Annotated in this window: 34 protein-coding genes and 4 tRNA genes (1 of these 38 cut by a window edge); 24 read left to right on the top strand and 14 right to left on the bottom strand. The window is 47.5% G+C overall.

Going from position 1 to position 43,952, the window contains the following annotated elements:
• The 9 genes from H164_RS0104365 to H164_RS0104405 form a co-directional block, all read left to right on the top strand.
• Positions 1–1,659: the 3' portion of an alpha-L-rhamnosidase gene (locus H164_RS0104365; RefSeq protein WP_025830094.1), read on the top strand. It extends 1,041 nt beyond the left edge of the window; only the last 1,659 of its 2,700 coding nucleotides appear in the window; its start codon lies beyond the left edge, outside the window; it ends in the stop codon at positions 1,657–1,659.
• Entirely contained in the window at positions 1,656–3,500 is a 1,845-nt protein-coding gene (locus tag H164_RS0104370; RefSeq protein ID WP_019967493.1) for a glycoside hydrolase family 71/99 protein, read from the top strand. Before H164_RS0104365 ends, H164_RS0104370 begins: the two co-directional genes overlap by 4 nt.
• 20 nt (positions 3,501–3,520) lie before the next feature.
• Positions 3,521–6,565, top strand: coding sequence for a SusC/RagA family TonB-linked outer membrane protein (locus H164_RS0104375; protein ID WP_248616179.1), 3,045 nt, complete (start codon positions 3,521–3,523; stop codon positions 6,563–6,565).
• A gap of 21 nt (positions 6,566–6,586) precedes the next feature.
• Entirely contained in the window at positions 6,587–8,371 is a 1,785-nt protein-coding gene (locus H164_RS0104380) for a RagB/SusD family nutrient uptake outer membrane protein (RefSeq protein WP_019967495.1), read from the top strand.
• 41 nt (positions 8,372–8,412) lie between these two features.
• Positions 8,413–10,032 (top strand): DUF4998 domain-containing protein, encoded by a 1,620-nt coding sequence (locus H164_RS0104385; RefSeq protein WP_036872931.1) that lies wholly within the window; start codon positions 8,413–8,415, stop codon positions 10,030–10,032.
• A gap of 4 nt (positions 10,033–10,036) precedes the next feature.
• Positions 10,037–11,848: a phosphodiester glycosidase family protein gene (locus tag H164_RS0104390; RefSeq protein WP_019967497.1), complete on the top strand. Its 1,812-nt coding sequence runs from the start codon at positions 10,037–10,039 to the stop codon at positions 11,846–11,848.
• Positions 11,849–12,183: 335 nt separating this feature from the next.
• Positions 12,184–14,982 carry a beta-L-arabinofuranosidase domain-containing protein gene (locus tag H164_RS0104395; protein WP_026356235.1) on the top strand — a complete coding sequence of 933 codons (2,799 nt, stop codon included), beginning with the start codon at positions 12,184–12,186 and terminating at the stop codon, positions 14,980–14,982.
• Positions 14,983–15,025: 43 nt separating this feature from the next.
• The gene (locus tag H164_RS0104400) at positions 15,026–16,255 is read left to right on the top strand and encodes an SGNH/GDSL hydrolase family protein (RefSeq protein ID WP_248616180.1); all 1,230 of its coding nucleotides are present in this window, start codon (positions 15,026–15,028) and stop codon (positions 16,253–16,255) included.
• A gap of 34 nt (positions 16,256–16,289) precedes the next feature.
• On the top strand, positions 16,290–17,261 hold the full coding sequence (locus H164_RS0104405) for a sugar phosphate isomerase/epimerase family protein (RefSeq protein WP_019967500.1): 972 nt from the start codon (positions 16,290–16,292) through the stop codon (positions 17,259–17,261).
• Positions 17,262–17,714: 453 nt separating this feature from the next.
• Here the strand turns inward: H164_RS0104405 and thiL are convergent, their stop codons facing one another.
• From thiL to H164_RS0104430, 5 genes are all read right to left on the bottom strand, one after another.
• Complete coding sequence (gene thiL / locus H164_RS0104410; protein ID WP_019967501.1) at positions 17,715–18,830, bottom strand: thiamine-phosphate kinase; 1,116 nt, start codon at positions 18,828–18,830, stop codon at positions 17,715–17,717.
• A 17-nt stretch (positions 18,831–18,847) separates the two neighbouring features.
• Positions 18,848–19,657 (bottom strand): purine-nucleoside phosphorylase, encoded by an 810-nt coding sequence (locus H164_RS0104415; protein WP_081622257.1) that lies wholly within the window; start codon positions 19,655–19,657, stop codon positions 18,848–18,850.
• A complete protein-coding gene (lpxK, locus tag H164_RS0104420; RefSeq protein WP_019967503.1) occupies positions 19,539–20,726 on the bottom strand; it encodes a tetraacyldisaccharide 4'-kinase in 1,188 nt (395 codons plus the stop codon). The genes H164_RS0104415 and lpxK overlap by 119 nt, the downstream gene beginning before the upstream one ends.
• A 1-nt stretch (position 20,727) precedes the next feature.
• A complete protein-coding gene (sppA, locus tag H164_RS0104425) occupies positions 20,728–22,494 on the bottom strand; it encodes a signal peptide peptidase SppA (protein ID WP_019967504.1) in 1,767 nt (588 codons plus the stop codon).
• A gap of 429 nt (positions 22,495–22,923) precedes the next feature.
• Positions 22,924–23,862 (bottom strand): ribose-phosphate pyrophosphokinase, encoded by a 939-nt coding sequence (locus H164_RS0104430; RefSeq protein ID WP_025830096.1) that lies wholly within the window; start codon positions 23,860–23,862, stop codon positions 22,924–22,926.
• Between the two features lie 193 nt (positions 23,863–24,055).
• Between H164_RS0104430 and nspC the strand changes: the two genes are divergently transcribed.
• From nspC to H164_RS0104490, 12 genes are all read left to right on the top strand, one after another.
• On the top strand, positions 24,056–25,219 hold the full coding sequence (gene nspC / locus H164_RS0104435; RefSeq protein ID WP_019967505.1) for a carboxynorspermidine decarboxylase: 1,164 nt from the start codon (positions 24,056–24,058) through the stop codon (positions 25,217–25,219).
• A 108-nt stretch (positions 25,220–25,327) separates the two neighbouring features.
• Positions 25,328–25,400 (top strand) — tRNA-Gly (locus H164_RS0104440).
• Positions 25,401–25,444: 44 nt separating this feature from the next.
• Positions 25,445–25,526: transfer RNA gene (locus H164_RS0104445), tRNA-Leu, on the top strand.
• A 27-nt stretch (positions 25,527–25,553) separates the two neighbouring features.
• Positions 25,554–25,637 (top strand) — tRNA-Leu (locus tag H164_RS0104450).
• A 26-nt stretch (positions 25,638–25,663) separates the two neighbouring features.
• Positions 25,664–25,736: transfer RNA gene (locus H164_RS0104455), tRNA-Gly, on the top strand.
• Positions 25,737–25,763: 27 nt separating this feature from the next.
• Positions 25,764–26,309: a hypothetical protein gene (locus H164_RS0104460; RefSeq protein WP_008566568.1), complete on the top strand. Its 546-nt coding sequence runs from the start codon at positions 25,764–25,766 to the stop codon at positions 26,307–26,309.
• A 46-nt stretch (positions 26,310–26,355) separates the two neighbouring features.
• Positions 26,356–26,793 (top strand): single-stranded DNA-binding protein, encoded by a 438-nt coding sequence (locus H164_RS0104465; protein WP_019967506.1) that lies wholly within the window; start codon positions 26,356–26,358, stop codon positions 26,791–26,793.
• A gap of 19 nt (positions 26,794–26,812) precedes the next feature.
• Positions 26,813–28,135 carry a gliding motility-associated protein GldE gene (gene gldE, locus H164_RS0104470; RefSeq protein WP_026356236.1) on the top strand — a complete coding sequence of 441 codons (1,323 nt, stop codon included), beginning with the start codon at positions 26,813–26,815 and terminating at the stop codon, positions 28,133–28,135.
• A 6-nt stretch (positions 28,136–28,141) separates the two neighbouring features.
• Positions 28,142–28,744, top strand: coding sequence for a 4'-phosphopantetheinyl transferase family protein (locus H164_RS0104475; RefSeq protein WP_025830098.1), 603 nt, complete (start codon positions 28,142–28,144; stop codon positions 28,742–28,744).
• A gap of 456 nt (positions 28,745–29,200) precedes the next feature.
• Positions 29,201–29,635, top strand: coding sequence for a hypothetical protein (locus H164_RS15865; protein ID WP_019967509.1), 435 nt, complete (start codon positions 29,201–29,203; stop codon positions 29,633–29,635).
• 208 nt (positions 29,636–29,843) lie between these two features.
• The gene (locus H164_RS14395; protein ID WP_036872933.1) at positions 29,844–31,547 is read left to right on the top strand and encodes a hypothetical protein; all 1,704 of its coding nucleotides are present in this window, start codon (positions 29,844–29,846) and stop codon (positions 31,545–31,547) included.
• 90 nt (positions 31,548–31,637) lie between these two features.
• Positions 31,638–32,069: an HU family DNA-binding protein gene (locus H164_RS0104490; RefSeq protein WP_008565245.1), complete on the top strand. Its 432-nt coding sequence runs from the start codon at positions 31,638–31,640 to the stop codon at positions 32,067–32,069.
• A gap of 1,063 nt (positions 32,070–33,132) precedes the next feature.
• Here the strand turns inward: H164_RS0104490 and H164_RS0104500 are convergent.
• The 9 genes from H164_RS0104500 to mazG all read right to left on the bottom strand — a co-directional run bounded on the left by H164_RS0104500 (position 33,133) and on the right by mazG (position 39,189).
• On the bottom strand, positions 33,133–34,050 hold the full coding sequence (locus H164_RS0104500) for a DMT family transporter (protein WP_026356238.1): 918 nt from the start codon (positions 34,048–34,050) through the stop codon (positions 33,133–33,135).
• Positions 34,051–34,054: 4 nt separating this feature from the next.
• Positions 34,055–34,786 carry a tRNA pseudouridine(38-40) synthase TruA gene (gene truA / locus H164_RS0104505; protein WP_019967514.1) on the bottom strand — a complete coding sequence of 244 codons (732 nt, stop codon included), beginning with the start codon at positions 34,784–34,786 and terminating at the stop codon, positions 34,055–34,057.
• Positions 34,787–34,789: 3 nt separating this feature from the next.
• The gene (locus H164_RS0104510; protein WP_008566430.1) at positions 34,790–35,269 is read right to left on the bottom strand and encodes a hypothetical protein; all 480 of its coding nucleotides are present in this window, start codon (positions 35,267–35,269) and stop codon (positions 34,790–34,792) included.
• A complete protein-coding gene (locus H164_RS0104515; protein WP_019967515.1) occupies positions 35,247–35,612 on the bottom strand; it encodes a hypothetical protein in 366 nt (121 codons plus the stop codon). The genes H164_RS0104510 and H164_RS0104515 overlap by 23 nt, the downstream gene beginning before the upstream one ends.
• 52 nt (positions 35,613–35,664) lie before the next feature.
• The gene (locus tag H164_RS0104520) at positions 35,665–36,201 is read right to left on the bottom strand and encodes an RNA polymerase sigma factor (protein ID WP_019967516.1); all 537 of its coding nucleotides are present in this window, start codon (positions 36,199–36,201) and stop codon (positions 35,665–35,667) included.
• A gap of 101 nt (positions 36,202–36,302) precedes the next feature.
• A complete protein-coding gene (locus tag H164_RS0104525) occupies positions 36,303–36,614 on the bottom strand; it encodes a hypothetical protein (RefSeq protein WP_019967517.1) in 312 nt (103 codons plus the stop codon).
• A gap of 139 nt (positions 36,615–36,753) precedes the next feature.
• Positions 36,754–37,668, bottom strand: coding sequence for a ribonuclease Z (locus H164_RS0104530; RefSeq protein WP_025829987.1), 915 nt, complete (start codon positions 37,666–37,668; stop codon positions 36,754–36,756).
• Between the two features lie 56 nt (positions 37,669–37,724).
• Positions 37,725–38,285: a lipocalin-like domain-containing protein gene (locus H164_RS0104535; protein ID WP_025829988.1), complete on the bottom strand. Its 561-nt coding sequence runs from the start codon at positions 38,283–38,285 to the stop codon at positions 37,725–37,727.
• 10 nt (positions 38,286–38,295) lie between these two features.
• Positions 38,296–39,189, bottom strand: coding sequence for a nucleoside triphosphate pyrophosphohydrolase (gene mazG, locus H164_RS0104540; RefSeq protein WP_019967520.1), 894 nt, complete (start codon positions 39,187–39,189; stop codon positions 38,296–38,298).
• A gap of 385 nt (positions 39,190–39,574) precedes the next feature.
• Here mazG and H164_RS0104545 point away from each other — a divergent pair, with 385 nt between their 5' ends.
• Genes H164_RS0104545 through H164_RS0104555 form a run of 3 tightly spaced genes read left to right on the top strand, consistent with a single transcriptional unit; the run spans position 39,575 to position 43,703 of the window.
• Positions 39,575–41,839 (top strand): aconitate hydratase, encoded by a 2,265-nt coding sequence (locus tag H164_RS0104545; protein ID WP_019967521.1) that lies wholly within the window; start codon positions 39,575–39,577, stop codon positions 41,837–41,839.
• Positions 41,840–41,850: 11 nt separating this feature from the next.
• Positions 41,851–43,197, top strand: a complete 1,347-nt coding sequence (locus tag H164_RS0104550) for a citrate/2-methylcitrate synthase (RefSeq protein ID WP_019967522.1) — start codon at positions 41,851–41,853, stop codon at positions 43,195–43,197.
• A gap of 11 nt (positions 43,198–43,208) precedes the next feature.
• Positions 43,209–43,703, top strand: a complete 495-nt coding sequence (locus H164_RS0104555) for a pyridoxamine 5'-phosphate oxidase family protein (RefSeq protein WP_025829990.1) — start codon at positions 43,209–43,211, stop codon at positions 43,701–43,703.
• Positions 43,704–43,952 lie beyond the last annotated feature (249 nt).

Below are 43,952 nucleotides of genomic sequence, written 5' to 3' on the forward strand. Positions count from 1 at the left end.
TATGTATTCGATGCTGGACGTAATCTTGCTGGCTGGGTCGCTTTGCAGGTCAATGGAAAGAGGGGAACGAAGGTTTCAATCCGCTATGCCGAAACGCTGTATAAAGATGGGACCGTTAATCAGGAAAATCTGAGAAATGCGAAGTCTACCGATACTTATATATTGAGAGGTGGAGGCACGGAACGTTGGGAACCAGCCTTTACTTATCATGGGTTTAGGTATTTCCAGATAGAAGGATTACCTGATAAACCACGGAAAGGAGATATTGTCGTCAAGATCGTACGTACGGATGTTGCCAAGACGGGAGCTTTTGAGTGCAGTAATTCGTTATTGAATGCTATTCAGAAGTTAGTGGTCAATACGGAAGCGAGCAATCTTCACAGTGTTCCGACCGATTGCCCGCAACGTGATGAACGTATGGGGTGGTTGAATGACCTGACCGTAAGAATAGAACAAGCTATCTATAACTTCAACTTATCTCGCTTTTATCCCAAATTCATAGATGATATACAAGATACTCAAGACGCTAAAGGGACGATAACATGCGTGGCACCTTTCCGTTTCGGTATGCGTCCGGCTGATCCAGTTTCAGCCAGTTATCTGCTGTTGGCACAAAAGTGTTATGAATTTTATGGTGACAAGCGAATCATTTCAGCACATTTTGACGGAATGAAAGCTTGGGTAGATTACTTGTATGCTCGGACAAAGGATGGTATCGTGGATTACAGTTATTATGGAGACTGGTGTCCTCCCCGAGAATTCCTTGCCGACCCCAATGGTTCTGGGGTTTCAAAGGACACACCGGGAAAGATGATTTCGACAGGGTATCTGTATCTATGTTGCAAGTTGTTGTCTGATATGGCGAAGGTTTTGGGGAAACAGGAGGTTGCTCTTCGGTATGCACATATTGCCGATGAAACCGCAGAAGCCATCAACCGTCATTATTGGAACGAAGAGACGGGGGGATATGCTTCGAATAATCAAGCTTCCAATTCATTCGCTTTATATTTAGGGATAGTAGATGCAAATCATATACAGCGGGTCGTAAACAATCTTGTGGAAGATGTGAAAAAGCATGATTACCATCTTACAACGGGAAATCTTTGTACGAAATATTTGTTGGAAATGCTGACGGAATATGGATATATAGATGTGGCATACAAGATAGCATCGCAAACCACCTATCCGAGTTGGGGCTTTATGTTGAGTAATGGAGCTACTACATTATGGGAACGGTGGGAGTTCCTCACCGGCGATGCCATGAACTCTCATAATCATCCTATGATGGGTTCAGTAGGTTCTTGGTTTTACAAATACTTGTTGGGTATCGTTCCGGAGTTTGAGCACCCGGGATTCGAAGAATTTACGATCAGACCTTATATGCCACAGGAGTTGAGTTTTGCTAAAGGAAGTTTGGAAACAGTAAAAGGGACCATCAAGGTGTCATGGAAGAAAGAAGGAAATATGCTGACGATGGATATAACAATTCCTGAGAATACAAAAGCTAAGGTATATATTCCAGCTAGAGATAAGAAAGCAATAACAGAAGGAAATCGGAATATCTCTCACGTGAAAGAAATAACATGGCTGACGGAAAGGGGAAATAATATTGTTTTATTGGTACCATCGGGAAATTATCTCTTTAGATGTAAACTATGATGAAACGTTTACTTATACAAATTATACTATCTGCATTTCTTTTTCTAAATGCCGGTATTCCTTTATACGCGCACAATTGTAGAAACCGATCAATCATGCAAGAGAGAAATCGAACGTCTTTGATGCAAAAGGCGAAGTACAATAGTTTCAAGATTGTGGGAGTTGATCAGTTTGGGCGAAGTTTCGGTACTGTCTCCGGATATAGGGAAGATAGACAAGTTGGTATGTTTTATTGGCCTTGGATAGGACAACCGCTAGCAACCGGTATCTATGATGCTACTAAAATCTTATCGAGGCCTGATGGTCTGAAAGTCTTGACAACGACCGCTGACTCTATAATCAGCCCTAATGGGCAAATGCATTATTGGGGAGAGCCGATATGGGGCTATTATAATTCTGATGATGAATGGGTCATTCGTAAACAAATGCAGATGCTGACCATTGCCGGGGTTGATTTTATCTTCTTTGACACGACAAATGCCTTGATTTATTCGAATGTGGCATTGAAAGTCTGTGCCGTCATTAATGAGATGTTGAAAGCTGGATGGAATGCCCCAAAAGTTGTATTTTATACCCATTCTCATTCTTTTCAGACGGTGAGAGATTTATATCAACATATCTATCTTCCAAATTACTATCCTGCGACATGGTATTATATAGATGGCAAACCGATGATTATAGCCTATACAAATCCGGAGGATGATTTGAAAGAGGCTGCTTCAAGGAAAGATACCGGATATGTCCCTGGTAACTTATCTCCTGAGATTCTTTCGTTTTTTCATTTTGTGAAACCACAATGGCCTTCCGATTCTATTTTTTCGGATGGTTTTCCATGGGTGGAATGGAAGTTTCCGCAGCCCTATCATTATCGTTCGAAGGTAATGAATGTGACGGTTGCCAGTCATCCAATGGTCCCCATGTCATTCTCTTTGACACGTAAACATTGGACAAATTGGGGAAGAGGGTGGAATCCCCGGACGAAAACGAATGAAACTGAAAATGTGGATAAAGGAACTTTCTTCCAAGCGCAGTGGGATCATGCGATAGCTTCAGCACCTCAAATAGTCTCTGTGGGTGGTTGGAACGAATGGATAGCCTATAAACAGCCCTATGATGGTGAGTATATGCTATGTGATGCTGTAACCAAAGAATATTCGAGAGATATAGAACCTATGGTTGGTGGATATGAGGATGCTTTCTATCTTCAGCTTATTGCGAATATACATCGTTATAAAGGTATTACAGACAAGCCTATAGTCTATGCTCCGCAGACCATAAGCCAAAATATGATAGATGTGAAATGGAAAACTGTCAGATATATCGTACATAATACGGAATGTGCATTCATGGCCAGAGATGCTTACGGAGGAGCTCCTACGGTCCGTTACGTACAGGATGCACCAGAAAACAAAGTTGTAGAAGTAAGAGTTTCTTATGATAGAGATAATATTTACTTTTTGTTGAGAGGAAAGGATAAGTTCAGTTGCTATAACGGCAGGAAGAATTGGCTGAATCTTTTTATCGGAACAGGTTCGCCTAAATCACAAGGGTGGGAAAGCTATAATTATATAATAGGTAGAAATATTGATGAAAACAACATTTCCATTGAGCAGTTAATCAAGGGGTTCAATACCTATAAAAAGGCTGAGGGTAGATTTATTCAAGAAGCTGATGCTATTCAGATTTCACTGCCACGATCCGCCTTGGGGCTTGACAGTGAAAAGGAGTTCTACTTCAAAGTGGCAATGGGTGTATCAAAACCTTCCGATATCATGAACTACTACACAACAGGTTGTGCAATGCCGATGGGGCGATTGAGTTATCTCTATGTAATGAAATAAATGTTTAACGTTATAAAAGTATGAAAGCAAAACTAATCACACTATTTATGATGGTCGCATTACAATCTTTTTATATCCAAGTAATGGGACAGAGTGAACAGCTATGGACTTCGGGTGCGGTTGTTGATAAGCAAAACGAGCCTTTGCCCGGAGTTACAGTGAATATCAAAGGGATCGGTCAAGGGGTTATAACCGATTCAGATGGAAAGTATCGGATCAAAATTCCCAATAAGAATGCAATCCTTGTATTTTCTTTTATAGGTTTTCAAGCCCAAGAGGTTAATGTAAATGGTCGGTCAACGGTTAATGTGACATTGCAGGAAACCGTTACTCAATTAAATGATGTCGTAGTTGTGGGCTATGGACAACAGAAAAAGGAAAGTGTCGTAGCAGCTCTTTCTACGATTTCTGCTACAGGACTGAAACAGACACCGGCTTCAAACCTTGGAGTGGCTTTGGCCGGTCGACTACCAGGTTTGACAGTCCTGCAACGTTCAGGTGTTCCCGGTGGAGAAAACTTGGATTTCTATATCCGTGGACGCAGTACGATTAATGGACAACAGCCTCTTACGATTGTCGATGGTGTAGAGCGTAGTTTTACGGCACTTGATCCACACGAAGTAGAAACCATAACGGTTTTGAAAGATGCTTCTGCAACGGCAGTATATGGAGTACGTGGTGCAAATGGTGTGATTATCGTGACAACACGACGAGGCAAGATAGACAAACCTACAATTGATGTAACGGTAGAACAGGCATGGCAGCAAGCAACACGTCTGCCAGAAATGACCTCTGCATACGATTATGCAAGGCTGACTAATCAGGTTGATCGACAGAACGGAAGGCAACCGACTTACAGTGATTATGCCTTGGAACGTTATCGGTTGGGGGATAATCATACATTCTTTCCCGTGAGGAATTTCATAAAAGAATTTATGAAAGAATTTTCTCCTATGCAGAGGGTAAATGTAAATGTCAGCGGTGGAACAGAGCGGATGCGCTATTTTGCAACAGTAGGTTATCTATATCAAGAAGGTATCTTTAAGACCGAGAAATTTAAGGAGTATGACTATGATCCCCAATCTAAGGCAAATCGTGTGAATTTCAGGTCAAATTTTGATATTAGCTTACATAAAAATCTGAAAATGTTCCTTAATATCAGCGGATATATGCAGAAGAAGAACGATCCGGTGATAGTTCCTCATAATGCAAGTTATTTGAATGATATTCAGGGTTACTCCGTTATGCTGAGTAATTTATTGTCTATTCCGAATAATTCACATAATGACCTCACACCTGACGGGGAAGTTATGACAAGTTATCAGAGAGCGAATGTCCCTTATGGTATGCTCAACAGAACAGGATTCAGAAATACGCAGACAAATCAAGTGACGGCAACACTGGGCGTAGAGCAGAAGTTGGACTTCATTACCAAGGGATTATCTGCAAAGGTCGTCGCTTCCTATGATGCTTACTCAAGCAATCAACAAGTCAGGCAAAGGACTTATCAGTCGTATCAAGTGAAAGGTGATCCAATGAATCCTGAAAGTGCGACTTATGAGCCGACAGGTTCTTCTGTCAACAGTACCTTGTCAGATGCACAGTATCAGAGTTTCAGTAATCTGTTTGATATTGATGCCTCCCTGAACTATAGCCGCACTTTCGGTAAGCATGACATTACAGGACTTATTCTGTTCAACAGATATCAGCGTGTGATTAATATTCAGCTTCCTTATAATTATATTGGATTAGTAGGAAGAGCTACCTATGGTTACGCACATAAATATTTGGCTGAAGTTAATTTCGGATATAACGGTTCTGAACAGTTTGCTCCCGGTCATAAAATGGGTTTCTTCCCTTCATTTTCCATAGGTTGGGTGTTGACGGAAGAGCCGTTTATGGATAAGTTGAAGAACTACTTGTCTTACATGAAGATACGTGCGTCATACGGACAGGTCGGGAATGACAATATGAATGGTACACGTTTCGCTTTCCTAACCTTGTGGAGTGGAAGCTATGAATCGCAAATCGGTAATAAGAAATTGGAATGGGAGAAAGCCAATAAATATAATATTGGTATTGAGACTCGCTTATTTAAAGACTTCGGATTAGATATTGATTTATTTTATGAACGGAGAAATAATATACTTATCCCTGCAACAGGCTTGATACCTACGGGTGTCTTCGGTACGGGTGGCGTTAAGGCGTCAGGTATTATTCCCAAGATTAATGCCGGAATTATAGATAATAAAGGTATGGAAATCACGGCAAGTTTCCAGAAGAATCTCAATAAGGATTTTCGTATAGACTGTAGAGCAAATGCTGCCTTTAATCGAAATAAGATTATTTATATGAGTGAAGTACTGCTTCCTGAAGATTATGCCTGCCGGTTAAGGAGCACGGGATATCGTTTAGGCGAACCATTTGGTTATGAGGTGGCAGGCTATTTTAATACAGAGCAAGATATTCTTGACTGGTATGACCAGACGGCATTAGGGCCTAAGCCCAAATTGGGAGACTTGAAGTATAAAGATAAAAATGGAGATGGTATCGTGAATGATAAGGATATGGTACCTATCGGTTATCCGGAAATTCCAGAATGGACATTTGGTGCTGGAATAAATATCCAATATAAGAACCTTGACTTCAGTATGATGTGGCAAGGAGCAGCAAACAGAAGTTATTATATGACAGGTCAGAACATTACCGAGACTTATAACTTCAATAATTGGCACAAGGAAGCTTGGAGTCAGGAACGTTATAACGCAGGAGAGAAGATAACCTATCCTCGATTGGACCCCGGAAGCTCCATCAATCATCTTCCTTCGAGCTTTTGGTATGTCAATGGAAGCTATATACGTCTTAAAAATATGGAAGTTGGTTATACGCTTCCAAAGAAGTGGTCAAAGACCATTCGTGCTTCTTCCATACGCTTTTATATTAATGGATTGAACTTGCTGACTTTCGATCGTTATCCGGTGAAGTATCAAGATCCAGAACAGAGTAGCGAACTGCTATATCCGGTCTTCAAGACCTATAATATGGGGTTGAACATATCTTTTTAACATATTTCAAAAATAAAGATTATGAAAAGAATATCATTTATATTGCTTACGGCACTCATCTCTCTCTGTAGTTGTGAAAGTGTCTTGGAAAAGACTCCCGACGGGCAGATAACATTAGATAAGGTGTTGAGTAATTATGGCCGTAGTAGGGGGTTACTTGATGCTGCTTATGGTGAGGTTTATATGGGAAGAGATTATATCTGTTTTATACATAATACCATAGAGTCACTGACGGACAATACTTATTGGGCCGGTACTTATAATGCATATGAATGGCATAATGGCTCGTTATCGTTGAGTAATCCGGTTATCGATTGGCCGACGAACTCTCCGCGCGACCAATTGTGGGCTGATTTCTGGCGAGGCATCAGATTGGCAAACAATGCTATTAAATATCTGCCGATGTCTACAGTGATAACCGAGAGAGAAAGAGATACGTGGGTAGCAGAAGCTCGTGTATTACGCTGTTGGTATTATATGAATTTGTTGGAGTTCTATGGTCCGATGCCTTGGCTCGAAGAACCTTTGCAGGATGATTATAATGGGTGGAACGATTTGAAACGTCCCACATACGACGAAATCGCTACAAAGATATCCGATGAATTAATGGCTGTTGTCCATTCGGGAGTACTCCCCAACAGGCAGACACCGACCGAGGCCCGGCATGTGGATAATGGAGTGGCTTATGCGATTCGCGCCAGAGTGCTTCTAAACAATGCGAGTTTATTGAACAATCCTACGCATGATAATGGAAAATGGAAACGGGCCGCAGATGCAGCACAGGATGTCTTGAATATGTCTGAATACAGCCTTGTTCCGATGAGTGATTATAAGAAATTGTTTGTCGGCGCCTTTACGACCCCGATATCTGAAATCATCTGGCGTTCTTGGGCAGATAATTCCCATATCAATGATACCAATGGTGTAGATGTAGGGACTTACACTTGTTCTGATACCAGAATTAAGATAAACCATTTGTGGAGATGTGGAGACAGTCCCACTCAGGAACTTGTCGATTGCTTTGAGATGAAGAATGGTTCTCTACCTGTAACCTATAATGATGATACGCGTACGAATGTTACAGTAACTCCAGGAGCGGCTGCACTAGGTTATAGTGAGGCTCCGGGTGGGGATCCATATTCAAATAGGGATGCCCGGTTCTATGTTGATATCCTTTACAATATGGCAAACTATGGCGTACCTTATAACTGCACGGAACCGTTTATTGTCGAGACTTACGTTGGTGCCAAGAACGGGTTCAACGACTTGGTCACAGATCCTGCGACAAATTCTTGTACCGGCTATTATAACTGCAAGGACACGCAGATTAAGTATTTCGGTCCGGGTGGGAGTAAAGGAAACGAACCTACGCATTGGGTATTCTTCCGCTTAGCCGAATTCTATCTTGACAAGGCAGAAGCACTATGCGAATTGGGAGACTTAGATGGTGCATTGACAGCACTCAATGCCATTCGTGAACGTGCGTTGCAGCCCAAGCTCCAAGATGTGGAAGGGTTTCAGAAGAATCATGATTTTATCATGAATCGTATACGTAATGAAAGACGTGTAGAGTTTTGCATGGAAGGTTGGCGTTTCCACGACCAACGCCGTTGGAAGATATTGGATAAGACCAACAATTTCGTTACAGGTATGCGAATAACGAAGGATGAGGATAATAAATTCCATTATCAGAGAAAGAAGATCCGTGACTATCAATCGAACACGGACAAATATTTAGTATTGCCCATTCCTTTGGAAGATGCCAAGAAGATGGCTTCCATGACACAGCCCGAAGCATGGCGCTGAATATGAATTGCAAACAGTAAAGAAACCAAAACCATCAAGATATGAAACGTATACTATATTTTGTCTTGTCAGCCGTTTTAGTTGCTATGACCGTTGGTTGCCGAGACGATAAGAACGATGCCCCTGCTATGGTCAGTTCGCTGAATGCTTTCCCTGGTCACAATCGGGCCCTTGTAGAGTTTGCTACGCCTGAAGGTGCCGTGTCGGGGAGAGTCTTCTACGGTGCGGGTAAGTTCAAGAATTTCACCATCGACCAGTCAGCGGCACGTCAGAAGATTCTGCTGTCACAGTTGCCAGAGGGTGAACAGGTAATTCGTGTCGTTACTTACAACTCTGCAGGAAACAACTCCGACCCCAAGGGAGTGAAAGTGACCGTTTACGGCACCTCCTATTCTTCTAATCTGAAAAACCGAACCTTATTGACGCTTAAAAGAGTGTCGGCTTCATCCATTCGGATAGACTTCGATGAGAACAAACGGGAAGACGAATTGGGTGTAAGGGTGTTCTTTGTCAATCTGTCGGGCAGTAACGACAGTGTCTTCATCGATCGCAGCCTAAAGTCCGTCACGGTGAAAGACATTAATCTGACAAAGCCTTACTATTTCTGTACGGTCTACAAACCGGCTCCCACTTGCATCGATGAGTTTATAACATCAAAGATTGATGCAAAGGAGGCTTCGATGAAGATATTTACAAAAGACGATTGGATTATCGCTGGCGTATCGGATGAACTGACGGGCAAGGAAGCAACAAAGCTCTTCGATAACAATGTGCTCACCGATTGGCAGTCGAAGCCAACGGCAATGCCACATTGGGTTGCTGTCGATATGCAGTTGGAGAAGATTTTCAGTGGGTTTAGCGTCGTTCAGTCACAAGATCCAAAGGAAGTAGGCTTCAGCAAAGACTTCCGCTTCGAAGTGAGCAACGACAACGTCAATTGGGAAACCGTTAAAGAAGGACGGTTGAAAGCCTATAGTTACAAGCAGATCTTCCATTTGGACAAGCCGGTCACGGCTCGCTATTACAAACTGACGATACGCAATGCCTATAATGCAGGCACCACTTCTGCACAGCTTGCAGAGATAGACCTCTTCAACGACCTGAAGGCCAGCGGCACGAACGGGACCGATATGCCTACCTTGAAGAATGCCCGTGCACCGTTCAAGGGCGACGGCTCCGACCTCTTCCCGGGTGCAGGCGCAGGCAGAATGCAGAAGATAACCGATTGGACGCACAGCAGCAACGTGAAGATTAGCTTTGATATTACGGAGAGTCTATTCAGTCCGTGGTGTGCTGCCGTCTGGGGCGTGCCCGCCGTCAACAACGGAAAGATGTATCAGACGCTCGACCTCCTGCCCGGACTCTATCTCCTGAAGATAGACGTAGGAAAGGTGAGCAGTAATAACTGTGCTGAGATGTACGGTGTTGTTGCTACGGGCACCACATTGCCCGACTACAACGTAGTGACTACGGCAACAGAGACATTAGGACAGGACAAGCTCTCCGACCACTTGGGCGTGACGAGAACCATTCCGTTTACGGTCAAGACGCCGTCGAAGGTGACCATCGGAACCGTCTTCAACCTGCGCAACATGTATCCCGTAGACGGAACGCCGTGGACCTACATGACCATTCGCGGCTTCACACTCTCGCCACAGTAAGCAGATGAGAAACATTAAACTTAAAATAACAGCCATTATGAATAAAGAGAATAAAACCCATCGCGCGGCCGTCCTCCGAGGTATGCAGGCGTTGCTTGTGTCGGCCGCAGTCTTATGTACCTGTGGTTGTAAGGACTGGGAGGGCCTCGTCAATAATGAAAAGCCGTTCACCATTCATTCGATTGTCCCCTCACAGCTAATGGCCAACGACACTGTCACCATTAAGGGTATAGGCTTCGACGATGCCGTCAAAGTATTGTTCAATCAAACCGAGGCTACCATCGTCTCAAAAAGCGCAGATGCTATCAAGGTAGTGCTTCCGGAGATGACGAACGGCAGTGATGCACTGACCGAGAAGATTGCCGTACGTGTGTATTCGCCCACCCAGTATCGCGAGAGGCCCTACGAGATGCAGTTCCCGAACGCGATATTCACGCTCGAGAGTCTGAAGTACAAGGTAGACACGCTGGCCCACTACCCTGTGGGACCGGGCAGCTACTACACGGAGATTGCACTGTCGCATGAAGAGTTCCCCCTGAAGGTACATTTCCTCACGATGAACGTGCGGGCGGAGCACCTCCTCTTCCGTCCCGTCCTTGCCGACGACCAGTTAGGCAATGCCGAACGTGTCGTTCACATGGGGCCACGCAAGACCGCGCAAGGGCACGGACGCTATTTCGCAGGCGTGAACGGCGACTTCTTCAACTTGGGCGGCGACAACCGCATTCTCGACGGCATGACGCTCGACGGCAACGTCGTGGCATTGCCCACAGAGACCGGTGTCGGCAACATGATTGTACAGAAGGACGGGGCCGTCTTCATCGACGAGCTTTCTTATTCAAAGCCACAGATCACCATTGGCGGAACCGTTACTCCACTCGACAACATCAACAACAAGCGGGCCAATGACCAGATTGTGCTTTACAACCACTTCTATGGTGCGACGACCCAAACTGATGACACCGGCACCGAAGTCGTCGTGAAGCCTACCGAAGGTGCATGGGCACTCAATGCCAACGTAGCGTTCGAGGTCATTGAGACGCACACTGCCAAGGGCAACACCGCTATTCCCGAAGGTTGCGCCGTACTTTCGGCCACGGGAACGAAACAAGCCGTGCTCAACGCGCTGCACGCAGGCGACAAGGGAACGTTCAACATTGCCCTCGCGGCTGCCAGCTACAACCTCTCCGCGCCCATTCACACGCTCGGCGTGAAGCCCCTGATACTGAAAGACGGGGAACCGACTTCCTACGTCTGGAACGAGCGTCACCCGAGAACTTCATTGGGCCTCTCGGCCGACAGGAGCACGCTGTATATGTGCGTGGTAGACGGCCGCTGGAGGAACGTTTCCGCTGGTGTCACCACCACCCAGCTGGCCCTGCTCATGAAGCGTGCCGGGGCAGCCACCGCCTTCAACCTCGACGGCGGCGGTTCGAGCACTATGTACGCCTACAACACAGGCCTCGACGGAACGGGGTTGATGAACCGTCCCAATGGCGGGACCTACACGCGCAAGGTAGCGAACGCATTCTTTGCCGTTGCCGACGTGAAAGACGACAACCGGATTGCAGCAATAGCCTCGGCCGGATACGTCATCCGCGTGAAGCAAGGCGAGTCGGCTGCGCTCCGCTTCTACGGCATCAATGCCGCCGGCCTCATTGTCGACAACGACCTGAAAGACGTGCAACTCGCCGTGTCGCCCGCCTTGGGCACCATCGAGGGCCAGACGTTCAAGGCCACGGGCAAGCAACGCTACGGCATCATTACGGCCACCCATCAGGGCGTCAGCACACAAATCAGAGTGTATGTCGAATAAAACCGTCTCTCCCTCGCGCCCATCAGGTTACGTGTCTCGCTCGTCCTTATACACTTCCTCCGCGAGGTGTATAAGGAGTGTGAGGCGAGAGATACCGTATGTGTCGAATTATCTTCCCGATGAGAAATATTTCTCTTCATGAAGATAAATATTTCTCTTCGGGTAGAGAAATATTTCTCATCGGGAAGATAATTCGATAAGTATACTATCTGTCGGGTCGGAGTCCTTATATACAAAGCCCGACACATAGCCTTTGTCGGCCGCATAACACTGCCTTGCGCATCAACCGGCGAAACGGAAGGGACGATATGAGAGAGAAACGTAACGAAGAATGTATGAAAAAGCTAATCATCAAAGGAATGAAAACGAAGAAGAAATGGCTGTATGCCGTGCTCGCCCTGCTCATTCAGGGCGCGGGGGCGGCCTACGGACAAAGCCCCGCAGGCAACGACACAGTGAAAACAGGGCAACAGACGGGCGAGGTCTCGTATGCCGGCATCAAGATGGAGAAGGTGGGCGAGAGCAACTTGTCTGCAACTGCCGGACAGAAGCATGCCGACGGACGGGTCATCAACGACACGGAGCTGACCTATTCGGGCAAGTGGGAATTCAATCGCTTGTTGCCCAGAAGCGGAGGCTACTTCTGTAACACGCGTAGCTATGCGCAACAGAATGGGGCTACGGCAAGTTGTCTCCTCAACGATTGCGAGGGCATTCGCTGGTATGCGAAGCCTGTGGCCGGAGCCGTGGCCGAGGTCTATATAGATGGAAAGTTAGTGAAAACGGTGGACTGTGCCAAGCCTGCCGCCGATGGACTGCTGTTCGACTCGGGTGCGCTGTCACGGGGCGACCACAGGCTCGTTATCGTGGCTAAGTCGGGGGCCGTGGAGATAGATTGGCTGCTGTGTAAAGGTAAGCCGGCCGGTCCCGTGCAGATAGATGCCGGCAATCGTTCGTTCGTGCAATACACGGCGGGCTTCAGGCTCACGCCGGCCGACTTGCAACGTGCGCAGAGTGTGGCCGAAGCTACCCTGTCGGACGAAGAGTGGGAGCTTTGTGCCAAGGGCGGCACGGTGAGATGCTATGGCGAAACAGGCCCCGATGGCGGCACGATGCAGCTGTATGTGAACGACAAGCCTTATCGGACGGTGAACTGCTATTCTAAGGTTCCGCAAAAGCATCGGTTGCTCTTCACGGTCGACCACCTTATGGCAGATCAATATAACCGTATCAAGGGCATCGTTGTTTCTAAAGGAAAGCGGGTGGCCCTTGAGCATTTCGTGACAGATGACCCCTCGTGCCTGATGGTGGAGATGAACCGGCAGACCGACGAAGAGCTTGCACAAATGGCACGCCATGCAAAGAAGGCTTCAGACCCTGCAGGTTGGAAGCCCGTCGGGTTTGAGGCTATGGCTCCGGTGCGTGGCGTGAAGTTAGAGGATGGCGTGTTCAAGACCATCTTCGACAGGAATATCCGATACTTGGAGGATTGTCTTCGCAAGCCCAACTGGGTGGATGCCAAAGACCAAGACCGCATTTGGATCGATATGCTCATGGGCTCTAACGAAGGACGAATGCTGGGTGGCATGGGACATACGCTGCGCTTCCGCGACGTTCCTGCATTCAGCAAAGCCATAGAGGATATTCTGGAGCAAATAGACCGCAGGCAGTTTGCCAACGGCAATGGCTATCTTATGCCCTATCAGAGCCTGAACTACAAGCTTTCTACGGACACGTGGCCGGGCGTGATGCGCGACGAGCAGAAGAACTATGACCGCGCCATGCTCACGAAAGGCTTGCTTGCCGCGGGATTAGGCGGACATGAGAGGGGTTATCGGCTATTGAGACCTTTCTATGACTGGTTCAACAACGCGAAGGAGTATCTTCCGTTGATGCTGTTGGGCAGCATGGGCATACAGGGCAGCATAGCCGGGCCAATGGTCTACCACTCTCCGGTGGGAAAACCCGAGGATATTCAGACCAACATGAAGTATTACGACATGGACTGGTGGCTGAATGACTTGGCACAAGGTCTGCCAGAGGCAGCATGGCGCTTCACACTCAACCGTCCTCACAACTATCTGCTGACAAGTGTGTGTGCCTTGTTCGACATCTACAAGGCAACGGGCAGCAAGCGCTACCTGAATGCCGCCTTGGGGGCATGGAGAATCTATTCGGGCTATTTCCAAATACCTGGCGGAGGCATCAGTCTCTGTGAGCACTTTGAGTGCCGTCCGAAGTCGCACGTGCTGACCAACCTTCCCAACAACATCTACGAAACCTGCGGAAGCGTGTTCTGGATAGACTTGAATCATCGCTTCCTTCAGCTTTGGCCGACAAAAGAGCGCTATGCTTCGGAAATAGAAAAGTCGCTCTACAATGTAGTCTTCGCAGCACAGGGCGAGAATGGTTGCATACGTTACTTCAATCAGGTGAACGATGCTAAGTATCCAGCTATGTGCTATAACACCTGTTGCGAGATACAAGCCACTGCTTTATACGGTATGTTACCACAGTATGTCTATTCAGTTGCACCTGACGGTGTGTTCGTCAATCTGTTCTCGGCTTCCGACATCGACTTTAAGGTTAAAGACCAACCGGTGAAGCTGACGATGAAGACGCAGTTCCCATACGGCAATCAAGTAGCCCTGCGAGTATCGGCAGACCGTCCTGTGACGATGAAAGTCCGTGTCCGCATTCCCGAATGGGCAAAGGGTGGTGTCGTGCTTCGCGTGAACGATCGAAAGGTGAAGACCGGAATGCCCGGCAGCTACGTAGAAATAGATCGTACATGGAAGGACAACGACGAAATAACATGGAGCCTCCCGATGACATGGAGCTATGAAAAGTATATCGGTGCGACGCGTATTGCGGGTGCAACACGCTATGCCTTCTTCTATGGACCGATGCTGATGGCACTACAAGGTCCGATGATGAAAGATGCAGAGCAGGCACCCAATGAGCCTTCTGTTAAGTTTGATGTCTCGCCCGATGAGTTCTTGAAACGTATCAAGTCGACGGATAAGCCTTGTGAGTTTATGGTAGAGGGAATGCCCGACTACAGGTTTACGCCTTATTTCTCGTTGCAAGGCGGTAACTTCACATGCTTTCCGGGCCTGCGGCAGGCGAAATAATCAAACAAGTAAAATGTAGAAAGCTATGAATGATAAGCAGAAAATGAGGAAAATAAACTGTAAACATAAAGTTGTCTTCTTGTTGCTTGCCTTCCAACTTCTTTCTTTCATGGGAAATATAGGATGTGCTGAAATGCAAGCCAGCACGAAATGCACGGCAAAAGAGAGCATCCTGTATGACCGGAAGCTTGATGATAGGAAGGCAATCCCGGAGCTATTGCTCAACGACGCCGGTGCATATCGGAAGGACGGCCTTGCCATCGTGCAGAAAGATAGTATGGTGAAGTTGAATATCTTCTATGCCTTGGCGGAGCGTGTAGTGAGATACCGCGTCTCATTCTCGGCCGATGCCACAGCTCTCTTCCGAAGTAGCCTCAGTGATTTCGGTGTCTATGTGGATATTCCGCATCAACGCGTCTCCATGGCGACGAATCCCGCTACGGAGATGCAGGTTCCTTTCCTGCAAGGGAACAGGGAATATATGATAGAAATCTACCATATCTATCAGCAAGCAAAGGTGCGTATCACCGACTTGCAGACAAAGAAGCATGCAGAGTTGTGTGCCACTAATGACGGAACGGGAGGCTGTGGGGCCGGAACATTGCAAAAAGGCTTCTCTGTCGGCATGCAATGGGACCACTATTGCTTTGGGTTGGTAAGCGGAACGTCATTCTTGGTGAAGCGCATTACTGTTTGTGCGCTGAAGCGAAAGGTGAAAGTGCTGCTCTATGGTGACTCCATCACGCAGCCCGAAGGCTATTTCCCCACAAAGACTTTCCCCGAATCGTGGACGCAGCTGGTCATCGGCAGGCTGAAAGGGAATGCCATGTCAAGCGGACGTGGTGGAGGAAACATCTCGATGCTGTCGGAATATATCCGGAACGAGCTCCCTCACATCAAAACAAAGTATGTCATGGTGACCATCGGGACCAACGGTGGAAACACGGAAGAGAACCTGACGGCACTAATAGATTATATCCGCAGCCAAGGCGCAATCCCCATTCTCAACAATATTCCCTGTAACGAAAGTGGAACGCAGGTGAGCAACAATGCCATCATTGAGAAAGTACGCCGCAAGGAAGGTATCAACGGGTGCAGGTTCGACTTGCCGACATCGTTGGCCGGCGACGGTAAGGAAGTAGACAGGTCGCTGATGTTCTGGGAAGACTATACCGGCAGCTACGGTTGGCAGATTTATCATCACCCCAACGAGCGGGGAGGACGCAGAATGTTTGAGCAGACACTTACGGACATTCCCGAAATCTATCGATAATTCAATCTATTGTTTAACTTTAAAATCATAATTTATGTACAAGTATTCTGTAATTTTAGGTAACTTAGGCAACACGTGTGATCGTTTCTGCAAGGGATACAAAGACAATCCCAGCACAGAAGAAATGCTTGCCGAGGCTGTGAAAATCCCTCATGTCGAGGGCATCGAACTGGTGGGGACATGGGACATCAGGCCCGACAACGTGAAAGACATGAAACGCCGCATGCAGGATTACGGGAAGACCTGCGTCTCTATCATTCCCGATGTGTTCACGGACAAGGTCTACGGCAAGGGAACCATCACCAACAACGACCCGGCCATTCGCCGCAAGGCCCTCGACTATCTGCGCAAGATAGGCGAGATTGCCCTCGAGATGGATTGTAAGTTGGTGAACATGTGGATGGCACAAGACGGCTACGACTATCTGCTTTCCACCGATTATGACCAAAAACGCGACTGGCTCTGCGAGGGAACGGCTGCGTTGGCAAAGGAATTTCCTACATTGAAGTTTGCCTTGGAGTATAAACCCAAGGAGCCTCGCAACTTCTCTTTCCACGCCCGCATGGCCGACACGCTTCTTGCAGCGCAAGAAACGGGGTGCGACAACGTCGGCATTTGCATCGACACGGGCCACAGTTTCTATGCCGGTGAGAACACGGCCGAAGCCGTCGTACTGGCAAAGCGGGCGGGCAACAAACTCTTCCACATGCATTTCAACGACAACCACGGCTGTTGGGACGACGACATGATGGTGGCTTCGGTCCACAGTACCGTTTACATTGACCTGCTGTTCCAGCTGAAGAAGACCGGCTACCAGGGTTGGCTGTCGATGGACCAATATCCTTATCGCGAGCATGCAACTGATGCCATCGGCGAAAGTGTACTGTGGGTGCGCAGGTTTGAGGAAATCGTCGAGCATAATTTTACCGAAATCGAAAATCTGATTCGCAAGGACGATGCCGTGGAGACCTCAAGGTTCATGCGCAAGGCCTTGTTCGGAAAATAAGATATTGTTTTCAGGGAACAAAAGAAGGCATACGCTTCAAGACAAACCGCAACACGTTTGTCCGTGCGTATGCCTTTGATAGATTATGGCAAGTAAAGGTTCGGGATAAGAAAAATACTTATCACCCATGGTTGACGAAAGAAAAATCGACAAACAAACCCTTTCCGCCATGGCGGAAGTTAATTAAGATTAACGGAACGTTCTTCCGCCGTGGCGGAAGAAAGAAAAATTAACAGGAAACTCTTTCCGCCGTGGCGGAAGTTAATTAAAATTAAAGAAATGTTCTTCCGCCATGGCGGAAAATACTTTTTTTAACGATTAACTGTTTTCCGCCATGGCGGAAGAAGAAAAAAAGCGGCAAATCGTATTTTCAGCTATGGGCGACAACATAAAAAAGAAGAAAACGGACTGGCGCACCCACGGTGGAAGCACATTTTATCGGCAATTCTGGTTTTATTCATCGCGGAGGGGATTCCAGCCTTGTGCCTGAAGTTCAAATTCATTGTTGTCGCGTGTGACAAGCATGCAGCCGAGACTTTCTTTCGTGATGTAACCGATTTGCCGGATTCCCTCTATTTCCTTTATTTTTTCATAGTCGCCGATGGGTACGGTGAAGAGCAGTTCGTAGTCTTCTCCGCCATTGAGCGCGCAGGTCGTGAGGTTCATGTTGAACTGTTCGGCGGTGACGGCCGTTTGATAATCGATGGGGATTTCTTTTTCATAAACACGGCAGCCGCAGTGGCTCTGCTTGCAGATATGCATCAGTTCGCTGCTCAGCCCGTCTGAGATATCTATCATTGCCGTCGGTCTGATGTGCTCCTCGTTCAGTTTTTGGATGATGTCGCCGCGGGCCTCGGGTTTCAATTGGCGGTCGAGCAGGTATTCTTTTCCGGCAAAGTCAGGTTGGAAATCCTCCACGCTCGGGCGTTGTTCGCGTAGCATGTTGAGTTTGGCTTCGTCTTTATCGGCTTGTGCTTTGCGCACTTTCTTATTGTAGTCTTCGATCTGCGCATAGTAGACCGCCTTTTCGCGCTCAAGAATCTGCAGTCCCATGTAGGCTGCGCCGAGGTCTCCGGTGACGCAAATCAGGTCGGTCTCTTTCGCTCCGTTGCGATAGACAATCTGTTCTGCCTGTGCCTCACCAAGGCAGGTGATACTTATGGCGAGGCCAGTCCTTGAAGAAGTGGTGTCTCCCCCCACAATGTCGATATTCCATTTGGCGCAAGCCTCTTTCATGCCCAGATAAAATGCATCGAGGTCTTCTACGGTGAAGCGTTTCCCTAAGGCAATACTGACGACCAATTGGCGCGGTATGCTGTTCATGGCAAAGATATCGCTGATGTTCACCATGGCAGACTTATAGCCCAGTGTGCGCATGTCCGTATAGGTGAGATCGAAGTGAATGCCTTCCATCAGCATATCCGAGGTGACGAGGACTTCAGTGTCGGGATAGCTCAGCACGGCGCAATCATCTCCCACGCCGTATCGGGTGCTTGCATTCTTTATTTGAATGTCTTTGGTGAGCCGGTGTATGAGACCGAACTCACCGAGTTTTGAGATTTCTGTCATTCCTTTGCAGCTTGGTGTTATGAGCAACGAATCATCTCGCGCATGATTTCTGTCATTCTCGGCTGTGCTTCATTGGCTGCCTTTTGAACTTCTTCGTGGCTGACTTCTACAGGAGCATCGAAGCCGCCTAAATCGGTGATGATGCTGATGCCAAACACCTTGATACCGCAATGACGTGCTACGATGACCTCGGGAACGGTACTCATTCCGACGGCATCTGCTCCCATTAGGCGGTACATGCGATATTCTGCCGGCGTTTCGAACGTAGGACCTTGCACGCCCATATATACGCCATGCATCAGCTGAATGCCTTTTCCCTTGGCGATTTCATCAGCTTTTGCAATGAGTTTCCGGTCGTAGGCTTCGTGCATGTCGGGGAAACGAGGGCCGGTAGGGAAGTTCTTGCCATGCAACGGGTGCTCGGGAAAGAAGTTGATATGGTCATTGATGACCATCAAGTCGCCTATTTTGAAGTCGGAATTCATGCCACCCGAGGCATTGCTAACAAACAATGTCTCTATACCGAGCTCGTACATCACCCGTACAGGGAATGTAACCTCTTTCATATCGTAGCCTTCATAGAAATGGAAACGGCCCTTCATTGCCATGATATCCTTGCCGCCTAATTTTCCGAAAATCAGTTTCCCGGCATGACCTTCTACGGTTGATACGGGAAAATTGGGTATCTCGCTGTATGGGAAGTCGTAACTATCTGTTATTTCTGAAGCTAATTGTCCGAGACCTGTTCCCAATATGATGGCAGTCTTTGGATTTGTCGTCATCCTCTCCTTGAGCCAAGATGCTGTTTCTTGAATTCTTTCGTACATAGTCTGTTATTTTATGATTAAATTCCTCTTCTTGATGGAGCATGAACTTTACTTTGATGGGCAATACATAGAGATTTTGCTTAACCTCTTCGCTTAATCCCGTCAAACCTTCCATTCGGGCCGCATCTTTTTCGGTCGTCACAATGATTTTTTCGCCTTTCATAGCGTTGAAAGTCGCATTGATTTTCTCTGCATCCTTGTTCTTAAACCGGTGGTGATCTGCAAATATCAAGGGGGTTGTCTCTTTGGCATGCGGCTTGATATCAAGGATTATTTGTTTGGGAGAAGCAATGCCGGTGAGCAATAAAACGTGTTTGGAAGCAAGATGCTCCTTGTTGAGAGCCAGCTTCCCGTCCGTTGTGTTGAAGGGCTGCAGTTCTCCATATTCAATGGTCGTGAAAAACAAGCTTTGATAAGGGTAAAGGTTCATCGCTTTAGTGAGCACACGAAACTCCATCGGCTTCAAATCAGTTGGACATTTCGTTATGATGACGATATCTGCACGGTTCTTGCCCGATTGTGGCTCCCGAAGTCTACCTGCAGGCAGTAACTTGTCGTAAATAATCAGCCGATGATAATCAACAAGTAGGATATTGATGCCCGGTTTTACATAGCGATGTTGGAAGGCATCGTCCAGAAGAATCACATCGGTATCAGCGGTCTGCTCGTCTTTCGTGATGCGGTTGATGCCGTTCACACGCTTTTTGTCGACCGCTACATATATATCGTTATATTTCTTTTTTATCTGATAGGGCTCGTCTCCTATGTCATAAGCCGTACTATCATCGCCGGCCAAAACATATCCTCTGCTTTTCCGCTTGTATCCACGAGAAAGAACTGCCACTTTAACTTTGTCTTTCAGTAACCGAATAAGGTGCTCCACATGTGGTGTTTTGCCCGAACCACCCACCGTGATGTTGCCCACAGAGATGATTGGCAAGTCGTAATCATGTTGTTTCAGCAGGCCGATTTCAAACAATTGATTACGAAACCGCACACCAAGTCCGTATAACCAACTTAGCGGAAGCAACCACTCATTGATGTGTATGAAGTCACCTTCGGTCCTCATCTTATTTTATTTTGATGATATATGGCATGCGCGCCTGCACTTTATCCATGCTTTTGATGCTGTAGGCCAACTTGAACGGCTCGTAGAACTCACCCAAATTGGCTTGTAGCCGACTGTCGAGTATGTCATCGGCGTTGCTGTAACTGTTTAGCAGTTGTTCCCATATACCTGATGAAGCAGGGTAGGAAGCCGTGTCATAATCGGTCAACTTGGCCAGTTTCGCAGCCTTTTCAATTGCATCGTCAAGGCCTCCCAATTGGTCAACAAGTTTCAGTTTAATGGCATCTTCGCCCAGCCAAACACGGCCTTGCGCAACTTTTTCCACTTGATCGACCGTCATTCGCCGACCTTCTGCTACACGTTTCTTGAAAAGCATGTAGCCTCTGTTCACATGATTTTGCAGCATTGAGAGTTGCTCCGGGGTGAATGGATGCCCAGATGCACCGAAGACAGCGTTGCGATTGGTCTTCACTTCGGCATAGTTGATGCCTAATTTCTTGGTATAAAGCTCACTCAAATCTGCAAACAACCCAAAGATACCGATGCTTCCCGTGATGGTTGTGGGCTCTGCAACAATCCAATTGGCATTACTGCTAAGGTAATATCCGCCCGAAGCCGCAGCCCCGCTCATGGAAACAACCACCGGCTTGGCTTTCTTCAGTTCGCTTATCTGATGCCATATCTGTTCTGAAGCGTAAGCTGAGCCACCACCGGAGTTGACTCTGACGACAACGGCTTTCACATTATCGTCTTTGGCCAAGTCTTCGAGGTCATTACACATCTCACTTCCCACAATCTGATGATTGCTTTGGAATATTCCTTGGGGCGTAGTCTTGTCTACAATGTCCCCATAAGCATAGTAGACGGCGATATGGTCGCCCATCACCGGCGTCTCATCACCGTTGATATCGTCTACACTTACCTTGTTTATATCCTCGTCTTCGTCAATTCCTAATTGTTTTTTGACGATATTCTTCACCTGATCGTTATAGACAAGGCCGTCAATCATCTTGTATTTAAGCGTGTTCTCCGGTGCCTCAAGCGTAATCACGCGGTCGGCATAGGCGTTGAGGCTGTCTTTGTTGATTTGTCTGTTCCGGGCTACCGTGGAGAGAATGGTGTTCCACCAGCCGTTCAGATAGCGTTGCGTCTGTTCACGGTCAGCATCGCTGATGTTATCGGCCGTCATCTGTTCCACGGCACTCTTGTATTTCCCGACCTTTGTCGTTATATATCTGACGCCAAACTTTGCGAACAAATTCTTATAATAGACCTTTTCGCCCCCTAAACCGGCCCAATCGAGCATTCCTTCCTTGTTCATGTAGATTTTATTGGCGGCAGAAGCCAGATAGTAGCCCAGTGTGCTGTAGCTTTCTCCGTAAGCGATGATCCATTTGCCCGATTTCTTGAAATCAAGCAATGCCTTTTCAATCTCTTCAGCCTGTGCAAGGTCGGCCCCCAATTGGCCGACTTCAAGATAGATTCCCGCCACTTTGTCATTATCCTTGGCCTTTTTGATGGCCTTCATCGTGCTTTCGAAGCTCAATGAAGTTACTCCGTTGAGCTCGTCCATTAGGTTGTTTTCGTCTCGTTCACTCATGCTTCCATCAAGTTTCAGCACGAGTACGGAGTTCTTTTCAATCTTTTTAGTGGCAGATGTCGAGGCTGCAATGCCGATGATACAGATGAATCCGAAGACTGTCATTGCAACTCCGAAGAGGAAAACGCCTAACATTGTGGCGAATACGTTCTTGAAAAAATCTTTCATACGTCAGTTAATAATCCGGTTAATGCTTGCTATAGTCAAGTAAAGTTTGTGAGATGAGCAGTGACAATCAAGTATGTTTTCCACTTAATTGGCGTGCTACATTAATTATATATAATTGCAAAGATATGAAAAATATTTTATACAATAATGGTTTGCAATTATAATTTTCATGTATCTTTGGGTTTGGAAGCGGCCTTTTGTTTCGTAATGGTTCGGCAATACTCACGTCCTGTTTTTGACAATTAAATCAGATGGCGCGTTTATTTCACTCATGTCACTTCCCGATTTCAGCTATATTGCAACGCAATCTCAGTCCTATTAGCGTGTAAAATAGCTGAGATTACGCGATAAAATGGCTGAGATTGCGCTGCAATATGAATGATATTGTAAGTCGGTCTCTGCGCGTGGGCATTCGACCGACTTGTATGTTTACACAAGATATTGTGAAGAGATGCTCTCGTTGTCAACTACGCGGCGGATAGTTTCAGCAAACATATCGGCAACAGAGAGTTGTTTTACCTTTGCACTGCGGTGAGAGTAGGGGATAGAGTCGGTAAAGATGATTTCCTCGAGGGCCGACTCTTGCACGCGTTCAGAGGCTGGTCCGCTCATGACACAATGCGAGGCGCAGGCTCGAATGGTCTTTGCACCGGCCTCTTTCATGATATCTGCCGCCTTGGTAATGGTGCCTGCGGTGTCGACCATGTCGTCAATAATCACTACATTCTTGTCTTTTACATCGCCAATAATCTGCATGCTGGCTACGACATTGGCACGGGCACGGGTCTTATTGCAGAGCACAAGTGGACAACCAAGGTATTTTGCATACGTGTTGGCGCGTTTTGAGCCGCCGACATCGGGCGATGCTATGACGAGATCTTTTAGATGTAGGCTCTGTAAATAAGGCAAGAGAACACCTGATGCATATAGATGATCGACTGGAACATCGAAGAATCCTTGTATTTGATCGGCGTGGAGGTCCATCGTTATGAGGCGATTAATGCCGGCAACACTCAACAAATCGGCAACGAGTTTGGCACCGATGCTTACCCTTGGCTTGTCTTTACGGTCTTGTCTGGCCCAACCAAAGTAGGGAATAACAGCTATGATGTTTCGTGCCGACGCGCGTTTGGCGGCATCAATCATCAGCAACAGTTCCATGAGGTTGTCAGAATTCGGGAACGTACTTTGTACAAGAAAGACATCACGCCCGCGAATTGACTCCTCATAAGACACGGCAAATTCGCCATCGGAGAATTTGGTCACAACCAAATTTCCCAAAGGACAATTCAGACTGGCGCAAATCTTTTCTGCAAGGTATCGCGTGTTCGTACCCGAGAAAATCAAAAAAGAATTCTTTTCACTTATTTCCATTCGTGTTTATTATTGAATATGTTTCTTTTCTCCTTGTGAAATTATTCTGTTGTTGTGGATTTATGATGGACATCTGCTTCATCATATCTCATTTTTCCACTTGCAAATGTATGAAAAATCTGCCAAAAGAACAATTATATCATGGTAAAAAGTTACCTTTGTATCATAATTTTGATTTTTATTATTCATGAAACTGAATCTTGATACTTTCTCTACTGTCAATCGACCGATGTATATTCTTGAGGAAGCGCGTCTGCGTCGTAACCTTCGCTTGATAGCAGATGTGGCACGTAAGGCCGATGTCGAGATCATATTGGCTTTTAAGGCGTATGCGCTTTGGAAGACATTTCCCATTTTTCGGGAGTATATTCATGCAACGACAGCCAGTTCGCTTGCCGAAGCTCGGTTGGCATACGAGGAATTCGGGAGTAAAGCCCACACGTTCTCACCTGCTTATACCGATTATGAAATTGACGAGATTGCGCGTTGCTCAAGCCATTTGCAGTTCAATTCGCTCACGCAATATGAACGTTACCATGAGCGTGCTCGCAAGTCTAATCCAAAAATAAGCTTTGGACTGCGTATTAATCCTGAATACTCGGAAGTTGAGACCGAGCTTTATAATCCATGTGCGCCGGGAACGAGGTTTGGTGTCAGTGCAAATCGGCTGTCCGAACAATTGCCAGTCGATATAGACGGCTTTCATTGTCATTGTCATTGTGAGAGTGGTGCAGCTGTCTTTAAACGCACATTGCAGCATATAGAAGGCAAGTTTGCGCGTTGGTTCACACAGCTGAAATGGATAAACTTCGGAGGTGGGCATTTAATGACTCGTGACGACTATGATATAACGCTATTGATAGACACGCTTAGAGGCTTTCATGCCCGTTATCCATGGTTGAAAGTCATTTTGGAACCGGGAAGTGCCTTTGCTTGGCAGACTGGACCGCTGGTTTGTCAGGTAGTTGACGTGGTTGAAGACCATGAAATCAAGACGGCCATTCTGAATGTTAGCTTCACTTGTCACATGCCTGACTGTCTGGAGATGCCCTATACACCTGTTGTCAGGGGTGGGAAACATCGTATTGCCGACGATAAACATTCACCTTATATATATAGGTTGGGAGGAAACTCATGCTTGAGTGGTGATTATATGGGATATTGGGAGTTTAATCATGCATTGCGGATAGGAGAAAACATTATTTTTGAAGATATGTTGCACTACACAACGGTCAAGACAAATATGTTTAATGGTGTTTCTCATCCTGCCATCGCATTGGCCAAGTCGGATGGCACACTTGAAATCCTGCGTGAATATGATTATAACGATTATAAAAGCAGAATGGATTGACAGAAAAAAAAGCTTTTCATAAAAAAAAGTTCACAAAAGTTTGCGGTTTTAAAAAAAAGACTTACCTTTGCAACCGCATTTAGAGAAGTGCTTCTTGCAAAGGAAATTGCGGAAATAGCTCAGTTGGTAGAGCACGACCTTGCCAAGGTCGGGGTCGCGGGTTCGAGTCCCGTTTTCCGCTCAACATTCTGAATAATTCATAAAGAAGAGTCATCTTCTTTGCTTGCCCAGGTGGCGGAATTGGTAGACGCGCACGTTTCAGGTGCGTGTGTTTCACAACGTGCAGGTTCGAGTCCTGTTCTGGGCACCTTTATTCAGAGTGGTTTATGTGTTTGGAGAGGTGGCGGAATTGGTAGACGCGCTACTTTGAGGGGGTAGTGTCAATTGTGACGTGGGAGTTCGAGTCTCCTCCTCTTCACACAATAAGTGATTTTTATTCCTTTTGCGGAAATAGCTCAGTTGGTAGAGCACGACCTTGCCAAGGTCGGGGTCGCGGGTTCGAGTCCCGTTTTCCGCTCTTTTTCTAAGGGAAACATACAAGCCAATGAATTTATATTTGAGATATTTTGATCGCGAGACATTAGTTTCTGATGTAGAAGAAGCACTTGATTTTTTAAGTTCTATTCCCGAAATCGGGTTAAATCCTGATTTGGAAGCAGATATTCGTGATTATGTTGCCAGCGACGTGTGCTATCCGAAGCGTTATAAGGTCCGCCAACGTGTTTACTTTATTATTATAAAAACCACGGCTGCGACAATGGAAGATTTCAAAGAGAAAAAGGCCGTCCGACAGATGTCTCCTGTCATTGAAAAGCATGATTTGGCAGCATCTGTCATGACCCGACTCACAGAAATGCAGCCGGGTTGGTATGAAGGCGCACTTGATTTCAAACGTGTAGTGATGATTCCCGCTACGGGAAAGCATGAATATCGTGATACGCATTTCGTCGCTCAATGCAAAGCAAACTCAGGACAGGATTGTTATGCGCGCATTGTCGATTATTTACGTAGTCGCGTAGACGGACGTTCTCAGTTTCCTTCCGCAAAAGGTAAGAATTTTCATTTCAAGTATCTTGGAATGTGGAAGTAGAAGTGGATATTCTGATGCTTTTATCATATAATATCTGTCTTGCATTATGAACAAAGTGATGCTTATAGGAAATGTCGGAAAGGAACCCGATGTTCGCTATTACGACCAAGACCAAGCCGTTGCACAATTTCCTTTGGCAACAACGGAGCGTGGCTATACGCTTCAGAATGGGACCAAAGTGCCCGAACATACCGATTGGCATACGATAACGGTATGGAGAGGACTGGCTAAAATCGTGGAGAAATATGTTCATAAGGGCGATAAACTCTATATTGAAGGACGTATTCGCTATCGCAGCTATGATGATCAGAAGGGGCAGCGTCGCTATGTAACTGAGATTTTGGCGGAGAACATGGAGTTGCTTACTCCTAAACCAGTGGCCAACGATAAGGATACCGTGTCGCTGGCGAGTCAAGCACAGCCACAAGACAATAGTCAGGAAGCGACAACAGCTCCGGAAGACAATTCGGCCTTACCTTTTTAAGTAGAAAATTCTTTTACTCTTGGATATAACCTCTTTCTTCGAAGCTCTTTCTGATGTGTCATTCCAATCACCTTCGGTTGGAGTTGTCCTATCATCTGTCTTGGCAATCGTATTATTAGCGATGTCAGGCTTTGCCAGTGCCTCAGAAATTGCCTTTTTCAGTCTTTCGCCCACAGACCTTTCGGAACTTGATCCGGAGCATCATGCAAAAGACCGTGGGATAGTTCTTCTTCGCGATGATAGCGAACGCACGCTTGCCACGATTCTGATCACAAATAACTTTGTCAATGTGACCATTATCATGCTGTGTAATCTCGTGTTTGCCTCCATTATTCATTTCGGACCCAAGGCTGTCTGGCTTGAATTTGTGAGCCTTACGGTGTTACTCACTTTTCTGCTTTTGCTTTTCGGCGAGATTATGCCCAAGGTCTACAGTCGCCAGAATGCGTTGAAGTTCTGCCGTTTCTCTGTCGGTGGCATTCTTTTTCTGCGCAAACTGTTCTGGCCTTTGGAAACCATATTGATCAAGAGTGGAGGTTTTGCCGAAAAGGTGATGCAGAAAAAGAACCGACAGTTGAGCGTTGACGACCTTGAACAAGCACTTGAATTGACTGATAAAGAAGACATCAAAGACGAGCAGAGTATGCTCCAAGGCATCATACGCTTTGGTGACGAAACGGCAAAAGAGGTGATGACTTCACGTCAAGATATTGTAAATTTGGATATCCTGAGTAGCTTTTCTGATGTGTTGAAATGTGTTGTCGAGAACAATTACAGCCGTATTCCGGTCTATCAAGATAACACCGACAATATTCGTGGCATCCTTTATATCAAAGATTTGCTTCCTCATTTGTCTAAACCAGCCGGTTTTCGTTGGCAGAGTTTGATTCGTCCGCCTTATTTTGTACCTGAAACGAAGAAAATCGACGATTTGTTGCGAGAGTTCCAAGAGAACAAAGTGCACATTGCTATCGTAGTCGACGAATATGGAGGCACCAGCGGATTGGTGACATTGGAAGACATCTTGGAAGAAATCGTCGGTGAAATCAATGATGAATATGACGAGGAAGAGAAGGTTTATTCCAAGTTAAACTATAACACTTATCTTTTTGAAGGGAAAGTTCTGTTGACGGACTTCTGCAAGATACTGAATATCGACGACAGCGAATTCGAAGAGGTCGAGGGCGACGCCGACTCCTTGGCCGGTTTGTTGTTGGAACTGAAAGGTGACTTTCCGAGTGCGCATGAAAAGATAGACTATAAGAACTTTACGTTTGAGATTCTCTCTATCGAAGAGCGGCGCATCAGCAGGGTGAAGGTAACCATACATTCAAAAGCCTGACGCACGGTGCCGCTGTTGTCTGTCAAAAATGTTTCAGCAGATGTCCGCTTGGGCATTTGGAAGATAGAAGAAAGTGTGGAAACTTTTATCTCATCTTCGCCCGCTCTTTCTCTGCTCTATCAGCAAGAAATTGCAATTTGTCACAGTGAGGCACGACGATTAGAGAAATTAGCTGTCTATTCCTTGTTGTGGGAAATGACGGGCTGCCATTTAAAGCTTGCTCACAATGCTGCCGGAAAGCCTATGGTCGAAGGTTGGAACATCAGTGTTAGCCACACCAAAGGGTATGCCGCCATGATACTTTCTCGGACGAGCGAAGTTGCAGTCGATATAGAATATATTAGCAATCGTGTCAGCAGGATTGCAGACAAATTCATGCGTCCCGATGAAGATGCCCCAAGCGTCATTGACCAATTGATTAATTGGTGCGAAAAGGAAACACTCTATAAATTCTGCTCGTCTCAAAATCTTCAATACTTGGAAATGAAGATTTCGCCCGCAGACTTTGCCCCTTCGAAGCGTCATGCCCGTAATCTGAAAGACGACAGCCTGCATGTCGTTTGCTATGAAATAACACCTGAATTCGTCGTCGCCTATATGTGGGCCTAACACCCACCCCGGCCCTCCCAAAGGGAGGGAGGAGAGGCCTCCCCCGACCCCTCCAAAGGAGGGGAGAAACCCACCCCAACCCTCCCAAAGGGAGGGAGTGCGAGCTTGCGGGCTAATCATAAAGTTCAAACTTCAAACTTCAAAGTTCAATGCTCAAAAGTTGAGGAAAAGTTTGCTTGTTCCGAAATTTTGCCTTACCTTTGCACGCGATGATAGAAAGTAATCATATATATAAAGGTGTGAAGCCGATGCAAAGAAACTTTGATTTCTCTGCATCTTTTAACGCTTATTATTTGGCTGGTCCAAATAATTTGCTAACACACACACACACACTTAGCGCACCTGGCGTTTAAACGTCTTCACGTACGCGCGCGCGAAGCGCGTGCAACACTAATAAACAAAGGGCCTACCGGAGTTCCCTTTGTTCGCATATTCGTGTCCTTTTGCGAGCAAAAAATGAACGAAATAAGGGAACAAGTAGACGTCCATTCAAGCAAACCGCAACACGTTGTAGGGACGCACGGCTCGTGCGTCCGTTCATCGTGGAGCAAATGGACGGGTGGACATACCATTGGAGCGGACGTACGAGCCGTGCGTCCCTACATGCAAACGGCACAAATCAAGATAACAACAATAAATATGAAGAAAATGGAGTGTAAGAAGCGGGCATACACAACGCCCGAGATTATGGTTTATCCGATGCAGGAAGACAATCTCTTGCAAGCTGTGAGTGGTCAGCACAAGCATATCGGGCAAGGCGGAACAATTGGTAATGCAAAGCGTGGAAGTGATGAAGAGTGGGAAGAAGCCTCACCCGAAAGCCTCACCCCCAACCCCTCTCCGAAGGGAGAGGGGAGTGATTACCCAAGCTATAATGCGTGGGAGGAGTAAGTAATAACAACCAACACCCACCCCGGCCCTCCCAAAGGGAGGGAGTAGCCTCCCCCGTTCAATAGTCTTTAGCCCCCCTTCGGTTCCCCCACCGGGGGACAGAAACCTCCGAAGGAGGGGAGAGCAAACTGCCCGAAGACTTGGGCTCCCCTCCTTTGGAGGGGCTGGGGGGAGGCTCTTAATAATTATAAAACAAATGAAAATGAAGATGAAAAGATTGATACGAGCAAGTATGCTGCTCATAATGGCAGCACTATTTGTAGCCTGCACCAGTGAAAATATGGCGCAGAAGGATAAGGAGAAGAATAAAACACCGAAAGGCGGCGTCATCTTTGCTGCCAATGGGCCGAAGACTTTGGCAAAGCGGTTGTCGATAGACGGTGAAGAAGAGTTTGCCGGTGCTAAGACACGCACGAGTATCAAGCACACGCCCGGCAACGGGGCCGAAGCTTATTGGACAAGCGACGACTTTATCTGGGTGAAGAAACAAGACGGCACTTGGGCCAAGAGCACGGCTATCGAACTGCACGATGGCGGAGCCAGCGCAGAGTTCACCCTGCCCGGCAACAAGACAGACTATGCCGATGGTTGCGAGGTGCGCTATACGGGCACCAAGGCCTACTATGGCGGTACGCTCAATGCCAATGCCGTGAGCATTCCAAAAGAGCAAAGCCGCACCAGGGCCAACGACTTCAGTAAGGCCGGCGAATGGGGCGACTGTGGCTCGGGCGTGGCACGCAGTACGGGCAACCCGCGTAAGTTCAACTTCACCCTTGAGCATAAGCCCGCCTACCTGTGCTTCCTGCCCAGAGCCCCTAAGGCATCATCTGGCGTTCTATTTCTCCGAAACATCAAGATTACGGTAACCAAGAACTATGACGACCCGGGAAGCTATATGAGTGATTATTGCGGCTTCGATGGCGAGAACATCACGAGCAGCTCTGGCAGTCCCTTTGGTCAAAACTACATTAATGTGACTCTCAACGTCCGACTTGACAGAGCTACCAAGCAAGAGCAGAACGCCACTTATTTAATCGTCCGCCCCGGCCGCTATGACTTCAAGATAGAATATATCATCACAGACTCAAGAAGCTACGTAACCACCACTGTCGAGCAAGAAGTTCTTGATCAGACGCTCGACAAGAATTCCATCTATGACATCACTGCCGACCTGACGAAAGAGATCCCATTCATCAACGATGCCGACCTAACAAGATATTACATGTGGGATGCCAAGCAGAATTATATTTATGGGCACGAGTCGGAGGCAAGAATAGGTTTCAGTCATATGTTGTATACTATAAATAATGCTCCCAGAGACAATACCGATGTTCGGTGGTACAACGAAAGTTTTCCGGGCGAGGGCATTGAGAACGATGCGCAGACCGAGCTGTTCAAGACACTTCCCAATGCAAACGAGATGTGTTGGTATGTCTACAAGGGCGATGCGCATTGGGATATGTTCGGAAATGTTTATATTGGTAAAGACTACAGTCTATGGAGATCTAAAGGGATTTGGCTGAAGAAAAAAGCAAAGATCATGGCCGACGAGGGAATTACCGAAGCACAGATGAAAAGCGGTTTCCCGAAAGACAACCCTACAGACTATCGCACCAAGACATATCCTTTTCCCAACTGGCCGGCGGACGTCAACCCCAAAACAACTCCCGCACCTCCTAATACCACAGACTATTTTTTCCTCCCCGTGCAGGGATACTGCGAGCTAAAAGCCAGAGGAATAGGGCTTTGGACTTGGACTGTCTTTAATTATAAAGGTTTCTATTGGAGTTCGAGTAAATTCCCCGTCGCTAATGAGAAGGAAAAGGCATACTTACTTATCTTCACTGAAGATAAGGTTGCAGTAGATATCAGGCATTGTAGCTATGGGTGTAATGCACAGGCGTTCGAATAAGTATCCCCCCAAAAAAGAAACAGGCTTCCGCCATGTGCGGAGCCTGATATATCATCAATTATTTTATAAACCATTTAATTTTTTAGAGCTATGATTAAATACATCATTCAAGCGAAGAAGAATCCGCAGAAGAAGGACGAGAAAAAGAAGTTTTACCCGCAGATTGCGCCGAGCACGCCGGTGACGCTGCCGCAAATCGTGAAGCGCATCGAGAAGCGGTCAACCGTGTCGAGCGCCGACGTGAAGGCCGTGCTCGATGCCCTGCAGACCGAGGTAATCGACGCGCTGGAGAGCGGCAACACGGTGCGCTTGGGCGACCTCGGCTCGTTCCGTCTCACCATCAAGTCCGAAGGTGTGGCCACGGCAGCCGAGGCGAAGAAGAAGGGCGCACAGCTCATCAAGCGGGCGAACGTGCAGTTCACCAAGAGCACCACGATGCGCGACACGCTCACGCCAACCCTCCTCAACTTCGCACCGCAGGAGGATATCGTGAATGCGGCGGACGAGAAGCCCGGGAACTAAGAGAGACCTCACCCCCCAGCCCCCTCTCCGAAGGGGAGAGGGGGAGCAGCCTCTCCGAAAGCCCACCCCCAACCCCTCCCAAGGGAGGGGAGACCAAGCTTGCGAGGAATTAGTTTGCACGCTGTTTGCACTCCCCTCCTTCGGAGGGGTTGGGGGAGGCTCCCTGGGGCTCCCAGATTTTAGGAGGTCTTCCAGCGGGAAGCCTCTTGGAGGGAGGGCGCACAACTTATCAGCATTTAATCAAAATCAAAATCCATTTTATGATTAACTTGCTTGTCTGTGTTGCCCTCCCCGTTTTAATACACACCCCGAAAGCCTCCCCCCGGCCCCTCCAAATACCCACCCCGGCCCTCCCGAAGGGAGGGAGTAGAAGAATGCAAATAGACCTTGCGAACACATTAGTTCACAAGGCCTATTTTTATCTTTTATTCTTTATAGCCCGCAAGCTCGCAACTCCCCCTCTCCTTCGGAGAGGGGGCCGGGGGGTGAGGTTTCCTCCCCTCCCTCGGGAGGGGTTGGGGGTGGGCAAAAAACTTTACAATTTTGTAGTCTTTTTGAATTTGCTACGCATTCTTTTGGAATTTTCCTATAAGAAAATCAAAATTCCCTTATAAGAGAATTTAAATTGTCTTATAAGCGAATTTAAATTCTCTTATAAGGGAATTTTTGCCCTCCTAATAGCCTGATTATCAATAAGTTGCAGAGGCGATTTTTCAACCCTTTTCCGAGGCCGAAAAGGGAAAGATGGGAATTGAAAATAATTTACAAAAAGATAACCCGAAAGCCCACCCCCGGCCCCTCCCCAGACACCTACCCCCGGCCCCTCCCGAAGGGAGGGGAGAATGAAGCCTCTCCCCCAGCCCCTCCCCGAAGAGGGAGGGGAGTAAAATGCAAATAGACCTTGCGAACACTTTAGTTCACAAGGCCTATTTTTGTTTATTATGTATTGTTCATCATTAGCCCGCAAGCTCGGCCTCCCCTCCTTTGGAGGGGCTGGGGGAGGCTTCCCCTTTGGGAGGGGGAGGGGGTGGGCTTTCGGATAGGGGTTAGGGGTGGGCTTCTTTTATTTCGACCCGATATAGAGGAAAATCATGCCGAGCAGGATGAGGGCCAGGTCGAGTGCTTTGGCGCGGAGGTTCTTCTCGTGAAAGAAGACGGCGCCAAAGAGGAAGCTCACGACGACGCTGCCACGCCGTATCATGCTCACAATGGAAATCATGGCGCCCGGCAGGCTCAAGGCATAGAAATACACGAAGTCGGCCGAGCTCAGGAACAATGAAATCAGGATCACGGCCCAATCCCAATGGAAAGGCGTGGTGCGTCGGCGCGTGGGCCACCATAACAAAAGCAGCATGACGCCCATCATGGCCATCTGATAGATGTTGTACCAACTTTGGACGACCATGCGGTTCAGTCCTGCGCCGCCGTCTGCCGTGCCCGCCATGAGATACTTGTCATACAGCCCGCTCACGGCACCCAACAAGGCGGCCAACACGAGAAAATAGACCCATTTGTTGTGCTTGAAGTCAATGCCTTCTCGCTTGCCGCTCTTGCTCAACAGCATGAATGAAACGACGGCAAGCGTGACGCCTGTCCATTGCCATATATTCAGTCTTTCGCCGAATACCAGCAGGGCACCGACAAGGACCATGACGGGCCGGGTGGCATTGATGGGGCCGACAATCGTCAACGGTAGATGTTTCATGGCAAAGTAGCCGAAAATCCAGCTTGACAGAACGATCAGGCTTTTCAGGAGAATGTATCGATGGACCAGCCAACCGCATTGCGGTACGTGGAACATACTGTGGGCTGAAAGATATCCGGCGGAAGACAAGATGATGAATGGCAGGAATATCAAAGAAGAAAACAGCGTGTTCAAGAACAAAACCGGTAGGACGGCGTTATTGGAAAGGGCTTTCTTCTTGAAAGAATCGTAAAACCCCAGCAGTGTCGCCGAGAGGAATGCTAAAAACAACCACATAGGCTCAATATTCAATATCCTCAAGGAACAGCGCGTGGGGTGGCATGCTCTCGCCGGCGTGACTGCGGTTGCCTTCGTCGAGGATTCGTTCTAAATCGGTAAGGGAGATTTTGTGGCGGCCCAAAAGAAACAGGGTGCCTACCGTTGCACGAACCATATTGCGCAGGAAGCGGTTGGCCGTGATTTCAAAATACCAAGAATGGCCGGAAGTCTGCACCCATTTGCATGCTCGGACGGTGCACAGCGTGGTCTTGTTGTCGGCACCGCTCTTGCAGAATGCTGCGAAATCCTCATGGTGCGTTATCCGTTCGGCTCCTTTTGCCATGAGCTCGTAGTCGAGCGCGTAGGGGGTCTCGTAGGAGTAGTGACGTAGAAAAGGAGCCTTGCGGGTGTGGACGTAATATCGGTAAGTGCGCCATTTTGCCGAAAAGCGGGCGTGCATCGTTTCTTCTACGGCCACGACTTTACTGATACTGATATCAGATGGCAGAAGCCGGTTGAGCCGATAGGTCAGTTGTGGGCCGTCGATGGCTTCCGGGTGGTCGAAATGCGCCACCATCAAGCGTGCATGTACGCCGGTATCGGTCCGGCCTGCTCCGACGACCTCTGTTTTTCGACGCAGAATTTTCGACAGTGCGTCCTGAAGGACTTCTTGTACCGATATGCCGTTGGGCTGTATTTGCCAGCCATGATAGGCCGTGCCGTCGTAAGCGAAATAGATGAAATATCTCTGCATGTCTTACTCCTTCGCTCCTTCCAGCGATTTCTTGAAGAATTGACGGTGAAAGCGGCTCTCTGCCTTTATAATCTTCAACACCTTGCCGGCCGGAAGCACTTTCATGAACGCTTCATGGTAATGCTGTTGGAGTTCTTTCATCTTCAAATCGATTTCGTCTAAGCGTTTTATCGCCTTGCATGAGGCTTCGTCGTCGTTCGTATCCGTATGGCGATACATGCTTTTCTCCATGAAATATCCCCGCATCTTGCGGTGTAACTCTCGGTAGAGCGGGAAAAACCTGCCGGCTTCTGCCGGGCTTAATCCGGCAGCCGTTGATACATATTGTTCCATCGCTGCTTCGAAGGCGGCCGGATCGAACTTTGATGTTCTATTGTTCGGAACTCCTGCTGCTGTTGGTAGCAATATCAAAAGCACAGAGAAAAGGGAAAAGAAAATCCGTCTCATCATCATCATGTGTTCAATGGTCTGCAACTGATGCATAAATATCTTCGTTGTCCATCATTGTGTAATCTGCAATCCGGTCAAATGTTCTGTCTTCAGCGTCGTGGTGCTCCTTTAATACCGCCGCAGAATTGGCAATCGGCCTGTTCTCCTTGAAAAAAGAAACACAGAACAAAGCCACAAAGACGACGATACAGGCTGCAGCCGCAGCGCAATATATGTAGAAATTGTGTTTGGGAGCAGGAGAAAGGATTTTCTTCTCCTTCGGATTGGGTAGGGAATCCATCAGCTGGCTCGTGAAATGCTCAAAATAGCCGTCTGGAACAGTGAATGGATTTTTCTTTCCGGATTTCGTTAGAAGTATTTCTTCATCTATTTCCATATCTCATATTTCTTTCTTTTTCCATATTCTGACGAAATTCACGTATGAGCGTTTAATCATGGCGCTTTAAATATGCAGAAATCTTCATCACCGCCAAATGATAGCTTGCCTTTAAGGCACCCTCGCTTGTGCGTAGGATTTGGCTGATTTCGCGATACTTCATTTCATCAAAATAGTGGAGATTGAATACAACTCGTTGAACCTCCGGCAATATTGCAATGGCTTCCTGTAGAAGAGCCTGTGCTTCGTCACCGTCAAAATACGCATCGGCAAGCAGCGTGCGTGACAGTACACCATCATAAGGACCGGGAGAATTCTTTTTCGACCTCAGAAAATCCAGACTTTCATTGATGGCAATGCGATAAATCCACGTGGAGAGCTGAGACCTGTGCTGAAACCCGTCGATTTTATTCCATATGCTTATGAATGTGTTTTGTAATACGTCGTTTGCGTCCTCGTGATTGATAACAATATGGCGTATCTTCCAATAAAGTAACTCCCTATAATGCTTGACCAGCATTCCAAAAGCACGGCTTCTTTTCGCCTCGTTCTTCAGTTCTGCTAAGATTTCTTTTTCATTGTATTTCAAGACAACGCATTTAGGGGAGAATTCATAAACATTCTTATCGCGTGATAAGAAGGGAGGGTAAAGCTTTTCTGTTCAGCGTAGCCCGCTTTATCTGGAAAAAATCAATTCACATAAATCTTTCTGACCACTTTGCCTACCTTTACAATATAGCAACCCTTCGCTAAATTCAATTCGAAACGCTTATCGTTGTTGTCTATGCGGAGCGTCATGACGCAGATGCCCGTCACATCGTAAATGTAAAGTACCTTGCCGGAGGCTCCGGTGACACGCAGTGAGTGATGGTCGACAATGATTTCGGCCTCACGGGCTTCTTCCTTTTCTGCAATCCCGCTATTGCCGACAGCGTATGACGCTATGGGGGAGGCCATAAACGCGGTCATAAAGAACACGATATTGAGTAGAAAATTCGTCATAGGCAATTATATTACTACAAGTTTTCAATCATTCGGTTTACAAATATACATACTTTAATGTGAATTGAAGCATAATTAACAATCATTATTGTATGGAATTTGCCTTTCTTTTTAATCTGAATTGCGATTTCATACGCTTTCAGACATCAAACACAAGCCCCTCATTTGTTAGCCAACTATTTTCGAATACTTGCTTTGCCTCATCAAGAATGCATGTTTCATCTTCATAGCGTGCACTGAAATGTCCCAACAATAATTTCCCGACGTGAGCGTCGCGAGCCACGGTTGCCGCCTGACGTGCCGTCGAATGCCAATATAATCGGGCACGGGATAGATTGTCTTCCGCATAAGTGCTTTCATGATAAAGCGTATCAACGCCAGCCACAAGTTCATGGAGCGTAGGAATATAACGCGTGTCGCTGCAATACGCATAAGCTCTTGGCGGGTCGGCGGGGGTCGTAAGTCTTTCATTTGCAATTACGATACCTTCCGGGGTCGTCCAATCCATACCGTTTCGTATGTTGTTTAATTGGCAGAGGGGCACCTCGTAGCAATCTGTCATCTCTCGGTTGATATGTCTTGGTCGCGGTTTTTCCCTAAACAAAAATCCACATGTGGGAATACGGTGCTCAAGAGGAATGGTCTCGATGGTTAGACTTTGGTCTTCGTAAATAACATCATTTTTCAATGTGTCGACAGCGTGGAACTCGATTTTGAACTCCAATCCTTTGCAAAAGAAATCCAGCTGACCCTGCAAAATAGGTTCGAAAGCTTCGGGAGCATATACATGAAGAGGAGCCGTGCGCCCCAGCATACCAAAGGTGCTGATCATTCCGATTAATCCGAAACAATGGTCGCCGTGCAGATGGGAAATGAACACGGCCCGCAACTTTGTGAACCGTATCTTGCTGCGTCGAAGTTGCATTTGCGTCCCTTCACCACAGTCGATCATAAAGAGTTTTTCCCTGATTTCAACAATTTGAGAAGACGCGTAATGATTGAGGGTCGGCAATGCAGACCCGCAACCAAGGATATGAATTCTGAATGGTCCCATATTGTTGCTTTACCAGCCTTTGGCAATCAGGGAAGTTTTTTTGCCAATGAATGCGCTTACTTCACTCTCTTATAGACGAAAATACCTTCTTTGTTTTCCAAATAAAGCGAGTCTGCTCCCAGATTATCAATCATGAAAGTGTCTTTGTTCAGCAACAACTTTCCATTACAAATCTTCCACGCCGTCCACGGATTGGTCTCCGCCTTTACATTATTCTTTACCAGTCCTCCTTCCAATATTTCAAAGTTCTTATCAAGGCTGGTCCATTTTCCAAGCAAGGTTGTCAGGTTGACTACACGACGGGCAACTCGTTCGCCGTCTGCTTCATACCCGATGACAGCCAAACGGTCGCCGGAGAGCAAACCACCCAAGATGGTCGCTGCGTCGGGGCCATCGTCCATCACCGTATATTGAAGCGTGTCGCCCAAGTCGGTAATGAGTTCGATATGGTGCATCGAAGTGTTTTCACCGCATACACCATACACCGTCGTATCAAGCTCTGCCACGTTTTCTAAACTATCGTTAGCTTCGGTTTTCGACGAGCCGGATTTCCTGTTACATGCAACGAAAAGCATTGCAACCACAAAAACAAACGTGATGTAAAATAACTTTTTCATACTTTATCTTTTATTCTTTTTCTAACTTTTTAGCTTCTTCCCATAGGCAGTCCATCTCTTCTAATGACACGTTCTTCATGTCCTTATGCTGATTTCTAATCATTTGCTCCACATAATTAAAACGATGGATAAACTTCTGGTTGGTTCGTTCCAGCGCATTGTCCGGATTCAGATGGTATAGACGGGCCGCATTGATGACGCTGAAAAGGAAATCGCCCAATTCAGAGGTAGCTTTGTCCCTATCGGCATTCCTGAATTCAGCTTCCAATTCGCTCAGTTCTTCATGGACCTTGGCCCAGACGTCTTCTTTATGCTTCCAATCAAAGCCCACGTTCATGGCCTTGTCTTGAATACGGTAAGCCTTGATCAGCGAGGGGAGCGACTTTGGAACACCCGAGAGAATGGTCTCATTCCCGTCCTTTTCCTGCTGCTTACGCTGTTCCCATGTCGTTGAAACCTCTGCAGCCGTAGTTGGTTTGGGAGTATTCCCGATGCTTTCCTCTCCTTTGTAGACCACCTGTCCCTGCTCGTCGATCATCAGGTCGGGATTGCTGACCGTCCAATCTCCGTTTGCATTCCAGTCGATGAAGTCGTGCCTGAACATCAATTTGTCGCTCTGCGCATTGCATACGTCGGCTATGTCAAAGTCTCCGTTCTCCTCTCCCAGCATGGCATAGAAAACAACATGCTCCATGACATCGCCCAGCTCCTTGCAGATTTCCTTGTGATTACCCTCCATCAGGGCATCACAAAGCTCGAACACCTCTTCTATCGTATAAGGGCGCAGGCTCTCATTCGTCTGTTTCCGGTCCCAAGGACATTCGCTTCTGAGCCGATCCTGTATGTCGAGCAGACGACCGAAGGCCTGCAATTTCTCTTCTCTTGTATGCTTTTGCTTTTTCATACCGCAAATGTAGATAAAAAATCCGACATAGAATGTCTCGCAGCTATAAAAAACAGAAAATAGGCTTTGATTTGATTAGGATTACAAAAATGGTGGCTCTGAATTACCATTAAATCCACCTTGTTTTTTATTTCAGCCATATTGTGTGCTAATCTCAGTCATTTTATGACCCAATTTCAGTCATTTTACGCGCTAATATGGCTGGTATTAGCTCGTGATATTGACTGAAACTAAGACAGTATAAGGCATAACGATACATGATTATGCAATTAATGTTTATTTTTTACAGGAATGTTGTTTCAAAATGATAAATATTCAATAGGTTATGTTTCATTTTATTTGAAATTTTGTATATTTGCACACAAATTAAAAAAGAGTGGACAAGATGAATATACCGGATAATGACATGTTGCACAGTTTCTATGCTTCGTATTCGGAGCGGGTGGAGCGGGTGAAAGAAGTGATGAAACGCCCGCTTACCTATGCGGAGAAGGTGTTGTATGCCCATTTGTATGATGCCGTGGAGCTAAAGCCTTACAGGCGCGGAGTGGATTATGTGAACTTTCGTCCCGACCGTGTTGCCATGCAAGATGCGACGGCACAGATGGCACTCTTGCAGTTTATGAATGCCGGCAAGGAGCAGGTGGCCGTTCCGGCTTCGGTGCATTGCGACCATCTGATCATGGCCGAGCTTGGTGCCGGACACGACCTTTCGAAGGCGCGCAGCAGCAACCGGGAGGTGTATGACTTTCTGAAATCGGTGTCTCGGAAATATCATATTGGTTTTTGGGGCCCCGGTGCCGGTATCATCCATCAGGTCGTGCTCGAGAACTATGCTTTTCCGGGCGGTATGATGGTGGGCACGGATTCGCATACGCCCAATGCGGGCGGCATGGGCATGGTGGCCGTCGGCGTTGGCGGTGCCGATGCTGTCGATGTGTTGACCGGTCAGCCTTGGGAACTGAAGATGCCGCGATTGATAGGCGTACGGCTGACAGGGAAGCTATCGGGTTGGGCCAGCCCGAAGGACGTTATCCTGCATATTCTCGGCCTGTTGACCGTGAAAGGTGGTACGAATGCCATCCTTGAATACTTCGGGGAGGGTGCGAAGTCCGTTTCGACGACGGGGAAAGCTACCATCTGTAATATGGGGGCAGAGCTTGGTGCGACTTGTTCGTTGTTCCCTTATGATGACAACACGGATGAATATCTGTGCAAGACGGGGCGTGAAGAGATTGCGGCCATGGCACGGAGAAACGCCCGTCATCTTTCTGCAGACGCAGTAGTGTATGCCGACCCGGAAAAATATTATGATGAGGTGCTTGAAGTGGACCTCTCCAAGATAGAGCCCCATCTGAATGGTCCGTTTACACCGGACGCGGCGACTCCCATTTCACAGATGAAAGCAAAAGGTCCGGCCAATGACTATCCCATGAAAGTGGAAGTGGGACTGATAGGCAGTTGCACCAACTCAAGCTATCAGGACATGTCGCGTGCAGCAAGCGTCGTGCAGCAAGCGATAGAGAAGAACATTCCCGTGAAAGCCGAACTGATTGTCAATCCCGGTTCGGAGCAAATTCGTTATACGGCAGAGCGTGACAGCATTCTTTCCGACTTTGAAAAGGTCGGAGCCACAGTCATGGCCAATGCCTGCGGACCGTGTATCGGGCAATGGAACCGCCACACAGACGATAATCAACGTAAGAATGCCATCGTGACTTCGTTCAACAGGAACTTTCGTCGCCGTGCCGATGGAAATCCGAATACGTATGCATTCATCGGGAGTCCCGAACTGACGGTTGCGTTGGCCATAGCCGGGCGGTTGGACTTCAACCCGGCTACAGACGGACTACTTGACCGCGACGGCAACACTGTCTTCTTGGACGAACCTTCGGGGCTTACTTTTCCTCCGAAAGGATTTGCGGTAGGAGACAAAGGTTTTATCGCTCCGGCCGAAGGACAGCAAGATATAGAAGTTGCAATCGATCCGTCGTCAGAGAGGCTTCAGAAGTTGGAACCCTTTGAGGCTTGGAATGGAAAGGCACTTGAAGATATGCCCGTGCTGATCAAGGTGCAGGGCAAATGCACAACCGATCATATCTCCATGGCGGGACCGTGGCTGAAATACCGAGGGCATTTGCAGAACATCTCGGATAACCTGCTGATGGGGGCTGTGAATACGTTCAACGGTGAGACGGACTATGTGAAAGACCAATTGGACGCAACGTATAAGAAAGTATCGACTGTGGCAAAAGATTACAAAGCGCACGGCATCGGTTCGGTTGTTGTGGCCGAAGAGAATTACGGCGAGGGATCGAGCAGGGAACATGCAGCCATGGAGCCGCGCTATCTGAATGTAAAGGTGGTGTTGGCAAAGAGCTTTGCCCGCATTCACGAAACCAATCTGAAGAAGCAGGGCATGTTGGCCTTGACGTTTGCCGATAAGGCCGACTATGATAAAGTGCAGGAAGACGACAAGGTCTCGGTACTCGGGTTGGAACACTTTGCACCGAACGAACAGTTCGTCATAACCTTGCGTCATGCCGACGGAACCGTGGACCGTTTCAAGGCCAACCACACCTACAATGAACTACAGATAGAATGGTTCAAGGCCGGAAGTGCTTTGAACTACAGTAAGAATAACCGCTAAACCAAAAAGACATGAGGAAGGAATATTTGATTTACAAGTTATCCGACGAGGTGAAGAACTCTGGGAAAATACCTGTCGAGGCTTTTCAAGAATATGGTGTCAAGCGCGGCCTACGCAACGAAGACGGGTCGGGCGTGCTGGTGGGCCTGACGAACATCGGCAATGTGGTGGGCTACGACCGTGATACCGACGGGAAACTGCGCCCGTGCCCCGGTCGTCTGTACTATCGTGGCTACGAGTTGGACGATCTCGTCACGCCTTTGCTGAAAGAAAAGCGTTTCGGTTTCGAGGAGACGGCTTTCTTATTGCTTTCGGGCGGACTTCCCGACAAGGAAGAACTTGCCGCGTTCAGAGAACTGCTGAACGACAATATGCCGCTGGACCATCGCACGATTGTGCACATCATCGATTTGGAGGGCTCCGACATCATGAACATTCTGGCGCGCTGCGTGCTCGAGATGTATACGTTCGACCATAATCCCGACGACATCAGCCGCGACAACCTGATGCGCCAGAGTATCGAACTGATTGCGAAGTTTCCAACCATCATCGCCTATGCGTATAACATCTACCGCCACAGCGTGCAAGGACGCAGTCTACACATACGCCACCCGCGCGAGAATCTCGGAATCGCAGAGAATTTCCTCTACATGCTGAAGCGCGAGCACTACACCGAGCTGGACGCACGCACGCTCGACCTGCTGTTGGTCACGCAAGCGGAGCACGGCGGCGGAAACAACTCGACGTTCACCGTGCGCGTCACCTCTTCCACGCGCACGGACACCTATTCGAGCATTGCGGCCGGCATCGGTTCGCTGAAAGGACCGTTGCACGGCGGGGCGAACATCAAGGTCGTCAACATGTTCCATCATTTGAAAGAGCAAATCAAGGATTGGAAGAACACTGACGAGATAGATACTTATCTGACGCGAATGCTCAACAGAAAAGCCTATGACAAGACCGGACTCATCTACGGCATCGGACACGCTGTCTACACGATGAGCGACCCGCGGGCTGTCGAGCTGAAACGGCTGGCGGGCGAGCTGGCGCGCGAGAAGAAGCGCAGCGATGAGTATGAATTCCTCTGTCGGCTCGAGGAGGAGAGCATAAAATGCGTCACGGCGTTCAGAAAGACCGACAAACCGATATGCGCCAACCTCGATTTCTACAGCGGATTTATTTACGAGATGGTCGGACTGCCGAAGGAGATTTTCACGCCGATATTCGCCATGGCGCGCATCGTTGGCTGGACGGCGCACCGCATTGAAGAGCTGAACTTCGACGGGAGGCGAATTATCCGCCCGGCTTACAAGACCATTTTAGACCAAAAGGCATATTTGCCGATAAACGAAAGGTAGAAATGATGAAAATGCGATATGTGAACGAAAAAGTTCGTCGCCGCGACCGGCTGATGGACGAAGCGCGCGCCATTGAACTGCTCGCGACGGCCGAGTATGGCGTGCTGAGCATGGTGGACGTGGACGGAACGGCTTACGGCGTTCCCGTGAACTATGTCTGGGACGGCGAGGACTCGATTTACATTCATTGTGCGCCCGTCGGTCACAAATTGGAAGCGTTGGAGAAAAATCCGCACGTGAGCTTCTGCATCATCGGTGACGTGAAGCTCCTGCCGGGAAAATTTACGACGGAGTATGAAAGCGTGTTGTTGAAGGGCGTGGCGAATGCCCGGCTGACGTCGGGCGAACGGATGGCTGCACTGCTGCGGCTCGTCGATAAGCTTTCTCCCGATTTCAAAGAGTTGGGCGCGAAATATTCCGAGAAATCCTTCCATCGCGTCAATATTATCCGCGTGGATTTCACGGAGTTCAGCGGAAAGTGTAAACACGTGCCGGCCGCAGACTGAGGGCCAAGATAAATTTTAGTTTTTTTGCAGCCAACCACAATTTCCACTTGGAAATTGTGGTTTTTAATCAGAAAATAGGGGAGCCTCCCCCAGCCCCTCCAAAGGAGGGGTGCACGAACTGTACGCAAGCAAATTTGCTCCGATTTCTGCTCCCCTCCTTTGGAGGGGCGGGGGGAGGCTCCGATTTTTTTTCAGAATACAGCGATTTCTGTTCAGAAACGCATGTTTTTCATCAGAAATCGCTGTATT

The sequence above is a fragment of the Segatella maculosa DSM 19339 = JCM 15638 genome, from assembly GCF_000382385.1.
In the GTDB taxonomy this organism is placed as follows: domain Bacteria; phylum Bacteroidota; class Bacteroidia; order Bacteroidales; family Bacteroidaceae; genus Prevotella; species Prevotella maculosa.

Bases quoted from the DNA above. Each gene is read 5' to 3' on its own strand.
- H164_RS0104370 (WP_019967493.1), top strand. From the start codon at position 1,656: ATGATGAAACGTTTACTTATACAAATTATACTATCTGCATTTCTTTTT.
- H164_RS0104375 (WP_248616179.1), top strand. From the start codon at position 3,521: ATGAAAGCAAAACTAATCACACTATTTATGATGGTCGCATTACAATCT.
- H164_RS0104380 (WP_019967495.1), top strand. From the start codon at position 6,587: ATGAAAAGAATATCATTTATATTGCTTACGGCACTCATCTCTCTCTGT.
- H164_RS0104385 (WP_036872931.1), top strand. From the start codon at position 8,413: ATGAAACGTATACTATATTTTGTCTTGTCAGCCGTTTTAGTTGCTATG.
- H164_RS0104390 (WP_019967497.1), top strand. From the start codon at position 10,037: ATGAGAAACATTAAACTTAAAATAACAGCCATTATGAATAAAGAGAAT.
- H164_RS0104395 (WP_026356235.1), top strand. From the start codon at position 12,184: ATGAAAAAGCTAATCATCAAAGGAATGAAAACGAAGAAGAAATGGCTG.
- H164_RS0104400 (WP_248616180.1), top strand. From the start codon at position 15,026: ATGAGGAAAATAAACTGTAAACATAAAGTTGTCTTCTTGTTGCTTGCC.
- H164_RS0104405 (WP_019967500.1), top strand. From the start codon at position 16,290: ATGTACAAGTATTCTGTAATTTTAGGTAACTTAGGCAACACGTGTGAT.
- thiL (WP_019967501.1), bottom strand. From the start codon at position 18,830: ATGACAGAAATCTCAAAACTCGGTGAGTTCGGTCTCATACACCGGCTC.
- H164_RS0104415 (WP_081622257.1), bottom strand. From the start codon at position 19,657: ATGTACGAAAGAATTCAAGAAACAGCATCTTGGCTCAAGGAGAGGATG.
- lpxK (WP_019967503.1), bottom strand. From the start codon at position 20,726: ATGAGGACCGAAGGTGACTTCATACACATCAATGAGTGGTTGCTTCCG.
- sppA (WP_019967504.1), bottom strand. From the start codon at position 22,494: ATGAAAGATTTTTTCAAGAACGTATTCGCCACAATGTTAGGCGTTTTC.
- nspC (WP_019967505.1), top strand. From the start codon at position 24,056: ATGAAACTGAATCTTGATACTTTCTCTACTGTCAATCGACCGATGTAT.
- H164_RS0104460 (WP_008566568.1), top strand. From the start codon at position 25,764: ATGAATTTATATTTGAGATATTTTGATCGCGAGACATTAGTTTCTGAT.
- H164_RS0104465 (WP_019967506.1), top strand. From the start codon at position 26,356: ATGAACAAAGTGATGCTTATAGGAAATGTCGGAAAGGAACCCGATGTT.
- H164_RS15865 (WP_019967509.1), top strand. From the start codon at position 29,201: ATGAACGAAATAAGGGAACAAGTAGACGTCCATTCAAGCAAACCGCAA.
- H164_RS14395 (WP_036872933.1), top strand. From the start codon at position 29,844: ATGAAAAGATTGATACGAGCAAGTATGCTGCTCATAATGGCAGCACTA.
- H164_RS0104490 (WP_008565245.1), top strand. From the start codon at position 31,638: ATGATTAAATACATCATTCAAGCGAAGAAGAATCCGCAGAAGAAGGAC.
- H164_RS0104500 (WP_026356238.1), bottom strand. From the start codon at position 34,050: ATGTGGTTGTTTTTAGCATTCCTCTCGGCGACACTGCTGGGGTTTTAC.
- truA (WP_019967514.1), bottom strand. From the start codon at position 34,786: ATGCAGAGATATTTCATCTATTTCGCTTACGACGGCACGGCCTATCAT.
- H164_RS0104510 (WP_008566430.1), bottom strand. From the start codon at position 35,269: ATGCATCAGTTGCAGACCATTGAACACATGATGATGATGAGACGGATT.
- H164_RS0104515 (WP_019967515.1), bottom strand. From the start codon at position 35,612: ATGGAAATAGATGAAGAAATACTTCTAACGAAATCCGGAAAGAAAAAT.
- H164_RS0104525 (WP_019967517.1), bottom strand. From the start codon at position 36,614: ATGACGAATTTTCTACTCAATATCGTGTTCTTTATGACCGCGTTTATG.
- H164_RS0104530 (WP_025829987.1), bottom strand. From the start codon at position 37,668: ATGGGACCATTCAGAATTCATATCCTTGGTTGCGGGTCTGCATTGCCG.
- H164_RS0104535 (WP_025829988.1), bottom strand. From the start codon at position 38,285: ATGAAAAAGTTATTTTACATCACGTTTGTTTTTGTGGTTGCAATGCTT.
- mazG (WP_019967520.1), bottom strand. From the start codon at position 39,189: ATGAAAAAGCAAAAGCATACAAGAGAAGAGAAATTGCAGGCCTTCGGT.
- H164_RS0104545 (WP_019967521.1), top strand. From the start codon at position 39,575: ATGAATATACCGGATAATGACATGTTGCACAGTTTCTATGCTTCGTAT.
- H164_RS0104550 (WP_019967522.1), top strand. From the start codon at position 41,851: ATGAGGAAGGAATATTTGATTTACAAGTTATCCGACGAGGTGAAGAAC.
- H164_RS0104555 (WP_025829990.1), top strand. From the start codon at position 43,209: ATGCGATATGTGAACGAAAAAGTTCGTCGCCGCGACCGGCTGATGGAC.